Source organism: Nonomuraea sp. NPDC049646, from assembly GCF_044465525.1.
Taxonomy (GTDB): domain Bacteria; phylum Actinomycetota; class Actinomycetes; order Streptosporangiales; family Streptosporangiaceae; genus Nonomuraea.
In genome coordinates, this window is record NZ_JBITLU010000002.1 from 837,413 (window position 1) to 893,747 (window position 56,335).

Consider the following 56,335-nt stretch of genomic DNA (forward strand, 5'->3'; position numbering starts at 1 on the left):
GATCGGCGCGGGCACCTGGCTGCTGCTCACCCGGACGCCGCTCGGCCTGCGCCTGCGCGCCATGGCCGAGCGGCCGGTGACCACGGAGCTGCTGGGCATCGGCACCCGGGCGCTCACCGTGGCCGTGTGGGCCCTGGCCGGCGCGCTGTCGTCGCTGGTGCTGCTGGTGGTGGCGCCCGTGCGGTCGAGCGACATCCTGTCGCTGAGCATGCTCATCGTGCCCGCCTGCGCGGCGGCGCTGGTCGGCGGGCTGCGGCGGCTGGCGGGGGCGCTGGCCGGCGGCCTGGCGCTCGGGCTGCTGGAAGGGGTGCTCGCGGGGTCTGCGGTGGTGCAGCAGTACCGGGACGTGGTGCCGTTCGCGGCCATCCTGCTGATCCTCGTGTGGAGCCGGCGGCGGGAGGTGTGGGATGCGTCCCGCTGACGGGCCGGTGCCGCGGTGGGCGGTCGCGGGCGTCCTGATGGCGGCGGCGGCCTACGGGCTGGCCGCCGGGCTGCCGGCGTACTGGGTGTTCCTGGCGATGTCGGCGGTCATCTCCGGGGTGCTGCTGCAGAGCCTCGGCGTGGTGGCCGGGCAGGCCGGGATGGTGTCGCTGTGCCAGCTGGCCTTCGCCGCCATCGGCGCCTGGACCACCGCCCAGCTCAACGTCTGGGGCGTCCCCGGCGGCCTGTACGTCTGGCTGCCTCTCTCGGGCCTGGCCGCCGTGCCGTTCGGGCTGCTCATCGGCCTGCCGGCGCTGCGGCTGCGCGGCGTGCACCTGGCGATCGTCACGCTGGGCTTCGCCGCGACCGTGGACGTCGTGATGGCCGCCAACTCCTTCCCCGGCGTGAGCAGGGGCGTGGTGGTGGGCCGTCCGGCGGGGCTGGCCTCCGACCGCCAGTTCTTCCTGTTCTGCTGCGGCGTCTTCGCGCTGGTGGCGGTGGCGCTGGCGGTGCTGCGGCGGACCCGGCTCGGCGCGTCGTGGCGGGCGCTGAAGGAGTCCGAACGGGCCACGGCGGCGGCCGGGACCAGCGTGCCGGGGGCCAAGCTGAGCGCCTTCGCGGTCAGCGCCTTCATCGCGGGCCTGTCGGGGGCGCTGCTGGCCGGGCAGCTCGCCATGGTGGTCTCGCGCAACTTCGACCCGGGACAGTCGCTGGTCGCCTACGCGGTGGCCGTGATGGCGGGCGCCCACCACGCGGAGGGCGCGCTCATCGGCGGCGCGCTGGGCGTGCTGGTGAGCGAGCTGCTGCGGCGGTTCGGCGTGCCGCAGCAGTGGGCGAACGTCGTGTTCGCCGTGGGCGCGGTGCAGGCGATGACGCAGGGCTCGGGCATGAGCGACGGCCTGCGCGCCGCCCTGCGCTCCCGCCGTGCCCGCCGCTCCCGGAGGTCCGGCGACCGGCCGGGCATGCCCGCCGCGGCCGGGCCCGAGCTTCCCGCGCCCGGTCCGGACGGACGGCCGCCGGCGTTGCGGATCGAGGGCGTCAGCGTGCAATACGGCCAGGTCGTGGCCGTGGACGGCGTCGGCCTCACCGTGCTCGCCGGCGAGGTGCACGGGCTGGTCGGCCCGAACGGCGCGGGCAAGTCGTCCCTGGTCGACGCGATCAGCGGGTTCGTGCCCGCCGGAGGCGGCCTGGTCGAGGTCGGCGGCGTGGCCGTCGCCGGGGCCGGCGGCGGCACGGCCGTCCACCGGCGCGCCAGGGCCGGGCTGCGCCGCACGTTCCAGCAGGACCGGGTGCCGGTGGGCCTGTCGGTGCGCGAGTACCTGCGCTTCGCCGCGCGCCGCTCCCTCAGCGACGCCGAGCTGGCCGAGGGCCTGGCCGGGCTGGTGACGGCGGCGCCCGGCGACCCGATCGCCGCGCTCGACGTGGGCAGCAGGCGGCTGCTGGAGGTGGCCGGGACGCTGCTGGCCCGTCCCGCGGTCGCGGTGCTGGACGAGCCCGCCGCCGGCCTCGGGCACGCCGAGAGCGAACGGCTGGGCGCCTGGCTGCGGCGGGTCCCCGCCCGGTACGGCGCCGCCGTCCTGCTCATCGAGCACGACCTGGACCTGGTCAGGGCGGCGTGCACGGGCGTGACCGTGCTGGACTTCGGCCGCGTCATCGCCCAGGGCCCGCCCGCCGAGGTGTTCGCCGAGCCCGGCGTCCTGCGGGCCTACCTGGGCCAGGAGCCCGCCGCGTGAGCGGGCGGACGGGAGGCGACCCCATGGACCTCGTGCTGCGGGACGTGACCGTGGCCAGGGGCGGCCGGCCGGTGGTCAGGGACGTGACGCTGACCGCCGCGCACGGGCAGGTCACCGTCCTGCTCGGCCCGAACGGCGCGGGCAAGACCACGCTGCTCGAAGCGGTCTCGGGCGTGCTGCCGGCCGCCGGGGGCGACATCGTCCTCGGCGGGACCACGCTGACCGGCCGGCCGCGCACCCGCCGGGCCCGGCACGGCCTGGCGCACGTGGAGCAGGGCCGGGCCGTGTTCGCCACGCTCACCACGCGCGAGAACCTGGCCCTGGCCGGCGACCCTCGGCGCGCGCTGGAGCTGTTCCCCGAGCTGGAGCGGCGGCTCGACGTGCGGGCCGGGCTGCTGTCCGGCGGCGAGCAGCAGATGCTGGTCCTGGCCAGGGCCATCGGGACCGGTCCCGCGGCGCTGCTGCTGGACGAGATGTCGCTCGGCCTGGCCCCCGGCGTCGTGCGCCGGCTGCTGCCGGTGATCCGGCGGCTGGCCGACGAGGGCTGCGCGGTGCTGCTGGTCGAGCAGTTCGCGCACGCGGCCCTGGCCCTGGCCGACAGCGCGTACGTGCTGGCCCACGGCGCGATCACCTACGGCGGCGACCCCGCGCCGCTGCGCGAGTCGGATGCCGCGCTCAGGCGCGCCTATTTGGGAGATGATTCATGACGAACGCGGATCTCTTGCTGGTCAACGGGCGGGTGCTCACCATGGACCCGGCCCGGCCGTACGCGACCGGCGTGGCGGTGCGCGACAGCGTGATCGCGCACGTCGGCGACGCCGCAGGCTGGAGCGCCGACGAGGTGGTGGACCTGCGGGGACGCGTCCTGCTGCCCGGGATCAACGACTCCCACCTGCACGCCTGCGGCTACGGCCTGACCCGCCCGCCGTTCTGCGTGGACGTGGCGGTGGGGTCGATCGCCGAGGTGCGGGAGCGGGTCGCCGCCGCGGTACGCGCCGCCGGCCCCGGCGAGTGGGTGCGCGGGATCGGCTGGAACCCCGGCCGGCTGGCCGAGGGCCGGTCGCCGTCGAGGACGGACCTGGACGACGTCGCCCCCCACCACCCCGTCCTGCTCCAGGACTTCTCCGGCCACACGACGTGGGCGAACTCCGCGGCGCTGCGGCTGGCCGGGTTGCCCGCCGACGGCGACGGCCTGCTGCACCACGGGGACCAGGGCCTGGTCCAGCGCCTGGTGCCGCCGCCGCCCGGCGGGCTGAGGCGGGTGCTGCGCGAGGTGGTGGCCGAGCTGAACCGGGCCGGGATCACCAGCTTCACCGAGCCGGGCCTCGGGCCGGGCGGCGGGGAGGCGTTCGCGGGCGGCATGGGGCCGGGGGTGCTGGGCGCGTACGCGGAGCTGGCGCGGGCCGGCGAGCTGACCGCGCGGGTGAGCGTGCTGGGCCTGCCGAGCCCGATGTCGGGCGCCTCGGTCGCCGACACCGCCGCCTACCTCGACCGTCTGCCGGACGACCTGGACGGCGTGGACGAGCGGCTGGTCCGGCTGCTGGGCGTGAAGGTGTTCGCCGACGGGATCCCGCCGTCGGAGACGGCCTGGATGCGGGAGGCGTACCCGTCGGGCGGCCACGGCTCGCTGTGCACGCACGGCGGCACGGACGCCGAGCGGGTCGCCGAGCTGGACGAGATCCTGCGCCTGGTGCACGTGGCCGGCCTGCAGGCGGGCGTGCACGTGGTGGGCAGCCGGGGCGTGGACGCCGTCGTGGACGCGCTGGCCGCGATCTCCCGCGAGCACCCGCGGGCCGACCCACGCCACTACGTGATCCACGGCCAGTTCGCCTCGAAGCAGGCGCTGGCCACGCTCGGCGAGCTGGGCTACGGGATCAACCTCCAGCCGGTGCTGCAGCGCGTGGAGTCGGGCACCACGCGCGAGCTGTTCGGCGCGCGGGCGGCCGAGCAGGAGTGGCCGGCCCGCTCGGCGATCGACGCGGGCGTGCTGACCGCGTGCAGCTCCGACGCGCCGGTGACCGCGCCGGACTGGCGGGCGGGCGTGGCGGCGCTGGTCGCCCGCGACGGCGAGGGCGTCTCGCTCGCCGAGGCCCTGGCCACCTATACGATCGCCGGAGCGCGACAGGACTTCGCCGAGGGCTGGAAGGGCACGCTCACCCCGGGCAAGGTCGCCGACCTGTGCGTCAGCGCGGCGACGGCGGACGACGACGTCGTGGCCGCGCCGGTGGACCTGACGGTGTTCGGCGGCCGGGTCGTTTGGTCCCGTTCGTGAGCGGCGCTCGTGAAGATTGTTAGGGACCGAATATACTTTCCTGCCATGACGGGACACCACACGTTGCGCCAGACCGAGGAGGCCATCGGCCAGCGGCTGGGCGGCCTCAACATCGACTTCGAGGCCATGTGGGCGGTGTCGAACGTCTACCGCGCCTCCTCCGCCATCCGCAACCATCTGGAGCAGACCGTCCTGCGCGACACCGGCCTGACCTGGACGGGGTTCGTGGTGATGTGGGTGGTGTGGATCTGGGGCGAGAGCGAGACCCGCCACGTCGCCGCCGAGGCGGGCATCTCCAAGGGCACGCTCACGGGCGTGGTCAAGACCCTGGAGTCCTACCGGCACCTGCGGCGCTTCCCGCACCCCACGGACGGCCGCCGGGTCATGCTGGCGCTCACCGCGACCGGCGAGCGGCTGATGCGCGAGCTGTTCCCGGAGTTCAACCGGCAGGAGGCGTTCGTGGTCAAGGAGCTCGACAGCGATCAGCGGCGCGAGCTGGCCGGCTCGCTCAGGCGCGTCATGGAGCACCTGGAGAGCATCTGACCGGCAGCTCCTTGATGCCGTTGACGAAGTTCGAGCGGATCCGGCGCACCTGGCCGGCCAGCTCGATCGACGACAGGCGGGGCAGCAGCTCCTCGAACAGCACCCGTATCTCCAGCCTGGCCAGCGCGCCGCCGAGGCAGTAGTGCGGGCCGCCCCGGCCGAACGTCAGGTGCTCGTCGGCGTCCCGGCCCACGTCGAACCGGTACGGGTCGGGGAAGACGCGCTCGTCCCTGTTGCCCGAGGCGTACCACATGACGACCTTGTCGCCGGCGGCGACGCGGCGGCCGTGCAGGGTGACGTCGCGGGTGGCGGTGCGGCGGAAGTGGTAGACGGGCGAGGCCCAGCGCAGGAACTCGTCCACGGCCCGGGGCAGCAGCGCCGGGTCGGCGCGCAGCCGGTCGAGCTGGGCGGGGTGCTCCATGAGGGCGAGCATGGCGTGCGAGAGGGCGTGCCGGGTCGTCTCGTTCCCGGCCACGACCAGCAGCAGGAAGTAGTTGTCGAAGTCGCGGTCCGACAGCGGCAGGCCGTCCACGGGCTCCTGGTTGACGAGCCTGCTCACCAGGTCCGTGCCGGGGCCGCCGCGGCGGCGGGCGGCCAGCTCGCGGCCGTACTCGAAGACCTCCAGGGAGGCCGGGCTGCGGAAGGGCAGGTCCTTGAACTCCTCGCTCTCGCGCAGCCGCTCGGGATCGGTGTTCTCGATGATCTGGTTGCCCCAGTCGATGAGCCGCCGGGTGTCGGGCACGTCGAGCATGCGGGCCAGCACGTTGATCGGAAAGTCGGCGGCGACCTCCTTGACGAAGTCGAACTCGCCCTTGGGCAGGGCGGCGTCCAGGGTGGTGGCGGTCAGGCCGCGCAGGAACACCTCGTAGCCGGCCACCGTCCTGGCCGAGAAGTCGCGCAGCAGCAGCCGCCGCAGCGCGTGGTGGCGGGGGCCGTCGGTCTCCAGCAGGGAACGGCGGATCGCGGCCTGCCGCTCGTCCACCTCCTCCAGGTTGGTGAAGCCTTCTGAGGTGAACGTCTCGGGGTCGCGGCCGACGGCGACGATGTCGGCGTGCCTGGTGACCGCCCAGAAGCCCTTGCCGTGCCCGTGCTCGTCCTGCCAGTGGACGGGCGACTGCTCGCGCAGCACGTCGAACATGCGCCACGGGGTCACTCCGTCGGTGAACCGGCCGGGGTCGGCGAGGTCGACGTCTGCCAGGCGCATGGCTCTCCTTCACCCTTGTTCGGTCACAAACATTACGGCTGGCGACTTATTCCGACAAGGCTGGTTGCGGGGTCGTACGGGAGCGAATGAGATCTGCCCGGTCGGCGCGCTGGGCGCGCCGACGCCCTGAGCCGCCGCCGGTCGCGCGGTTACAGTGACCGGGTGACCACCGACCAGCACGGCCTGGCCATGACCGGCGCGAGCGCCGCCGCCGCGCGCCACTACGACCGGGCGATCGACGAGCTGCTGCACTTCCGGGCCGAGGTCGACGCCGAGACGGCCGCCGCGCTGGCCGACTCCCCCGGCTTCCCGATGGGCAACGTGCTGGCCGCCTACCTCGACCTGCTGACCACCGAGGCGGCCGGCGCCCGTGCCGCGCGGGCCCGGTTCGCCTCCTTCCGCCGCCGGACCGACGAGTCGTCGCTGCTGCCGCGCGAGCGCGCCCACGTGGCGGCCGTCCAGGCGCTGCTCGACGGCGACCTGACCGCCTGCGGCGCGCTGCTCGCCGAGATCGCCGTCGCCCACCCGCGCGACGCGCTGGCCCTGGCCGCCGGGCACCAGCTCGACTTCCTCACCGGCGACGCCCGCTCGCTGCGCGACCGGATCGGCGGCGCGCTCACCGCCTGGCACGAGGACGACCGGCACTTCGGCCACCTGCTCGGCATGTACGCCTTCGGCCTGGAGGAGGCCGGCCACTACGACCGCTCGGAGCAGGTCGGCCTGCGCGCCGTCGAGCTGAACCCGCGCGACGTGTGGGGCATCCACGCCGTCGTGCACACCTACGAGATGCAGGGCCGCTTCGGCGAGGGCGTGCGCTACCTCGACGCCCGCCTGGACGACTGGTCCACCGGCACCTTCTTCAACGTCCACACCTGGTGGCACTACGCCCTCTACGCCCTGGAGAGCGGCGACACACGGCGGGCGCTGGAGGTGCACGACGCCGCGCTCGCCGGCGGGCGCACGTCCATGGAGCTGCTGGACGCCGCCGCGCTGCTCTGGCGGTTCCTGCTGGAGGGCTCCGACCAGCACGAACGCTGGCAGGCCCTGGCCGACGCGTGGCCGCCGCTGGTGGCCGAGCCGTTCTACGCCTTCAACGACGTGCACGCGGTCATGTCGTACGTGGGGGCCGGGCGGATCGGGGAGGCGGAGAAGCTGATCGCCTCGCGGGAGGCGTACACGCTGGAGTGCCGTCCGGGGGTCACCAACGTCGCGATGACGCTGCGGGTGGGGTTGCCGGTGTGCCGGGCCCTGGTGGCGTACGGGCGGGGCGACTTCGCGGCGGTGGTCGACCTGCTGCACCCGATCAGGCACCGGGTCGGCGAGTTCGGCGGCAGCCACGCCCAGCGGGACGCCGTGCAGAAGACGCTGCTGGAGGCGGCGCTGCGGGGCGGGCGGCACGAGCTGGCGCGGGTTCTGGTGAGCGAGCGCATCGGCGTGCGGCCGTGCAGCCCGTTCAACTGGCTCAAGCAGGCGGCGGTGGCCGACGGGCTGGGCGACCGCGCGGCCGCCGCCGTCGCCCGCGCGAAGGCCGCGACGCTGATCGCCGGCGCCTGACGCCGCCGCTCGTCCCGCCCCTTCTGTCCGCTCTCCGCGGACGCGATGATCGCCGCGGACGCGCGGCCGGAAGTGTCGTGCGCGCCGAGTAGGGTTCCCTTCATGGATCGGGAACTCACCTTGATGGTCGTCCACGCCCACCCCGACGACGAGTGCCTGAGCACCGGCGGCGTCCTCGCCCGCTACACCGACGAGGGCATCCGCACCGTGCTGGTCACCTGCACCAACGGCGAGCAGGGTGACGACACCGGCGGCGTCAAACCGGGCGAGGAGGGTCACGACGCCGCCAGGGTGGCCGAGCGGCGGCTGGCCGAGCTGCGCGAGTCCGTCGCGCACCTGGGCATCGACCACCTGGAGCTGCTCGGCTACCGCGACTCCGGCATGGACGGCTGGGACACCAACCACCACCCCGACGCGTTCGCCAACGTGCCGGTCGAGGTGGCCGCCGCCAGGCTGGGCGAGCTGATGGAGCGCTACCGCCCGCAGGTGGTCGTCACCTACGACGAGACCGGCGGCGGCGGTTACGGCCACCCCGACCACGTGCAGGCCCACCGCATCACGGTGGCCGCCGTCGAGGCGACCGGCATCCCCGACAAGTTCTACTACACGGCGATCCCCCGGGCGGCGATCAAGCGCATGTTCGAGCTGATGCGCGACAGCGGCGTCGACCTGGGCGGCTTCGAGCCGTCCGACGACTTCGGCACCCCCGACGAGCGGGTCGACGCCGTCGTCGACGTCACCCCCTACGTCGAGCGCAAGCTCAAGGCCCTCAAGGCCCACGAGAGCCAGGGCGAGAACATCTTCCTCCTCCGCATGCCCGAGGAGGCCCAGCAGCAGGCGTTCTCCCACGAGGCCTTCGAACGCAAGCTGAACAAGGTCAACGCCCCCGACCACGAGGAAGACCTCTTCACTGGCCTCCGCCCCTGACCTCACCCCTCCCGCCGGGCCGGCCCCGCCCACGACTCCGACGACGTCCGGTCCGGCGGTGACGTTCAACGACTGCGAGATCGCGGCTTTCACTGACGGCGCCGGGCGGGGCGGGTTCCCTGTGTGGTGCGGCATGACGGGCGACCCGGGACGGTGGGAGCAGCCGGAGCTGCTCGTGGACCAGTGCGGCCAAGGCCGGACATCCCGACAGCCGTTCCGGTGCAGCACCCGGTTCCGGTCAGGCGACCGGATACGGGCCGACGGCGCGGGTGGCCGGCTCGCCCGGTGCTGCCGAGACATCACGCGATCTCACGAGCTCCGCCTCCCGGGAGCGGTCGCGAGGCGGAGCACGCGCGACAGAGTGAGCGTGTTGTCCCTACCTGGTTGCGACACGACTGCTGTCCGCGGACTGACTGTGGGCGACAGGGCCCGGACGACCATGCATCGGCCGGGGCCTTCCTGCCTCAACGCGATCGGCGCCTCTCATGCTGCAGCCCGTTGCAGCTCTCGTGCTGCCCGTGGAGTCAGCTGCTCTTCGGGGGCCTGCCCCCTTTGCGGGTGCGGCGCTCCGACAACTCCCTCTCGACGGCGTCGAGTTCGGCGACCTCCTCGGGGGTGCCGTGCTCGCGGATGTGGTCGAGCAGGCGTGCTGAGTGGTTGGTGCCGAGCCGCCTTGTCATGGTGTCGTACGCGTCCCACATGCGACAGGGGACGCGCGGGTATGCGACCTCCGTCGCCTGGCCGCGCTGGACTGGTTCGTCCAGCGCGGCCTCACCGCGATGCGCGACCGAGGCGCCCCGGCGACACCTGAAGCGGGGCGGCGACTACATCCTGTCGGGGACATCGCTCAGACGCGATGCCTCCATGTACCGGCGGATGACCGGCTCCAGGTAATCCGCGTGCGGGCCGTCCAGGTTCGCGAGCTCAGTCGGGGAGCGCACCAGCCCGATCCGGTCCAGCTCAGGGACACGCCTAAGGGCGCGTTCGGCGGCGGTCATGGCCTCGAACCGCTGACGCAGTACCGCCGCAGGCTGCGGCGGGGCAAGGAAGGTCAGGCCGATGCTCTTGTTCTCCCCGCGGGTGACAACCAACAGGCGCAGTTCGGCCGGCGACAGAACGACACCGGTCTCCTCAGCCAGCTCACGGGCGGCATGGCCACGTACGGCAGCCTCATCGAGCCCCTCGTGGTGCTCAGGCGGCTCCACGGCCCCGCCAGGTAGCTGCCACCGTCCTGGAGCAGCCGTGGATGACGACATTCGCGCCACCAGAACACGCCCGTCGTCGGCCGGCTGCACCACGTTCACGAACAACGACGGCAAGATCACGGCGCCGGGTACCTGGCGCAACGCATGGTGACGGTAGGTCACCCGTGCCCAGGAGAGAAAGAGACCACGCGGTCCCTCCCACGCCCAATCCGCACACGCCACCACAGGGCCGTCGAACAAGCTCGGATTGGCCTTCACCGACTCGTCCCATATGCAGTCCCTGGCCAATTCCTGCTCGGGCGAGGGCGCCGGCGCCTCGACCTCCACCAGACGCAGCCGGCGAACATCGAAGAGTTCAACACTCTCGGGACGCAGTGTTTCGGCCACCGCCCCATCGTAGGACCGAGCATGGCAGAGGCGCTGGAAGCGCGGTACGACGCAGCCTGAGCCGGTGGCGCGGTCATCGTGGTGCGGCCAAGAAGTGGCATGATCCCGCGAGAACGATCTGATTCACCTGCGGAATCCGCTGCGCTCAGCAGCCCCCTCGGCCTTGCTGTGGCCGCGATCATCGGCATCGGCTCCCTCATCAGGGTTCGGCGTCGCGAAGGCGACGCCGGCCCGAGCAGCGTGCCCGTACCGACCAACGCTCACCTCCATCAGCCGGCCGCCCGCGCCCGCGTGCTGACGGCTGTAATGCCAGCGGGGCAGGAGTTGATGAACCCAACGAAGAGATCTTGGGAAGGCGGGAGTCATGGCCGGCACCATCGTGAAGTGGATCGGCGGCGTCGTGGCGGGGCTCGCCACGGTGGTGATGCTCCTGGTATGGCCGTTCGCACTCAACGAGGTCGCCGGAATGACGGGCGTCAAATGGGCCTCACTCGCCGACATCGGCGAAGCCTACGGCTCCGCCGTCGCGCTGCTGACCGCGGCCTCTCTCCTGGTGCTGGCCGTGTCTGTGGCATTCCAAGTGCGGGCAGCCCGAATCTCCGCGGATGCGACCGCGCGCATGCTTCACCTGGAGCTGATGCACTTCGTGATGGAGGACCCATCCCTAGTACAGGTGGAAGGCATCCAATGGGACGGGACGGCCCAGAGATCCGAGCATCTACGGCAGTGGGTGTACGCCAACATGCAGCTCGCGCACTTTCGCACGATGTACGACCTCAAGGAGCAGACGGCAGCAGAGCTGCGAATGCAGATGGCTGCCAGATTCACGTCGAGGATCGGTCGGCAGCATTGGGAGTCCAACCGCACGTGGTACCGGGCAGGTGCGCGCCGTCGGCATGACCGCCAGTTCTGCGACATCGTCGACGAGGAGTACGAGAAGGCTGTCCGGGCGGGTGAGGCGACGGCTGAACGCTATCGTGCGAGTCGTGGCGGATTGCGCCGGGAACTCGTGGTGGGCGGGGCGATGCTGACGGCGCTGGCGGCCGGCGTCCTTCTTGGGAGGGGGCGGAGCGGCCGTGTCTGATCTGCGACGAGTCGGCGGCGCGGTCACTCACGAGCCGAGGCCGCGCTGCTCCACTCCGCCCCGCCGGGTAGAGGTCGGTGGCCACAGGTGTCGGGCGGCTGTGACCAGCGTCTGGCGTTCAGGGGTTGATGGGGTGTTCGGTGAAGTGGCCGCAGGGGCGGAAGCCCAGGCGGCGGTAGACGGGCTCGCCGTCGGCTGACGCCTGCAGGACCGCGATGCGATGGTCTCGGTCGCGGGCCGCATGGAGTGCCGCGAGGGTGATGGCGCCTCCGTAGCCTCGACGGCGGTGGGTGGCCAGGGTGGAGATGTTGTAGATGCCGGCGACGCCCGCGTGATGGAACACTTCGGCGGAACAGACCGGACGGCCGTCCACGTAGCCGACCAGATACCGGGCCGGACAGTGCGCGGCCAGTGCCTGTGGGGCTGCCTGGGCGAAGAAGCGGCGGACGGTGTCGGCGGGCGGGTCCCAGTTCGCGGCCAGAACCGTGGCGTAGTCGGCGAGCTGTTCGGGCGTGGCGACCGTTCGGATGTCCAGTCCTTCGACGGCGGGCGGCGGCAGGGTGCCGTCCAGCTCTGCCCACATCGCCGTCTCGCGTTCGGACGGCGGCAGACCGGCCGCCGTCAGGCGGGCACCGAGATCCGGCGGTGTCGAGGCGGGCCCCACCCACCAGGAGAAACGGCGGCCGGTGCGAGCGGACGTCCGAACGGTCTCGCCGATGCGGGCCGCGGCGTCGGCGACGGTGAAGCGGGCCGCGGCGACGATGTTGAAGGTGTCGTCGTCCAGGCCGCTGTCGGCGACCAGGAGGTCATCGGTCTCCGTGACGGCCGCACCGGTCATGCTCCGGTGCAGGTGACAGGCGTGTTCGGCCAGGTTCCGCTCCATCCTGTCCAGCAGGTCGGCGTCAACGAGTGAATGAGCGTTCATAGGGATCGATCCCAGCATGATTTCGGGTGCAGGTCGCATGGGTTTTTGAGCCGTCCGTCCGGCGGGGGTTCCGGCTGTCGGGCTGAGGCGTCCGGCAGCGGGACGTCACCGCGGGCCGGCGGGTTCCGGGCGGTTCTTGCGTGCGGCCTTGAGTGCCTCGGGGAAGCCGGGGCCGTGGACGACGTGGACCTGCCGGAGGTCGGTGACCTCACCGCAGGTGCCGCAGGTGGTCTGCTCGGTGACGGCCCCGCCGCAACCGGTGTGCCGGTACAGGATGGGCGGACCGTCGGGCGCCGCCCAGCGATCACCCCACTGCGTCAGCGCGATGATCACGGGCGCCAGGTCGAGCCCCTTCGGGGTCGCGGCATAGCCGCCGCGGTCGGGCTGCTCCTTGCTCGATCGCCGTTCCAGGACGCCCGCCTCGACCAGGCTGTCCAGGCGTTTGGCCAGGATGTTGGTCGCGATGCCGAGGCGCTGGAAGTCGGCGAACCGGGTCGCCCCGGCGAACAGCACGTCACGCACGATCAGCAGGCTCCATCGCTCGCCGATGACCTCCAGTGCCCTGGCGGCCGAGCACACCTGCGTGTCGTAGGTCTTGCCGAGCATGGCGACCTCACCTCCCAGAGGAGCACTTGCGTGATGCAAGACTACCCCTCTAGTGTCGCTTGCATCACGCAAGCGCGCTCTCGAACGGCGGACGGCTCCATGGCCGCGCCCACGGCGTGACCAGCGAGCCCGCTTGTCCGTCCGTCCGGGACAAAGATCATGTGGAGGTCACTGATGAGTGGATTGCTGCTCAAGGACAAGAACGCCGTGCTCTACGGAGGCGGCGGCGCCATCGGCGGCGCCATCGCGCGGGTTTTCGCCAGGGAGGGCGCGCGGGTCTTCATCGCCGGGCGGACGCAGGCGAAGCTCGACGCCGTGGCGCGTGACATCGCCGCCGCGGGCGGAACGGTCGAGACCGCGCTGGTGGACGTGCTCGACCAGGAGGCGGTCGACAAGCACGCCGACGCGGTCGCGGCGACGGCCGGCGGCATCGACATCGCCGTGAACGCCGTGAGTGTCCAGCACGACCAGGGGACTACGCTGGCTGACTTGTCGCTGGAGGAGTTCATGCGGCCGATCGACGGCTTCTTGCGGACGCTGTTCATCACCAGCAAGGCTGTGGCCCGGCACATGGGGGGCGAGCGTCCCGGCGTGATCCTGACGCTGTCGGAGCCGGGCGCCAAGCTGGCCGTCGGCGGCATCCTGGGGCACGCCGTGAGCGCGGCCGGCAAGGAGGCGTTCTCCCGGGTGCTGGCCGCGGAGCTGGCGCCGGCCAACGTCCGGGTCATCGGCATCCGTCCCCACGCCGTCGTGGACGCACCGGCAGCCGGTTCCTACACCAAGGAGCTCTTCGAGCAGGCCGCGGCGGCAGCCGGACAGTCCGTCCAGGAGATGCTCGACGGCGGGGCGATGGCGCAGGGGACGCTGCTCAAGAGGCTGCCGACGCTCTCCGAGATCGCGGAGACGGCCGCGTTCCTGGCGTCGGATCGAGCGGGGGCCATGACCGGGACGATCGCCAACCTGACCAGCGGCGCGATCGTCGACTGAGTTCAGGTCCGCCAGGACGTCCGCCGGGCGGCGCGCGCAGCGGGGTCACGCCGTCGCTTCTCGGCACCACCGCCGGCTGGGCGTTCCAGGCGATCACGAGCCCGCTTTCCGGTCCGAGACGGGAAGTGCCCGGCGCTCTTGGACGACGTCCTGGGCGGGGCCGGCGTCACGACGGTGCTCGCCGGTGTCCCTAGAGGCCCGCGATGTCGATCGCCCGGTCGAGGTACATCTCGGTGCCTCCGGGCCAGAAGCGCTCGTAGAGGAGATATTCCAGGGGGTCCCGCTGCTCGTCCGTCAGGAATTCGCGGGCGGCCCTGGGGTGGTTGGCCAGGGCGGCCATGACGGCCGCCATGGGGTCGCGTTCGTCCAGGGGGATGGCGCACATCGGCCGTGAGTCCGGACGGAGGTTCCGCCAGTACGGAGACGCGGGAGGCTGGCTTCGTTCGTAGTCGTAGACCTTGAAGGCGAGGTCGCGCAGAAATACGTCGGCGAAACAGCCGTATCGCAACAATTGCCCGAGCGCGAAACCGGTTTCCGGGTCGTCGAGGTTTTCGAGCAGACGGTGGACGTAAGGGGTCGAGATCCTGGCCGCGCCGGGTGCGCGCGAAGCGGTGCCGAGAAGCGTGCTCAGCGCCCTGGCCAGCCGGTCGAGGCTGGTGGACTGGATGGCATGCGCGCGGCGCAGACCAGCCAGAAGGCTCTTGAGCTGGCGCGGCGGCATCACGGCGGCGAACGCCACGGCGAAGTCGGGGTCGTTTCGGCGCTTTTCGAGTTCGGCCAAATCGTGGGAATCGATGGCGCCCTTCTTCCCCTCCGCTCCGCAGAACGACTGGACGAAGGCATCGTAACCACAAGAATGATCGGACAGCGCTGCCCCACTTTTCCCGATAAAAACGAAAAGTCGGGCAGACAATCTCCTCTATACACCCCCTCTCAGGACAAATCGTTCGCCAGCGCCGCACATCACGAAGAGATAACATTAGCGAGCCCACGGACGGACACGAAAAAACCACACGCCCGACCGGAATCCCGCCCCTCCCCCAACCACCGAGGCAGGACGCCCGCCACCAACCTCTCCCCTCATCGAACCGGACAGCGGCGCACGACCGTTCTCGCGCGAGCTTTCGAGCGAGGCAACACAGCCAGAGACCTCGCAAGCCGCCACGAATTACGCAGCGCTTGAAGGTCATGCCTGTCGAACCCGTGTTGCCGAGGAGAACACCCGGCGCACACCCTCAGCCATTCGGGACATCCCGCTCGACGGCTATGTCAGCGAGCGCCCCTTCTCGGGCGAGATGATTCACTGACGCGACACAGCCATGGATCCCACGAGCCGCGACGAGTTCCCCGGCGCACGGAGGCCATAGACAGCAGCCTCGGCCGGACAGCTTCCGGCAGGGAAGTCTTCCGCCTCTCCGTCGACGAGATCCGCCGGGTCGGTGTCCACCTGATGAAACGTCGGCTCCACGACTCGATGCCGGTCCAGGAGACCACCGACGGCGATCCGACGCTCGACGAGCCCAGGCGCAAGTGGACCCACGCCCCGGAGGGCCCCTCCCCTAGGTGGTGCCCTCCGCCACGCTGCCGGCGACCAGGCCAATGCGCACCCGGCCTCCGGCGGCCCGGCCGAGGAGATCGAACGCCTGCGAGCCGAGCCCGGCGACGGCGATATCGCGATCGGCAGCGCACCCCTCGCCACCCCAGGCGACCCACCCGGAGCTGAGGGACGAGCACCGCGCAAGGGCCCACTCGCGGCTGACCGACGAGCACTGGGCCAGGAGCCACCCGCGGCAAAAGGACGAACACCGCACCAGAGATTCACCCAGCGCCGATCGGCAGCGCACCCCTCGCCACCCCAGGCGACCCACCCGAGACTGAGAGACGAGCACCGCGCCAAGGGTCCATCCGGCGCTGATCAGCGCGGCATCCCGTTCTTTCCCCGGGACGAGCGTCAGGTGGGCTTCAAGCGCGTCAAGACCCGGCGCCTTCGATTCGCCAGTCGTCCACCTCCGCCAGCACTCGTCCAGGGCGGCATCGGCGCTACCACCGGGAGACGCGACTCGCCGAGGGGTCGTCGACAGCGTGTATTCCTTGACAGGCATATACGTGAAGGGGAATATGAAGGCATGCCCGTCGACGCGTTCTCCGTGCTCTCCGAGCCGACCCGGCGTCGGATCCTCGATCGGCTCCGGGTGGCCGAGAGCAGTGTGAACGAGCTGGTCGAGGCGCTCGATGTCAGCCAGCCCACGGTGTCCAAGCAGCTGAAGGTGCTGAGGGAGGCCGGGTTCGTCACCTGCCGTACCGAGGCGCAGCGGCGGATCTACCGCATCCATGCCGGCCCCTTCCGGGCGCTGGACGACTGGCTCCAGCCGTACCGGGCCCTGTGGGACACGCATCTCGACGCGCTTGAGCGCCATCTCGACAACAACCTGGAGCAGTCATGACCCCAGACGCGTACCGCCCGAGCCCGCCGGCCCAGGTCGGCAGCGAGGTGACGGAAGGTCGCTGGACCCTCGTCTTCGTCCGTGACCTGCGGCATCCGCCGGAGAAGGTGTGGCGGGCGCTGACCGAGCCCGGCCAGCTCGCGGCGTGGGCGCCGTACACCGCCGACCGCGACCTTTCCGAGGCCGGTGGCGCGACGCTCACGATGATCGACGACGAGAAGCCTCAGGACCTGGTGGCCGAGGTCGTCCGCGTCCAGCCGCCGACGCTGCTGGAGCACACGTTCGGCACCGACCTGCTGCGCTGGGAACTGGCGGCGACCGGCGGCGGCACGCGGCTGACGCTACGGCACACCGTCCTGGACCGCGACCTGCTGCCGAAGGTGGCGGCCGGGTGGCACCTGTGCCTCGACGTGGCCGACCGGCTGCTCGAAGGGCGACCGATCCCGCCGATCCGGGGTGCGGCGGCGGTCGGGTTCGGCTGGTCGGAGCTGAACGACCGGTACGCCCAGCAGCTCGACGTCCCGAACACCGGCCTGCCCGGCCACCTGAAGGACGGGAACCAGAGCTCCTGACGGGTCCCGGCACCACGCCGGGCGCGGCCCCGGAGCCGGCGGGGCGCGGAGCCGACGCGGGCACGGAACCGACGCGGGCACGGAACCGACGCGGGCACGGAACCGACGCGGGCACGGAAGGCCGCCGGGCTGCGATGATGAGCTCCCATCCGGAGACGTCGATGCCACCCGGGGCGTACGGCATCGGCGGCGCGCGCCAGGAAGGCAGGCTCGATGATCGCTGTTCTGGGCGAGTGCGTCGCCGACGGCTTCACCACCGCGGCAGGCAGCGCGGCAGGCGGGGCGGCAGGCGGGGCGGGGCAGGGTGAGCTCGGGTTGCGGGTGCTGCCGGGCGGCGGCCCGGCCAACACCGCGGTGGCGCTGGCCAGGCTCGGCACGCCCGCCCGCTTCCTCGGACGCATCTCCGGCGACGTGTTCGGCGCGCTGTTCCGTGAACATCTGGCGTCCTCGGGCGTGGATCTGTCGGCGGCCGTCGAGGCCGCGGAGCCGAGCACGCTCTCGGTCGCCGCGCTCGACGGCGGCGGCCAGGCCGCCTACACCTTCTACGCGGGCGGCACCGCCGACTGGCAGTGGAGCCCGGACGAGCTGGTCCCGGCCCGGCTCGGCCCGGCCGTCTGCCTGCACACCGGGTCGTTGGCGCTGGTCAGGGAGCCGGGCCGGGCGGCGGTCGAGGAGTTCGCGCGCGCGGCCGCCGCCCGGGCCACGGTCTCGGTCGATCCCAACGTGCGGCCCACTCTCGCCGCCCGCGAGGACTACCGGGTCGAGCGCTGGTGCCGGTGGGCCGACCTGCTCAAGCTCAGCGAGGACGACCTGCGCTTCCTGATGCCCGGCGTGCCGGTGCAACGCGCCTGCGACACCTGGCACGCCGCCGGGGCCCGGCTCGTCGTGGTGACCCGCGGGGCGGCGGGCGCGCTGGTGTCCCTCGACGGCGAACGGGCGGAGGTGCGGGCGCCGGAGGTCGACGTCGTGGACACGGTCGGCGCCGGCGACTCCTTCACCGCCGGGCTGCTGCACGACCTGGGCGCGCGCGGACTGCTCGGCGGCCGGCTCGACGGCCTCGACCTGGACACCGCCGTGGCCGCCGCGTCGTTCGCGGCCCGGGTGTCGGCGCTGACGTGCTCGGTGGCGGGCGCGAACCCGCCCTGGGCCGACGCGCTGGCAACCCCCTGACCACCGCCCCGCGCGAGCCCCGCCGCCCCGCGCGGGATCCCGCCCGGGGCACCGGGCCCCGCGGCCAAGGAGCCGGGGTCAAAGAACCGGGGTCAAAGAACCGGGGTCAAAGAGCCGGGGTCAAAGAGCCGGGGTCAAAGAGCCGGGGTCAAAGAGCCCGGGGGCCGAGAAGGCGGGGTCGAGGGGGTGGGGGTCCAGGAGGCGGAGGTCCAGGACGCGGGTCAGGTGAGGGGGATGGTTGTGGTGGGGACGTTGTAGCCGCGTACCCGGAGTGCCGGCTGATGGCCGCCGAGGTCGCTCGTTCGGTACGTGGCCGTGATGGTCGTGCTCTCCCCCGGCCACAGCGTGACGTAGTTGTCGGTGTAGGTCACCGGTACGACCTCGCGCCCGTCCGCGACCACCTCCGGCCGTACGAGGAAGGCCAGGCCGGACGGGTTGCGCAGGGTGATCGTGACGGTCTCGGTCCCGGCGGAGACGGCGCGGACGCCGGTGGCGGCGACGTCGGCGGCGGGCAGGGCGTTCAGGCCGGTGAGGTCGGCGTAGGTCTTCGGCGTGGTGCGGTACCAGTTGCTCTTGTTGCCGAGCGTGTCGGGCGCGGTGGAGTACCAATAGACGTTGTCGCTGACCTTCGCGCCGGCGGCGTCCTTGAGCTGGAGCCTGATGAGGTACGTCCGCGACAGCCCGGTCAGCGCCGGGATCGTCAGCACCTGGACGCCGGCGTTGGCCGTGGCGGTGACGGGGGCCGAGGCGGTGTACTGCTGGGCCAGGTCCGGCAGGTTGTGCACGGAGACCGTGGCGGTCAGCCCGGACCGCGTGGTGAGGGTCGAGTTGATCACGTGGACGGCCCGGGTCAGGTAGTCGTAGGCGATGTGCACGGGTTCGGTGGCCTTCTTGGTGCCGAAGTAGCCGCCGCCGGGCTTGAGGTAGTAGTCGTAGAGGTTCCAGTGGACCGACGGCCAGGCGTTGTTCAGCATCCAGAAGATCGAGCCGAACGAGCGCACGTGCTGCCTGGCGCTCCACGCCTCGAAGAAGGCGCGGGCGTTCTCGTAGTTCTGCGCCTCGGACTTGCGGGACTGGTCGGCGGCGGAGGCGGGCGTGCCGTAGCGCTTGGCCAGGCCGGTGCTGTAGGGGGCGATGGTGTCGAACACGCTGCCCGGCTTGCCGGCGTGGTAGTTGTACGCCGTGCCGATGGGCCACACGTCGGCGGGCGCGAGGAAGCGTTGCAGCGTCTCCAGGGGCGGCGGCGACTCGGTGCCCTCCTCTCCCGTGCTGCCGTACGCGCCGCCGCTCTTGCTCTCGTCCCACCACAGCACCGGCGGCTCCCACACGTAGGGGCCGTCCATCTTCATGCCGGCGTCGGCGTTGGACCAGGTGGCGACGTTGTCCAGGGTGGGGTTCTGCCAGTGCAGGGCGGCGGCCACGCTCTTGTACGCGGCCAGGTGCGCGGCCGTCGGCGGCTGGTCGCTGCCGTAGGTCCACAGGAACACCGAGGCGTGGTGGCGCAGCGAGCGGAGCTGGCTGTCCAGCGAGGCGCGGGCGACCTGTTCCTGCTCGGCGGTCCAGGCGCTGTCGTCCTCCCAGGCGCTGCAGCAGACGAACCCCGGCATGACCAGGATGCCCGCCTTGTCGGCCATGTCGTACAGTTCCTCGTTGCCGAGGGTGCCCTCCAGCCTGATGGTGTTCAGGCCCATGTCCTTGACGTAGGCGATGTGGGCGGCGTTCGTCCTGGTGTCCCAGCGCTGCATCAGGTCCCACACGTACCCGCCGCCGCGCAGCAGGATCGGCCGGCCGTTGATCTTGTATCCGGCGAACGAGGTGCCGTTGACGGTGGTGCGGTAATCGGTGACCTGGCGGATGCCGAAGTCGATGGTCTTGCTGTCGGAGGCGCCCGCGGCGACCGTCAGGCGGTACAGCTCGGGGCTGCCGAACTGGTACGGCCACCACAGCACCGGATCGCTCACGTGCAGGGGCGCGAAGGCGATCTCCCTGCGCTCGCGGGCGGCCAGCGTGACGGCCTGGGAGAAGGTGAGGTCGGGCCGGCCCGCCTTGGTGATCGTGCCGCTGACCGTGGTGGTGACGGGGGCGTTCGTGGCGTTGACGGCGTCCACGTAGACGGCCAGGTCGGCGGCGGCGCCGGACAGGGTGGTCCGCACGTACGGGACGCGCAGGGCCACCGGGCCCGTGGTGTCCAGCAGGGTCGTGTTCCAGATGCCCGCGTTCATGTCGGGGGCCTCGGGGTTCCAGTCGACCGTGCAGGTGGACAGGTCCTTGCAGTCGTGGCGCGGCGGGGTGACCTTGACGGCCAGCGCGTTGGCCGCGCCGGGCCGGATCGCGGCGGTGGCGTCGTACTCGTGGCCGACGAACGTGCCCACGGCCGCGGCGTCGAGCTGCACGCCGTTCAGCCAGATCTGGGCGCGGTAGCTGAGGCCCTTGAAACGCAGCCAGTACACCTGGCCGGGGGCCGTGGCCGGGGCGGTGAACTCGCCGCGGAACCACCAGTCCTGGGTGGTCAGGTCGGGCACGTTCTTGAGGTTCTGGCCGAAGTAGACGTCCTGGTAGACGCCGTCGGCGACCAGCCCGGCCAGGACGGTCGAGGGCAGGGTGACCGGGTGCCAGCCGGTGGTGGCGTACCCGGGCGTGGAGATCACCGCGCCGGTGTCGGCGAGGCCGGTGGCCGGGCGCAGCGCCCAGCCCGAGGCCAGCTCGGTCGAACCGGCCGCCGCGACGGCGCTGCCGGCGCTCACCACCCCCGAGGCGAGCAGCAGGACGAGCACGGCCAGGACGCATCTGATCGATCGTGACATGCGCAGCTCCTGAGGGGGCTCCTACGAACCGGAGGGCCAGGCGATCTGGGTGGAGCGGTAGTAGGCGATCCCCATGACGCGCCAGCGCGGGCCCTGCGCGCCCAGCCGCTGCCGGAACGCGGTCCAGTCGTGCGTGGCGGAAGGGGACCAGCCCAGTTCGGCGAGCGCGGGCAGGCGGGGGAAGGCCATGTAGTCGATGTCGGCCGACGTCCTGAGCGTCTCGGTCCACAGCGGCGCCTCGACGCCGAGCACCTGCTCGGGCGGGAGCCTTCTGAGGTAGGCGCCGGGGTCCCAGCCGTAGGCGTCCTTGACCTCGATCGTGCCCGCCCACGTCTGGCCGAGCGGGGTGCGCCGGTTGTACTTCATGTCCAGGTACGCGCGGCCGGCCGGGGACATGACGACCTTCCGGCCCGCCGTCGAGACCGCCGTCTCCGTGGGGTCGCTGCCCCAGTACTGGACGACCGTGGAGGGCAGCGGAGTGGCGTTGACGACGTCGTGCCAGCCGATCACGGTCTTGCCGTGGGCGGCCACGATGCCCTGCGCCCGGTCCACGAACGTCCGGTAGTCGGCCGGCGTGGTGGAGGACGCCTCGTCCCCGCCGATGTGCAGGTACGGGCCGGGGGTGAGCGCGGCCAGCTCGCCGATCACCTGGTCCACGAAGGTGTAGGTGATCTCCTTGGACGTGCACAGCGAGCTGAACCCGACGTCCGTGCCGGTGTAGCGCGGCGGGGCGACGCCGTCGCAGGTGAGCTCGCCGTAGGAGGCGAGGGCGGCGTTGGTGTGCCCCGGCATGTCGATCTCCGGGATCACGGTGATGTTCCGGGCGGCGGCGTAGGCGACGATCTCCTGATACTGGGCCTTGGTGTAGAAGCCGCCGGGGTCGCCGCCGACCGCCGTGCCGCCGCCGTAGGAGGCCAGCCGGGGCCAGGAGTCGATCGCGATGCGCCAGCCCTGGTCGTCGGACAGGTGCAGGTGCAGGCGGTTGATCTTGTAGAGCGCGATCTGGTCGAGGTACCGCTCGACCGCGTCCACCGGGAAGAAGTGCCTGGCCACGTCGAGCATCGCGCCCCGCCAGGGGTAGCGCGGCCGGTCCACGACCCGCCCGCCCGGCACCGGCCAGGGGCCGGGCTGCACCGTGCCGGCCTCGGCGGCGTACGGCAGCAGTTGCCGGAGCGTCTGCACGCCGTTGAACAGCCCGGCGGCCTGGTTGGCCAGCACGACGATCCCGGCGGCGGTCACGTCGAGCTGGTAGGCATCCTCCCCGCCGGCCACCGTGCCGAGCCGCAGCGCGATCCCGTCCGCCGGCGGGGCGGTGACGATCGGGATCGGGTAGCCGGTCGAGCGCCGCAACCGCCCGGCGAGCTGCTCGCCCACCTCGGGCGCTTCGGAGTACACGGCCGTCGCGGCGCTGATCTGGTACGTCACCCCCGCCGCCGGGACCGCGCTCACCGGAGCGGGCACGATCGCGCCGAAGGCGACGGCGGCCGCCGCCGCGGCACTGGGCGAGACGGTCACCGAGGCAGGGACCGACAGGGCGAGCAGGGTCGTCAGCACGACCGCAGCGGTGCGGATCTTCATGACCGCCTCCCGAGGGTTGCCCCCACCATACGGACGCGATCGCTGGTGGTAAAGAACCTTTCTAATCAAGGGTCTCAGTGGCGACGGTCCGGTAGCCGTTCCACACGAAGCGGGCCGTGGTCACTGCGTCGTCGCCGTCGCCGGTGATGAGCTGGTGGATGGCGATGCCGTCCAGCTCGCGGTATTCGCACCACTCGTGGTCGGAGGTGAGCACGAGGTCGAGCCCGAGGTTCACCAGCAGGTCGAAGACCTGGCCGCGGTTGGCCCGGTCGACGCCCACGAACACCTCGTCCAGCAGGATGAACCGGGGGCAGCCGGGGTCGGTGCGGTAGTGGGCGGCCACGGCGGCGAACAGCGGCAGGTGCAGGGCGATGGCCTTCTCGCCGCCGGACAGGGCGCCGTGCAGCTTCCTGGTCAGGTCCTGCCAGCCCTGGCCGTCGCCGCGGTCGAGGCGGACCACGAACCGGTGCCAGGACGTGTAGTCGAGCACCTTCATGAGCTGGTCCTCCCAGCCGGCCGAGGAGTTGTCGGCGCGCGCCTCCTCGACGCGGTCCCGGAAGAAGGCGTACAGGGCCTCGCGGTCGGCCTCGCTCAGCCCGGCCGGGTCGCGCAGCAGCAGCTCGCGGGCCGCGCGGGTGGCCGGTGACTGGCCGGGATCGACCTGCCACACCAGGCGCACCGCGACCCCCGAGGCCGTGCGGACGCGTTCGAGCCGCTGGTTCATGCCCTCGACCAGCGCGGCGGCCTGGCGGATGCGGTCGGCCAGGTGCCGCCGCGTGTCACCGGCGAGCGTGCGGTCGAACAGGTCGCGCTCGGCCTCGGTGATGTCGCCGCGCCGCTCGTCGCGCTCGCCGCACAGCGCCCTGCCCAGCGCCGTCGCGCCCGCCCGCACGCCGCCGGCGACGGCGGTCAGCACCTGGACGTCCTCGTCGGGGGCCAGCTCCAGCTCGGCGCGGCCGGCCAGGACCTCCCTGGCGTGGTGGAAGGCGTCCCGCAGGCGGGCCTCGGCCTCCCTGACGGTCCGCCGGTCGTGCGGCACCGCCGCGAGCCGCGCGGCCACGTCCCCGGCCGCCTCCAGCACCGCGCGCACCCCGGCGTCGGGGGCGAGCAGCGCCTGGGAGCCGGACGGCAGGCCGGCGTCGGCGGCCAGGTGGCCGGCCAGCAGACGGCGCAGGCGTTCGCAGACCGCCTCGCGGACGCGCCCGGCCTCGGCGTGCTTCTCCTCGGCCCGGCCCAGCTCGCCCCTGAGCCGGCCGAGGCGGGCGTTGAGCCGGGCCGTGTCGTCGTGGATCGTCCGGATCAGGCGGCGGCAGCCCTGGTGGGCGGTCTGGGCGTCCTGGAGCCGGTCGAGGAGGTCGAGGTCTTGGCCGCCGGCCGCGGGCTCGACGGCGGCCAGCTTCTCGGCCAGCACGACGGCCGCGTCGGCCGCCTCCTCGGCCCGTTCCATCGCGCGGACGGCCAGGTCCTGGTACTCGCGGGCGGTCTCGGCCGCCTGGCCGGCGCGTTCCCTGGCCGCGCGGGCGTCGCCGCGCCGGTCGTGCCAGACGGCGCCGGTGGTCTCGGCGGCGCGAAGGGCTGCCTCCAGCCGGTCGAGCGCGGGCCGGGCGGCGGGCAGGGCGTGCCGGGCGGCCAGCTCGGTGAGCCGGCGCAGCGACCTGCCCACCTCCTTCTCGCGCTCGTGCAGGCGCTGCTCGTGCGCCCGGAGCTGGTCCTCCAGCAGGGCGACCTTGCCGACGGCCGCGTCCAGCGCCCGCGCGGCGCCGTCGTACGGCCTCCTGTCGGGACGCCGCCGAAGCTCGGCCGCGAGCGTGTCGCGGTCGCCGGCCAGCACCCTGAACAGGTGGTCGCACTCGGCGATCGTGCCGGCCAGGTCGGAGAGCCGGTCGTCCAGCTCGGCGACGCGGCGGCGCAGGGCGCGCTCGCGGGCGGCGTCGCCGATGTAGGAGGGCTCCGGCTTGACCCAGCGCCCGGCGGCCGGGCCGAGCCGCCAGGTGCCGTCGGCGCCGACGGCCGCCGGGTGGTCGAGGCCGAGCGCCGTGGGGGCGAAGGCGACGCCCGCGAGCACCCGCTCGGCCGAGACGGGCGCGCCCGGCTGGGCGGACAGCACGGCGGCCAGGCTCTGGCCGGGCGCGGGCCGGGCCAGGGCGGAGGCGGCGAAGGCGTCGTGCTCGCCGGGGTCCATGCCGCCGTCGGGCAGCAGCCACAGGTCGAGCAGGCCCGAGGCTTCGAGCGCCGCCTCGATGCCCGCCTGGGTGACCGGGTCGACGCCGGAGCGGAAGGCCAGCGCCCGCCACAGCGGCATGCCGGGCCGTCCGGATCGGGAGGCGGGGCGGGCGGGCGAGGGGGGCGGCTCCAGGGCGGTCCGGTCGGCCAGGCGTTCGCGTTCGCGGGCCAGCTCGGCGCGTTCGGCGTGCAGCCGGTCGCGCAGGCCGGTCAGGTGGTGCTCGCGGGCGGCCAGCCGGACCGCGGCCGCCGTACGGGCCGCGCCGACCAGCTCGTCGGCCTGGTCGGACCGGTCGGCCAGGCCCGCCAGCTCCTCGGGGTCGAGCCGGAGGTGCACGCAGCCGCGGGCCCACTCCTCCAGGGCGGCGGCCAGGTCGCGGGCGCGCTCGTCGCGGGTCGCGCCGGCCTGGTCGTGGGCGGCGGTCGCGGCCGCCAGGTCGTCGCGGACGCGGTCGCGGTCGTGCTCGGCGGTGGTGCGGCGGCCGATCGCCTCCTCGTGCTCGGCGGCCGCCGCCGCGACCTCGCGGATCTGGCCGGCGCGGCTGGTGACGGCGGCGCGCAGCAGCTCGCGGGCGCGGCGCACGGACTCCTCGCCGTCGTCCCCCCGCTCCCCCTCGCCGGGGGCGCCGGGCTGCGCGCCGCCGGGGTCGGGAACCGGGCGTTCGCACTCCAGGTGGACCGAGAGCAGCCCGGCGCGTTCGGCGGCCCGGCGGGCCTCGCCGCGGGCGCGGTCGGCCAGGCCGGTGGCGGCGCGGGCGACGGCCGCCGCGCGCAGCGACAGCTCCTGCCTGGCCGACGCGCCGCGGGCCGCCGTCCCGGCCTGGTCGCGCAGCCGGGCCGCCGACTCGTGCGCCTCGCGCGCCTGCGTGCGCAGCCGGTGCAGGTCGTGCCCGGACCGGTACGCCTGGCTCTCCTTCAGCCCGTCGATCTGCGCGGCCAGGGCCAGCTCCTGCGCCTCCTCCTCCGACAGCCGGACGGCCGCGGCGGCCAGCTCGTCGCCGGCCTGCTTGAGCGCCTCCCGTCCGGCCTTGACCTCGGCGGCGAGGGCGTCGACGGCCTGCCCGGCGGACAGGGCCGCGGCGGCGGCCGCGCGCAGCACCCTCTGGGCGTAGCCGCGCTGGACGTCGGCCAGCCGGTCGGCCTCCTGCACGTCGCGGTCGAGCAGGCGCAGCTCCTCGCGCCGCCGGTCGAGCCGCTCGAACCCGCCCGCGATCTCGTGGATCTCGCCCTCGCCGAGCGGCGGCAGGGCGCTGGACAGCAGGTCGGACAGCAGGCCGGGATCGAGGCGTTCGGACAGCTTGGGGGTGCGGAGCTGGCGCAGCGCGGTGAGCAGGCAGTCGTAGCGCTGCTCGTTGAGCGCGCTGTAGAGGGTGCCGCGCACGACGGCGCGGTAGGCGTCGGCGGACTCGTGGACCGTCCCGGCCTGGCCCAGCTCGTCGGCGAGCTGGGCCCTGGTCAGCGGCTGGCCGCCGTCGCCGGTGAGCCGGACGCCGCCGGGCAGGCCGACGCGGGAGCCGGTGGTGAAGTAGGCGGCGGTGACGTTCTTGGTGTGGGCGGTGGCCTGGAGGCGGGCGCCGCAGGTGAACCAGCGGCCGTCGGCGTGCTGGAACTCCAGCCAGACGTAGCCGACGCGGGTGACGCCGCTCGCGCCCTCGCCCATGAGGTTCCAGTGCATGGTCCGCTCGGTGCCGCCGAACGTGGACAGCCTGCTGGGTTTGAGACTGGCGTCCAGCACGTACGGCAGCAGCAGTTCGAGCACCTTGGACTTGCCGCTGCCGTTGGGCCCGCGCAGCAGCAGCCGGCCCCGGTGGAACTCGAACACCTCGTCGTGGTAGCGCCACACGTTGAGGATTCCGGCGCGTACGGGGATCCAGCGCCGGTCCATGCCGGGGGCGGTGCGGGCGGGCGTGAGCTCGGTGACGGTCATGCGTCCTCCGTGTCGGCCGTGTCGGCCGTGTCGGCCGGGCCGCGATCGACCCGGTAGCGGGCTCCGGCGGGCAGGGCGGCCACCCGGTCCCCGGTACGGCGGCACAGCCCGAACATGGCGAGCACCGCCAGCGCGTCGGCGGCCAGGCGCGGCGCGCCGCCGTCCGACTGGTAGGCCCTGGCCCACTGGGGGAAGCGCCGCAGCAGCTCGGCGGCCTCCTCGTCGAGGCGTCCTGCGGGCAGCGGACCGGCGGTGACCAGCAGGTCGAGCAGGAGCAGGGCGGCGACCTTGGCGGGGGCGCCGTCGTCGGGGAACCTGGTGTCGGTGGCGGTGGCCTCGGTGTCGACGAGCAGCAGCCCCTCGGCGCGCTCCTCCAGCACGAACCCGGCCTCCTCGGCGGCCCTGCGGATCATCCGGCGGCCGGTGAGCGAGGCGGCGTAGGCGGCCTGGGCGGGGGTCAGCTCGTCGAGGTAGACGACGGGCTCGTCGAGCAGGCGGCGGATGACGGAGTGGCGGGCCCACAGGGCGCGCTGGGTCTGCGTGGGCTCGTCGCCGCCGTACCGGGCCTCGACGGTGAGCGCCGCGAGGGGAGCCGCGGGGGCGCCGGGCAGGCGGGAGGGCGGGACGGGGGCGGCCAGAAGCGTGATCACGCGGGTGGTGTCCACGCGGTAGAGCACCTTGGCGTCCTCGTCGCCGAGGTAGGCGTCGGTCGTGCCGTCGGTGGCGGTGATCGCGCCGTGCCGTTCGAGCAGCTTGAGCGCGTCGACGAAGGCGGCCCGCTCGTCGGCGCCGACCGGGTCGAACGGCGGCACGCCGGTCTCGACCGCCGCCGCCCGCGCCACCCGTCCGGCCAGCATGCCGATCGTGGTGACCGGCGCGGCGAGCAGTTCGGCCGCGCACAGGCACAGCAGCGTGTAGCGGCGGCGGTCGAACGGCGGGCCGCCGGCGCGGCGGCGGGCCGGGCGGGTGGCCGTCGGCCGCGACCCGACCTTGACCAGGCGGGCATAGCCCTCGCGAGGCTCCACGACCAGCCGCCAGCCGCAGAAGTAGTCGAACCACCGGGTCAGCGGCTCCCGCCGTTTCCTGATCACCGCGAAGGCGGCGGGCTCGTCGTCCGCCGTCAGGAAGGGCCGGGCGAGGAGGGTCCTGATCGCGCGGGCGATCTCCTCCTTCTCCGCCCTGACGAGCTGGTTGGCCAGGCTGCTCATGCCCCTTCGGCCCTCCCGTGGTCGCGGGCGCCCGGGGCGCGCACGTCGAGCAGGTAGTCGGGGCCGCGGAACCAGCCCTCGGAGGTGCGCAGCACCGCGACCGCGCCGTCGCCGGGGGCCCGCAGCACGACCTCGACCCGGCCGTCGGAGGTTACGGCCCGGCGCAGCCCGGTGGCGTCGGGACGGGCGGCCAGGGCCCGGCCCAGCAGGTCGAGCAGCCGGCCGAGGGTGTCGTGGTCGAGCGCGCCGAGCTGGGACAGCCGGACCGAGCCGGTGGCGGCCAGCGCCTGCCAGGCGGTCTCCAGCCCGGCGTGCTCCCTCTCGGCGCGGGCGCGGCGCTCGGCGCGCAGGGCGGCCACGTCGCGCACCCGCCCGGTACGGCCCATGCGCTCGGTCCTGCCCCGCGAGCGCAGCAGCGCCGAGACGGCCACCGGCCCGGCCTCCGCCCAGGGCGTGCCGGCCGGGACGAGCTCGGCGTCGGCGTGCCCGAGGTGGGCGTGCCGGGCGGGGCCGAGGCCGAAGGCGGCGTCCCAGAGGCGGTGGGCGTCGTCCTCGCCGGGCGCGGTGGCGAACCAGCGGGCCAGCGCGCGGAAGTCGGCGGCGGCGCCGGAGGCGGGGCGGCGGGCGGCGGTGACGCGGTCGAGCAGCCCGAGCAGCGTGACGATGGCCTCGCCCGCGATCTCCCGCAGCCGCCGCAGGCGGGGGCCGCCGCCGCCGTCGGCACCGCCGTCGAGGTCGGGGGCCGGGACGAGGCCGGGGTCGAACCACTGGCGCAGCTCGGCCCAGGCGGCGGCGCGGGCCGCCAGCCACGGCGTGGCCAGGTCGGCGCCGGCGATCCGGGGCAGGTCGGCGCCGGCCAGGGCCCTGGTGTGCAGGACGCCGACGCCCCGCCCGGCCACGCCGCGCAACGCCCGCGCCACCGTCTCGCCGCGCTGCTCCAGCCCGGTCACGAGCTCCTGGAGGTAGGCCACCGTGGCCGCCTCGGCCTCGTGGAACGTGCCAACGCCGGCGCCGTCGGCGCGCAGCAGCCGCCGCAGCTCGCCGTTGAGCCGCACGGTGTCGCGGCGCAGCCCGTCGAGGTGGCACTCCAGCTCTCGCAGGCAGGTGAACACCCTCCGGTCGCGGCCGGGGTCGGGGTCGGCCAGCAGCGCCTCCAGCTCCTCCAGCCGGTCGGCGAGGGCGTCGAGCACGGCGGTGTGCAGGGCGGTGTGGAGCGCGCCCCCCGAGGCCGGTGTCGCCGGGGCCAGCGTCGCCGACGCCTGCCGCAGCCCGGCGTGGGCGGCCTCGCCCTGGGCGGTCAGGGCGTAGCGCAGGTTCCTGCGCTCGTACTCCTCGGCGGTCGCGAAGCCGGCGGCGTGGTCGAAGACGACCTCGACCAGTCCCCAGCCGGCGAGCTGCCGGAGCGCGCCGGTGAGGTCGTGGTCGGCGACGGGGGCGTACCAGCCGCGGGCGCGCAGCCGGTCGCGGACCTCGCCGGCGGTCAGCGCGGGTTCCAGGCGCTCGGCGGCGGCGCCGAGGACGTCGAGGAGGGCCGTGTGCAGATCCGCCCGCTCAGTGGTGGCGAACCGGAACATCTCCGGCGGCACTCGTGGCAGTTCCGCCATCGCGCCGTTCTCCCCTCTCGCCGCGGTTTCACCGGAGCCACCGTAGTGGCAGAGACGGGCGGCGCGGGGGCCGGTTTGCGAGCAGATGCCACGGGTATGGTCGCCGCGTTCGGCTGCCGGTGGCAGGCGGCGCGGTCCGCGCCCGGTACGGCGGCATTCGGGGAGGACGGGGGCCTGTGATGGCGGAGATCGAGGCGACGCGCGGGATGCCGGCCGACAGCATGATCGTGTTCGGGGTGGCGTCCGACGTCGAGCTGATGGACCGGTGGCTGCCGCAGGGGTTGTGGGTCGGCGACGGCGGGGCGGGCACCGTCGAGGCGGGCGGCGAGCTGGTGCCCGGCGGCGGGCGGCACGAAGGGCTGTTCCGCGCCCGGGAGGACCAGCTCCGGGTGGAGTGGGGCGGCCGCGACCACCCCGACTACGCGGGCTGGCTGCAGGTGTCCGACTCGGCGGCCGGCACGAGCGAGGTGACCGTGCACCTGTCGCTGCTCGACGAGCCCGACTCCGGCGCCAGGGCCGGCGAGGTGCGCGAGCTGCTCGACCGCTCCCTCGACCGGCTGGCCGACGAGGTCACCCGCCGGGTCTCCGAAGGCGGCTGAACGGCACTCTGCCCGAGGGCGGCGCAGCCCCGGCGGGCGGGCGGGGGCGGGCCCGCCCCTCCGGGGTTCAGGCGTCCTCGCGGTCCGGGTTCTCCAGCCGGAAGAAGTTGCTCTGCTTGCCGTCCTTCTTGTGCTCCTGGTAGATGAAGTTCAGCTTCCGCTGGTCGAAGGTCTCGAACCACTCCTCCCAGGTGATCTCCGCCAGGTCGCCGCCGCCGTAGCCGGGGAAGTCGAAGCGGAGCACGCCCGCGCGGCCCTGGTGCTCGGTGCCGGGCACGGTCGCGGGCTTGGCGCCGCGCTCCTGCGCCCATTGCTGGATCACGTCGTGGTCGGTGGTGACGAGGCTGCGGCCGGGCCGCTCCTCGTGCTCGCCGGTCGAGGTGACGTGCTGCTCGTATTTGTGCTCGCCCTCGACGGGACGGTTCTGCTGCGACATGGCGGCCTGTTCCCCCTGGTAGTCGTGCGGATGACCTGCTCGATACCCAGCCCGGCGCGCTTCTTGCAGATGATCTGTGCCACCACGCTTAAAGGGGCTCGCAAGGTATCCCCTTCAACTTTTGATTATGCGACGTTTAATCACGATTCTTTCCCCCGTACTCGCAGGTCTGATCGCCGCGGCCGGCCTGTCCGGCGCCGCGGGCGCGACCACGGACGGCGGGCTCAGCGCCTATTACGGTCAGCGCCTGGCCTGGTCGGGGTGCGGCAGCGGGTTCCAGTGCGCGAAGTTGACGGTGCCCCTCGACTATGCGAAGCCCGGCGGCCGGCGGATCAGGATCGCCATGGCGCGGCTGCCCGCGACCGGCCGGCGGATCGGCTCGATCGTGCTGAACTTCGGCGGTCCCGGCGGCGCCGGCACGACCATCCTGAAGGCCGACAGGACCGTCATGTCGGCCGCCGTCCGGCAGCACTTCGACGTGGTCAGCTTCGACCCGCGCGGCGTGGGCGCCTCCGCCCCCGTGCGCTGCCTGTCGCCCCTCGGCCTGGACGCCTACTTCGCCGCCGACCCGACCCCCGACAACGCGGCCGAGGTCAAGCGGGCCAAGGCATGGATGAAGATCTTCGCCCAGGGCTGCGCCACCAACTCCGGCAAGCAGCTGCTCGCGCACGTCGGCACCGGCGAGGTCGCCCGCGACCTGGACGTGATGCGGGCCGCCCTGGGCGACGCCCGGCTGACCTACTTCGGCTTCTCCTACGGCACCTACCTGGGCGCCCGCTACGCCGACCTGTTCCCCACCCGGATCCGCGCCATGGTGCTCGACGGCGCCGAGGACCCCGGCCAGACGCTCGCCGAGTTCGGCGCGGCCCAGGAGCGGGGGTTCCGGCTGGCGCGCGAGTCGTTCCTGCGCGACTGCTTCAGGGCCCGGGACTGCCCGTTCCCCCGGCACACCGTCGCCGCCGCGACCAGGCGGCTGGAGGCGCTCTACAAGCGGGCCGACCGGGCGCCGCTGCGCAACGACGGCGACAGCAGGCAGGTCAACGAGGCCATCCTGCGCGCGGGCGTCAACCAGGCCATGTACGCCAAGGACAGCTGGCCCTACCTGCGCCAGGCGCTCACCCTCGCCTTCAAGGGCGACGGCACGGCCATGCTCGCCCTGGCCGACGTCAACCACGGACGCCGTCCCGACGGCAGCTACGACAACAGCAGCGAGGCGCTGGCGGCGGTCAACTGCCTGGACCATCCCGAGCAGCGCTGCGCGTACTGGCCGGTCAAGGGGAAGCGGTTCACCAGGAAGGTGCGCGCCCACGGGTCGCCGCCGATCGTGGTGGTGGGCACGACGCGTGACCCGGCCACGCCGTACGAGCTGGCCAGGCGGCTGGCCGGGCAACTGGAGCACGGCGTGCTGCTGACCCACGACGGCGACGGGCACACGGCGTACAAGGGCAGCTCGTCCTGCCTGGACCGGCAGATCGACCGGTACGTGATCACGGCCGGCGCGCCGCGTCCGGGAGCCTGCGCGCAGGTCTGAGGGCGCCGGCCCGGTCCCGCACCCGCTCATGGGCGGGTGTGGGACTGGTGACGTTCGGGTCAACCCTGGCCGCGCCTGCGCGGCGGCCACGACCGGGCGGGAGAGATTGGGCGGACGTAGCCGGAAATTCCCGCCCGAGGAGCCCATGGAGTCGCTGCTGGTCCTGCACGCGCTCGCGGCGGTCTGCGCTCCCTGGCTGGCCCGGCGCATGGGACGGGCCTCCTTCCCGCTGCTGGCCGTGGCGCCCGGCGCCGGCTTCGCGTACACGGTGTGGCTGGGGGTGCGGGGGCTGCCGGCGCGGGAGGACACCCGCTGGGCGCCCGCGCTGGGGCTGGAGCTGTCCTTCCGGGCCGACACGCTGGCGCTGCTGATGATGGCGCTGGTCACCGGCGTGGGCGTGCTGGTCCTGGTCTACAGCGCGCGCTACTTCCCGGCCGGCGACGACGGGCTGGGCCGCTACGGCGGCGCGATGGCCGCCTTCGCCGGGTCGATGCTGGGCCTGGTCACGGCCGACAACCTGCTCCTGCTGTACGTCTTCTGGGAGCTGACCACCGTCTTCTCCTACCTGCTGATCGGCTACCACCCGGAGAGCCGGGCGAGCCGGCGGGCCGCGATGAAGGCGCTGACGGTGACCACGCTGGGCGGGCTGGCGATGCTGGCCGGGTTCGTGGTGGTCGGGCAGGCGGCGGGCACGTACGCGGTGTCGGGGGTCCTCGCCCGGCCGCCGCAGGCGGGCCCGCTGGCCGCCGGGCTGGTGCTGGTGCTGGCCGGGGCGCTGTCGAAGTCGGCGATCTTCCCGTTCAGCACGTGGCTGCCGGCCGCGATGGCGGCGCCGACGCCGGTGTCGGCGTACCTGCACGCGGCGGCCATGGTCAAGGCCGGGGTGTACCTGGTGGCCAGGCTCGGGCCGGCGTTCGGGGACGTGCCGCTGTGGCGGGCGGTCGCGGTGCCGCTCGGCGTGCTGACGATGCTGCTGGGCGGCTGGCGGGCGCTGCGCGAGACGGACCTGAAACGGCTGCTGGCCTACGGCACGGTCAGCCAGCTCGGTTTCCTGATCACGCTGTTCGGCGCGGGCACCCGGGGCACGGCGCTGGCCGGGGTGGGCATGCTGGCCGCGCACGCGCTGTTCAAGGCCGCGCTGTTCCTGGTCGTGGGCGTCGTCGACCACGCGACCGGCACCCGTGAGCTGCGCGAGCTGAGCGGGGTCGGCCGGTCCATGCCGTGGGTGTGCGCGGCCGCGGTGCTGGCGGGGGCGTCGATGGCGGGGCTGCCGCCGTTCGCGGGGTTCGCCGGCAAGGAGGCGGCGCTGGAGGCGCTGCTGGATCGGCCGCTCGTGCTGGCGGGCGTGGTGGCGGGGTCGGCGCTGACGGCGGCGTACACGCTGCGGTTCCTGTGGGGGGCCTTCGCCGCCAAGCCGGGCGTGCCGGCCACGCCGGCGCACCGGACGGCGGCGGCCATGTTCGCGCCCGCCGCGCTGCTGGCGGTGCTCGGCCTGGCGCTGGCGCCCTTCGCCTCCTGGTACGGCGGCGCGATGTCGGGCTACACCGGCACCTTCCGCGACCCCGGCCACGCCACGCACCTGGCGATGTGGGCCGGCCCGTCCCCCGCGCTGCTGCTGTCGGGCGTGGCGCTGGCGGCCGGGGCGCTGCTGTTCCTGGCCAGGGAGCCGGTGGCCAGGGCGGGCGCGGCGCTGCACGTGCTGGACTCGACGCAGATCTTCTGGGCGCTCGTCCGGCGGCTGGACCGGTTCGCCGTCCAGGCCACGGGCTTCGTCCAGCGGGGTTCGCTGCCCGACTACCTGCTGCTCACGCTGGCCGCCACGACCGGCGTGGGCGTGTTCGCCGTGGCCTACGGCGGCGTGCCGCACCTGGACGTGCCGGTCGTCGCCTGGGAGCGCGTGGAGCAGCCGGTGCTGGCGGTCCTGATCACCGCGGCGGCGGCGCTGGCGCTGTTCGCCCGCGCCTACATCCTGCTGGCCGTGGTCGTCGGCGTCATCGGGTACGGCACCGCGCTGCTGTTCCTCGCGCACGGCTCGCCCGACCTGGCGCTGACCCAGTTCCTGGCCGAGACGCTGGCCCTGGTGGTGTTCGCGCTGGTGCTGCGGCGGCTGCCGGTGACCCCGGTCAGGGCCCGGCTGCCGCGCCTGTTCCGGTTCGGGCTCGGGCTGGCCGTGGGGGTGGTGGTGACCGGGGCGGGCATGCTGGCCACCAGCGCGCGCAGCACCTGGGCCGTCGGGTCGCTGATGCCGGCCGCGGCGCGCGAGGCGGGGGCGCGCAACATCGTCAGCGCGATCATCCTGGACATCCGGGCCTGGGACACGATGGGCGAGAGCACGGTCCTGGTCGTGCTGACGCTGGGCGTGACGAGCCTGGTGTTCCTGCGGCGCAGGACGTACGAGATCGAGCGGGACGACCGCGGCCGGGTGCCCGCCGAGCGCACGCACTGGCTGTCCTCGACGCTGCCGCGCGGCCAGCGGGCCGTGGCCTTCGAGGTGGCGGCCCGGCTGACCTTCCACACGGTGCTCGTGCTCTCGGTGTTCCTGCTGTTCGTCGGGCACAGCGGGGTCGGCGGCGGGTTCGCCGGCGGCATCGTGGCCGGGCTGGCGATCACCGTGCGCTACCTGGCCGGCGGCCGGTACGAGCTGGCCGCGGCGGTCCCGGTGCACGCGGGCGTGCTGATGGGCGCCGGGCTGACCCTGTCGACCGGCACGGCGCTGGCCGGGCTGCTGTTCGGGCGGGCGGCGCTGGACATGCTGGCGGGCGACGTGCACCTGCCGCTGGTCGGCGGCCTGCACGTGTCCACGGGCCTGCTGTTCGACCTCGGCGTGTACGTCTCGGTCACCGGCATGGTCCAGGACGTGCTGCGCGGCCTCGGCGCCGAGCTGGACCGGCAGATCGAGGCGGAGGAGAGCGCGTGACGATCTCCCTGGCGCCGTTCCTGTGCTGCTGCGTGATGATCACGGCCGGCGTGACGCTGCTGCTGGAGCGGAGCCTGGTGCGGGTGCTGGCCGGGGTGGTGGTGCTGGGCAACGGCGTGAACCTGCTGATCGTCACCGCGGGCGGGAACGCCGGCGGGCCGCCCCTCCTCGGCAGCGCGCCGGTGGCGGACATGGCCGATCCGCTGCCGCAGGCGATGGTGCTCACCGCCATCGTGATCACCCTGGGCGTGACGGCGTTCGTGCTGGCCATGGTGCACCGGTCGTGGCAGCTCACCGGCAGCGACGAGGTCCAGGACGACACCGAGGACCGGCGCGTGCGGCTGCGGGCCAGGCGCGGCGAGCTCAGCCACGCCCTGCGCACCCGGCAGGACGCCTACCGGCGGCTGGTCGTGGAGCAGCGGGCGGAGCTGGCCCGGCTGGAGGCCGAGCAGGCCGAGCGGGAGCGGCTGCAGGAGGCCGACCTGGAACGGCGGATCGCCCGCGTGCACACCGAGCTGGAGGAGTGGATGCGCACCCGGATGGCCGAGGGGCTGTCGGAGGAGGAGCTGCAACGCGGCTTCGAGGAGGCCGGGCAGCGGGACCTGCCGGACGAGGAGGCCACGGCCGGCGACAACGCCGAGCGCATCGACGAGCTGCGCCGCGAGCACACCCGGCGGCGGGCCGAGCAGGCGGCCGGCGAGCGGGAGCTGCGCCAGCGGATCAAGGCCAGGCAGCGCGACGCCCGCAGGCAGATGCGCTCGGCCATCCGCGAGGAGCGGGCCCGCCAGGCGCTCGCCAACGACCCCGAGCTGGAGGGCGACGACTAGTGGCAGGCAGGGGCGGCGCCCGTGGGTGACCTGGTCGAGCTGCGCGAGCTGGTGTGCGTGCCGGTGCTGCTGCCGCTGCTGGCGGCCGGGATCAAGCTGGCGATCGGCGGGCGGCTGCGGCACCTGCAGTCGGCCATCAGCCTCACCACGCTGGGCATCTCGCTGGCGGTGTCGGTGCTGCTGCTCGTGCAGGCCGACACGCACGGCCCCCTGGTGACCGAGCTGGGCGGCTGGGCCTCGCCGGTCGGCATCTGCCTGGTGGCCGACCGGCTCTCGACGCTGGTGCTGGTGGTGTCGTCGGCGGTGACGCTCTGCGTGATGGTGTACTCGATCGCCAGCGCCTACGACGAGGCCGAGCACGACGCGCCGATGGCGATCTTCCATCCGGCGTTCCTGGTCATGGTGGCGGGCGTGGCGGACGCGTTCCTGTCCGGCGACCTGTTCAACCTGTTCGTCGCGTTCGAGATGCTGCTGAGCGGCTCGTACGTGCTGCTGACCTTCGGCGGGACCGAGTCCAGGATGCGGGCGGGGGCCACGTACACGCTGATGGCGCTGGCGTCGTCGATGCTGTTCCTGATCGCGCTGGCGGTGACCTACGGCGCGACGGGCACGTTGTCGATGGCGCAGCTCGCCGAGCGTTTCGGCACGCTGCCCGAGCAGGTCAAGCTGCTGGTCGAGCTGACGCTGCTGCTGGCGTTCGCGATCAAGGCGGCGATCTTCCCGGTGTCGGCATGGCTGCCCGACTCCTACCCGACCGCGCCCGCGCCGGCCACGGCCGTGTTCGCCGGGCTGCTCACGAAGGTCGGCGTGTACGCGATCATCCGGCTGGAGGCGCTGCTGTTCCCCGGCGGGCCGGTCTCGACGCTGCTGATGGCGGTGGCGCTGGCCACGATGCTGGCCGGCGTGCTGGGCGCGGTGGCGCAGACCGACATCAAGCGGATGTTGTCCTTCACGCTGGTCAGCCACATCGGCTACATGGTGTTCGGGGTGGCGCTGTCGACGGTGGCGGGCCTGGCGGGCGCGGTGTTCTACATCGTCCACCACATCACCGTGCAGACGAGCCTGTTCCTGGTGACGGGGCTGATCGAGCGGCGCACCGGCACCACGTCGGTCAACCGGCTGGGCGGGCTGATGAGGACCGCGCCGGTGCTGGGCGTGCTGTTCTTCGTGCCCGCCATGAACCTGTCGGGCATCCCGCCGATGTCGGGGTTCCTGGGCAAGCTGCTGCTGGTGCAGGCGGGCCTGGACAAGGGCGGCCCGGCGGCGCTCGTGCTGGTGGCCGGCGGGCTGCTGACGAGCCTGCTGACGCTGTACGCGATCGCCAAGACGTGGGGCAAGGCGTTCTGGCGCGCGCCGCGCGAGGAGCGGCTGGGCCAGGTGATGGAGAGCGAGGAGGCGACGGGTGAGGAGCCGGTGGTGACGACGACGGCGCTGCCGCCCGTGCTGCTGGGCGCGACGGCGGCGCTGGTGGCGATGGGGCTGTCGTTCACGGTGCTGGCCGGGCCGCTGGCGGCGCTGACGCAGCGGGTGGCCATGGAGCTGAGCGAGCGGCAGACGTACGTCACCGCGGTGCTGGGGACGCGGCGGTGAGCGGCGGCCTGCTCGCGCCGCGGCTGTTCGGCCGGCGGGTGCCGCTGCCGCTGGCGGCGTGGCTGACGCTGGTGTGGGTGACGCTGTGGGGCGAGCTGTCGGCGGGGAACGTGCTGGGCGGCCTGGCGACCGCGCTGGTGGTGACGTGGCTGCTGCCGCTGCCCGTCCTGGACCCGGGGATCAGGGTGCGGCCGCTGCCGCTGGCGCGGTTCCTGCTGTGGTTCGGGTGGGACATGCTGCTCTCGACCGTGCGGGTGGTGGCGTGGGTGGTGCGGCCCGGCGATCCGCCCACGCAGCTCGTCCCGGTGCGGCTGCGCACGTCGTCGGAGTCGATGACCGTGATGATCATGGTGGCGTTGTCCACGATGCCGGGGAGCCTGGTGGTGGAGGCGTACCTGGACAGGAGAGAGCTGATGCTGCACGTGCTGGGGCTGGCCGGCGAGGGCGTCCCGGACGCGGTCCGCAGGGACCTGGCCGGGCTGGAGTCGCGCATCGTGGCCGCGTTCGGCACCCGCGCGGACCGGGAGGAGCTGCGGTGAGCGTGGTGTACCTGGTGACGATCGCGCTGCTGGGCGGCGGGGCGGCGGCCGCGTTGTGGCGGGTGGGGCGCGGGCCGTCGATGCTGGACCGCGCGGTCGCCCTCGACGTGCTGACGTCGCTGGCGATGTGCGCGGTCGGGCTGTTCGCGGTGGTCAGGGACGACTACTCCGACCTGCCGGTGCTCCAGGTGCTGTCGCTGCTGGGGTTCGTCGGGTCGGTGTCGCTGGCCCGGTTCTTCCCTGGACGGTCGGGGTGAGCCCGATGGATGTGGCGGCGGCGGTCTGCCTGGTGCTCGGGGCCGTGCTGGCGTTGTCGGCGGGCGCCGGGCTGGTGCGCTTCCGCACGACGCTCGACCGGATGCACGCCGGCACCAAGCCGCAGGTGCTCGGCGTGCTGCTGGTGCTGGCCGCGATGTGGCTGCACCGGCCCACCTGGTGGAACGCCGGGCCGCTGCTGATCGTGGGGGCCTCGCAGGTGATCACGGTGTCGGTGGCGGCGTACATGGTGGGGCGGGCGGCCCACTCGCGTCAGTCGTCGCGGGACGAGACCGAGATGCCGCCCTCGGAGGAGGACTGATCGCCCTTGCGGTCGAGGGCGGGCTGGCCGAACCAGGTCCAGGCGGCCAGCCCGGCCAGGATGCCGGCGGTGATCCAGGCCAGGGTGGAGTGGAACAGGTAGTCGATCACCAGCATGGTGGCCGTGGTCATCGACACCACCAGGGCGAGCGCTCCTAACAGGCCGTAGGTGTTGGACCGGCGTACCAGGGTCTCCTTGTGGCCCTGCCGGAACAGCACGCGGTGCTGGGCGGTCGGCGCGATGTAGCAGATCGACGCGACGGCGGCGCTGACCAGCGCGGCGAAGTAGAGCCAGCGGTCGGTCTGGTCCAGCTTGACGAAGCCGGGCGAGAAGGGGACGGTCAGCAGGAACGCGAACAGCACCTGCACGCCGGTCACCGCGACGCGGGCGCCCTGCAGCAGCTCGACGAAGTTCCGGTCGGCGCGTTCCTCGTGCGACTCGTTCTTCACTCGGCCTCCTTGTTGGATGTTCCTCTCTTCCTTGGCGGAGGCCGGTCGAAACATGGATTTCCTAGGTCAGGCGAGGATCTTGGCCGGCGTGATGGGCAGGTCGCGCACCCGCCGGCCGGTGGCGTGGTGAACGGCGTTGCCGATCGCGGCGGCGGTGCCGACGATGCCGATCTCGCCGATGCCCTTGGAGCCCATCGGGTTGAGCAGGCCGTCCTGCTCGTCGATCCAGACGGCCTCGATCGCCGGCACGTCGGCGCAGGCCGGCACGTGGTACTGGGCCAGGTCGCGGTGCAGGAAGCCGCCGAACTCGTCGTCGGTCAGCGTCTCCTCCATCAGCGCCATCCCCATGCCCATGGTCATTCCGCCGACGAACTGCGACCTGGCCAGCCTGGCGTCCAGGATGCGGCCGGCGGCGAACACGCCGAGCAGGCGCGACAGGCGGATCTCGCCCGTCACGGAGCTGACCCTGACCTCGGCGAACTGGGCGCCGAAGGCGTGCCTGGCCAGCTCCTCGTCGGCCTTGACCTCCTCGGTGGTGTCGGCCGACCCCTCGCCGCCGTCGGCCCGCAGCGCCTCGCAGGCCCGTACGACGGCCGAGCCCCACGACGCCGTGCCCATCGAGCCGCCCGCGACGGGGGCGGTGGGCAGGTCGCTGTCGCCGAGCTCGACGTGCACCCGGCCGGGGGCGACGCCGAGGCAGTCGGCCGCGATCCTGGTGAGCACGGTCCGGGCGCCGGTGCCGATGTCGGCGGCGGCCACCCGGATGACGAAGTCGCCGTCGCGCACGGTCGCGGTGGCCTGCGACGGGCCGCGCCTGGCCGGGTAGGTGGAGGCGGCCACGCCGGTGCCGACCAGCCACTCCCCCTCGCGCCGGACGCCGGGCTGCGGGTCGCGGCGGTCCCAGCCGAAGCGGCGGGCGCCCTCGCGCAGGCAGGTCACCAGGCTGCGGGAGCTGAAGGGCAGGCCGCCGTCCGGCTCGGTCGTGGGCTCGTTGCGGATGCGCAGTTCGACGGGGTCGATCCCGGCCGCCTCGGCCAGCTCGTCCATCGCCGACTCCAGGGCGTACATGCCGGGGCACTCGCCGGGGGCGCGCATCCAGGACGGGGTGGCGACGTCGAGGCGGACGAGCCGGTGCGCGGTGCGCAGCGCGGGCGTGGCGTACATGACGCGGCCCGGGGTGGCGGCCTGCTCGGCGAACTCGACGATCCTGCTGGACTGCACGTACGCCGTGTGCTCGACCGCGGTGAGCCGGCCGTCGGCGTCGGCGCCGAGCCGCAGCCGCTGGACGGTGGGGGTGCGGTAGCCGGTCAGGTCGAACATCTGCTGCCGGGTGAAGACGACCTTGACCGGACGGCCGGCGGCCCGCGCGGCCAGGGCGGCGAGCACGGCGTTCGGCCTGGTGGTGCCCTTGGACCCGAAGCCGCCGCCGACGTGCCTGGACACCACGCGCACCTGCCCGGCGGGCAGGCCGAGGGTCTTGGCGATGCTGTCCCGGTCGCCGCTGGCGCCCTGGGTCGAGTCGTAGACCAGCAGCCGGCCGTCGTCGGCCCACACGGCCACCGCGGCGTGCGGCTCCATCGCGTTGTTGTGCAGGGGCGGCGTCGTGTACGTCACGTCCACGGCCGACGCGGCGGCGGCCAGCCCGGCCTCCACGTCGCCCTTCTCGGTGTCGGGCGGCAGGTTCGGGTTGACCTTCTCGGGCCGGTAGAGGTCCGGGTGGTCGGCGCGCAGCCGCACGTCGTGAGCCTGCGCCTGGTAGGCGACGCGGACGGCGTCGGCGGCGGCGCGGGCCTGGTCGTAGGTGCCGGCGACGACGGCGGCCACGAGCTGGCCCCGGTAGACGACATCCCGGGAGCGGAACAGCGCCAGTTCGGGGTCGGCGTCCTCGGCCAGGTCGGGCGGGTCCTCGACGGACAGCACGGCGAGCACGCCCGGCATGGCCAGCGCCGGCCCGGTCTCCACTCCGGTCACCCGGCCCCTGGCGATCGTGGACTGCACCGGGTAGCAGTGGGCGACGCCCTCGACCGGGTACTCGGCGGCGTACGTGGCCAGCCCGGTGACCTTGACGCGCCCCTCGATGCGGTTCACGGCGTCAGCTCCTCCAGCGTGCGGACGATCAGGTTGCGCGCCAGCGGCAGCTTGTACGCGTTGCGCGGCAGCGGGCGGGCCTGGTCGAGCTCGGCCTCGGCGGCCCGCAGGTACGCCTCCCCCGTGGCGGGGCCGCCGATGAGCGCCCGTTCGGCGCGTTCGGCCCGCCAGGGCGCGTGGGCCACGCCGCCGAGCGCGATGCGGCAGCCGGTCACCACGCCGTCCCAGCGCACGTCGAGCACGGCGGCGACGGACACCAGCGCGAACGCGAACGAGGCCCGCTCGCGCACCTTGCGGTAGAGGGAGGCGCCCGGCGGCGGCGCGGGCAGCTCGACGGCGGTGATCAGCATGCCGGGTTCGAGCACGGTGTCGCGCTCGGGCGCGTCGCCGGGCAGGCGGTGCAGGCCGGGCATGGGGATGATCCGGTCGCCGGCCGGGCCGGTGACGTGCACCTCGGCGTCGAGCGCGGCCAGCGCCACGGCCATGTCCGAGGGGTGGGTGGCCACGCAGGCGTCGGAGGCGCCGAGCACGGCCAGGTTGCCGTGGTCGCCCTCGATCGCGGGGCAGCCGGTGCCGGGCTCGCGCTTGTTGCACGGCCTGGTGACGTCCTGGAAGTAGGGGCAGCGGGTGCGTTGCAGCAGGTTGCCGGCCACCGTGGCCATGTTCCTGACCTGGCCGGAGGCGCCGGTCAGCACGGCCCTGGCGAGCATCGGGTAGCGGGCGCGGACGAGCGGGTCGGCCGCCAGGTCGCTGTTGCGGACGGCCGCGCCGATCCGCAGCCGGTCGCGTACGGGTTCGACGGCGTCCAGCGGCAGGCGGCTGACGTCCACGAGGTGGTCGGGGGCGGCCACGCCGAGGCGCATGAGGTCGACCAGGTTGGTGCCGCCGCCCAGGTACATCGTGCCGGGGCCGTACCGGCCGACCGCGTCCGACGGGCTCTGGGCGCGGACGTAGTCGAACGGCTTCACCGGGCCACCTCGCCGATCGCGGCCACGATGCCGGGATAGGCGCCGCACCGGCACAGGTTGCCGCTCATGCGTTCCTTGATCTCCTCGGGCGTCAGGGCCGGGTCGAGGAGGAGGTCGGCGGTGACGGCGCTCGGCCCTGGCTCGCCCAGCATGCCGACCGCCGAGCAGAGCTGGCCGGGCGTGCAGTAGCCGCACTGGAAGGCGTCGTGCTCGATGAACGCGGCCTGCAGCGGATGCAGTTGCTCGCCCGAGGCCAGCCCCTCGACGGTGACGATCTCGCTGCCGTCCACGGCCACGGCCAGCGCCAGGCAGGAGTTGGCCCGGCGGCCGTCGATGAGCACCGTGCACGCGCCGCACTGGCCGTGGTCGCAGCCCTTCTTGGAGCCGGTCAGGCCGAGCCGTTCGCGCAGCAGGTCGAGCAAGGAGATCCTGGGGTCGACGGCCACGGTGTGCGGCACGCCGTTCACCTGCAGGGTGATGTCCATAGGCGCTCGCCTACCCGGCCACCGCCGGAGGCAACCACGGGCTCGGACATCTCGGGGTAAAGGTGACGGAGTCCAGGTGTCGGGCCGCGGGCGGCGGGTAGCCGGGGAGAGGATCGGGCCGCGGAGGGGTGCATGGGGCGATCGTTCGACGAGCAGGTGGCGGAGTCCGAGGCGGTGCTCACCGTCAACGCGGGCTCGTCGAGCCTGCGCCTCGACCTCGTGCAGGGCGGCTGCGTGCTGGACAGCGCGCACGCCGAGCGGGCCGCCGACCCCGGCTCGGCGCGCGAGGAGCTGGCGGCGTTCCTGGGCGGTCACTTCGACCGCGACATCCGCGCGGTGGCGCACCGGCTGGTGCACGGCGGCGACGTCGTCCGCGCGCCCACGGTCGCCGACGACGAGACCGTCGAGGCGCTGCGCGGCGTCGTGAGCCTGGCGCCGCTGCACCTGCCGCCCGCGCTGGCGCTGCTGGAGGCGGCCCGCGAGCAGCTTCCCGCCGTGCCGCACGTGCTCTGCCCCGACACGGCCTTCCACGCCGGCCTGCCCGACGCCGCCGCCGTCTACGCCCTGCCGCGCGAGTGGCGCGACCGGTACGGCCTGCGCCGCTACGGCTTCCACGGCCTGTCCTACGCCTGGACCGCCGACCGGGTGGCCGAGCTGCTCGGCCGGCCGCTCGCCGACCTGGAGCTGGTGCTGACCCACCTGGGCGGCGGCTCGTCGGTGTGCGCGGTGTCGGGCGGGCGCAGCCTGGACACCTCGATGGGGTTCACCCCGCTGGACGGCGTCCCGATGAGCAGGCGTTCGGGCAGCGTCGATCCCGGGATGCTGATGTGGCTGCTGTCGCAGGGCCACCTGTCGGCCGGCGAGCTGGACGAGGGCCTGCAACGCCGCTCCGGGCTGCTCGGGCTGTCCGGCGGCCGCTCGGGCGACACCCGCGAGCTGGTCGAGGCCGAACGCGCCGGCGACGCCGAGGCCGCCCTGGCCCTGGAGGTGTTCTGCCACCGCGTGAGCCGGGAGATCGCCGCCGCCGCCACGTCGCTGTCCAGGATCGACGCGCTGGTGTTCACCGGCGAGATCGGCTGGGACCAGCCCGAGGTGCGCGAGGCGGTCTGCCGCCGTCTCGGGCTGCTCGGCGTCGAGCCGCCCGAGTCCGGCAACCGGCACGACGACGGCCCGGTCAGCGGGCCGGGCGCCGCCGTGCCCGTCCTGGTCGTCCAGGTGCGCGAGGAGCTCCAGCTCGCCCGCGAATGCCTGGGCGTCTTCCGGCCGGCAGAGGAGAACGGCTATGGATGACGTCACCCGCTCGGCGCTGCGGCTGTCGGGCGAACAGGACCTCGACCCGCTGCTCGACCGCGTCGGCGAGGCCGGTCTCGTGCTGATCGGCGAGGCCAGTCACGGCACCCACGACTTCTACACCTGGCGGGCCGCGCTCACCCGCCGCCTGATCGCCGAGAAGGGCTTCGGGTTCGTCGCCGTCGAGGGCGACTGGCCCGACTGCGAGCGCGTCCACCGCGCGGTCACCCGCGACGGCGAGGACCCCTTCGACGCCCTGTACGCCTACCAGCGCTGGCCCGCGTTCATGTGGGCCAACGAGGAGGTCGCCGAGTTCTGCCGCTGGCTCCGGCGCTGGAACTCGGCCCTGCCGCCGCCGGAGCGCGTCGGCTTCCACGGCCTGGACGTCTACAGCCTCTGGGAGTCCCTGCGCGCGGTCCGCCGCTACGCCGCCGACCACCTGCCCGACCAGCTCGGCACGGTGATGGAGGCCCTGTACTGCTTCGAGTCCTACGGCCACGACCCGCAGCGGTACGGCCTGGAGACCCGCCTGGTCCCCGACTCCTGCGAGACCGAGGTCGTGGAGCTGCTCAGGGCGGTCGTGGCGGCCGCGCCCGCCGACGAGGACGGCTTCGAGGCCCGGCAGAACGCCGAGGTCGTGGCCGGGGCCGAGAACTACTACCGGACCATGGTCGGCGGCGGCCCCGATTCGTGGAACGTCAGGGACGTCCACATGGCCGACACCCTGGACCGCCTGACCGCCTTCTACGGCGCCAAGGGCGTGGTGTGGGCGCACAACACGCACGTCGGCGACGCCCGCGCCACCGACATGGCCGCCGCCGGCATGACCAACCTCGGGCAGCTGGCCCGCGAGCGGCACGGCGAGGACGTCGTCCTGGTCGGCTTCGGCGGCTACCGGGGGACGGTCGTGGCCGGGGCGAGCTGGGGCACGCGGGCGCACGTCATGCCGGTCCCGCCGGCCCGGCCCGGCTCGCTGGAGGCGCTGCTGCACGACGCCCTCGGAGGCGAGCGCGCCCTGTTCGTGACGCCGCGGCGGCCCCGTCCGCGCTGGTTCGACGAGCCGCTGGACCACCGCGCGATCGGCGTCGTCTACCGGCCCGAGCGCGAGAAGTGGGGCAACTACGTGCCCACCGCGCTCGGCGACCGCTACGACGCCTTCATCTGGCTGGACGTCACCGAGGCCCTGCACCCGCTGCACGCCGAGCCGTGGGACGACGTCGAGCCGGAGACCTATCCCAGCGCCATGTGACGGACTGTCGGTGGCGGATGGTTTGATCGCTGCTGTGGAGGCCTCGGTCGAGCAGCTCGTCTACGTCAGGGACGACGAATACACCGTCGCGCGCATGAGCGCCGAGGGCGTGCCCGACTTCGTGGCCACCGGCCGGGCGCTGTCGGGCGCGCAGCCGGGCGAGACGCTCCGGCTGACCGGCGACTGGAGCCACCACGCGCGCCACGGCAGGCGGTTCGCCGTGGCCGGGTGCGAGCGGGTGGTGCCCGCCACGGTCCGGGCGATCCGCGTCTACCTCGGGTCGGGGCTGATCCGGGGCATCGGGCCGCGGCTGGCGTACGCGATCGTCGACCACTTCGGCGAGGAGACGCTCAAGGTCATCGACGCCGAGCCGGGGCGGCTGACCGAGGTCGTCAACATCGGGCCGCTGCGGCAGGCGCAGATCGTCCAGGCGTGGCAGGAGCAGAAGGCCGTCGCCGCGCTGATGGTGACGTTGCAGGGGCTGGGCGTCAGCCCGCTGCTGGCGGCCAAGATTCACCAGGTGTTCGGCGGCGAGGCCGAGGAGGTCCTGGCCACCGACCCCTACCGGCTGATCGGCCGGGTCAGGGGCATCGCCTTCCGCGTCGCCGACCGCATCGCGCTGCAGCGGGGGGTGCCCGAGCGCAGCCCGCAGCGGATCAAGGCGGCGCTGCTCGACCGGCTGGAGTCGGCGGCGGTGCGCGACGGCCACTGCTTCGTGCCGGTGCCCCATCTGGTGGCGCGGGCGGCCGAGCTGATCGAGCTCGACCCCGAGGCGGTCGCGCCGATGATCGACGCGCTGGTGGCCGAGCGGCGGGTGGTGGTCGAGGCCGACGACGAGCAGCCGGGGCGGGCGGTGGCCTACGCCAAACACGTGCACGCCCGCGAGCGGCAGCTCACCGAGCAGCTCACCCGGCTCCTGCGGGCCCGCTCCACGCTGCCGCTGCGCTCCTTCCGCGAGGACGAGACCCTCCACGACGACCAGCGCGCGGCCGTCAACATGGCGCTGACCTGCACGGTCTCGATCATCACCGGCGGGCCCGGCTGCGGCAAGAGCCACACGGTCAGGGCCGTGGCCGCCACGGTGAAGGCGTCGGGCGGCACGGTCACGCTCACGGCCCCCACCGGCAAGGCGGCCAAACGCCTGTCGGAGCTGACCGGCATGCCCGCCATGACCATCCACCGCATGCTCGCCCACCAGCCCGACCCCGATCCCTCCACGCTGTTCGAGGAGGCGCCCGCGCAGGCCGACCTGATCGTGGTCGACGAGGCGTCGATGCTCGACCTCCACCTCGCCACCCGGCTCACGGCGGCCGTCCAGCCGGGCAGCCACCTGCTGCTCATCGGCGACAGCGACCAGCTTCCCAGCATCGGCGCCGGCGACGTGCTGGCCGACCTGCTGCGGGTGGAGGCGATCCCGCGGGTGCGGCTCACCCACGTCTTCCGGCAGGCGGGCGGCAGCGGCATCGTCGAGGCCGCCCACCTCATCCGGGCCGGCCGCGTGCCGGCCACTCCGGGGCGCGGCGGGTTCTGGTTCGAGGAGCTCGACGATCCGGCGCGGGTGGCCGAGCGGGTGGCCCATCTGGCCATGGAGGCGATCCCCCGCAAGCAGGGCGTCCCGCCCGAGCAGGTGCAGGTGCTGTGCCCGATGCGCAAGGGCGAGACGGGCTCGGTCACGCTGGGCCGGCTGCTGCAGGACCGCCTCAACCCCGCGGCCGACGACAAGCCCGAGCACTGGTCGGGGGCGTCGGTGTTCCGGGTGGGCGACCGGGTCATGCCCATCCGCAACAACTACGACAAGGGCGTCTTCAACGGGGAGACCGCCAAGGTCACCGCCGTGCTGCCGCAGGACCGCGTGATCGAGCTCCGCACCGACGACGGCGAGACCGTCCAGTACGGGTTCGGCGAGCTCGACGACCTCACCCACGCCTACGCCATCAGCGTGCACCGCTCGCAGGGCAGCGAGTACCCGTTCGTGGTGGCGCCGATCGTGGCCGAGGCGGGCGGGATCATGTTGCGGCGCAAGCTGCTGTACACGCTGGTGACCCGGGCCAAGGCGTGGGTCGTGCTGGTGGGGCAGCGCGAGGCGCTGGAGCTGGCCGTCCACCGGGTGGGCCGGCCCCGCAACACCGGCCTGCCCCGCCGCCTGTCCCGGAGCCTCGACGGCTGAGGCCCGGTCAGTCCTGGCGGAGGAGGGCCGTGGCGAGCAGTTCGGCCAGGTGGCGGCCCTGGCGTCCGGTGCCGGCGGCGGCGATCTGGGTGCGGCAGGAGAAGCCGTCGGCGAGCAGTTCGTCCTGCGGCCCGGCCGACCGTACGGCGGGCCAGAGCCCCTGCTCGGCGCACGCCTGCGACACCTCGTGGTGCCCCCGCTCGAACCCGAAGTTGCCGGCCTGCCCGCAGCAGCCGGTGTCGAGCACGCTGGTCCGGATGCCGAAGCGGTCCAGCACGGCCCGGTCGGCGTCGTAGCCCATGATCGCGCTCTGGTGGCAGTGCACCTGCGCGATCGCCTGCCCGCCGGTCGTGGCCGGCCGCCAGTCGGCGGCGCGCGTCTCCAGCAGCTCGGCCAGCGTCAGGAACCGCTCGGCCAGCAGCCGAGTCTCGGGCGTGTTGAGCAGTTCGGGGCCGTCGGAGCGGAACACGGCGGCGCAGCTCGGCTCCAGGCCGACCACCGGCACCCCGGCCTCGGCCCAGGGGGCGAGCGCCCCGACCGTCCGCGCCAGCACCCGCCGCGCCACCCCGAGCTGCCCCGTGCTGATCCAGGTCAGCCCGCAGCACAGCGTCACCGGCGGCACCACCACCTCGAACCCGGCCGCCTCCAGCACGTCCACGGCGGCCCGCCCGATGTGCGGGTCGAAGTGGTCGGTGAACGTGTCGGCCCACAGCACCACCCGCCCCCGCGTGCCCGGCCCGCTCCGGGGACGCCGCCTGAACCAGTCGGTGAACCGCTGCCGGGCGAACCTCGGCAGCTCGCGCTCCGGCGTGACCCCCGCGACGGCCTTGACCAGCCGCGACAGTCCCGGCGCCGAGCCGACCGCGTTGACCAGGCCGGGCGCGGCCGAGGCGAGCGCCGCCCACACCGGCAGCCAGCCCATCGAGTAGTGGGCCCGCGGCCGGAGGCGTCCCCGGTAGTGGTGGGCGAGGAACTCGGCCTTGTAGGTGGCCATGTCCACGTTCACGGGGCACTCGGAGCGGCAGCCCTTGCACGACAGGCACAGGTCGAGCGCGTCGCGCACGGCGGCCGAACGCCAGCCGTCGGTGATGACGTCGCCGCGCACCATCTCCTCCAGCAGCCGGGCCCGCCCGCGCGTGGAGTGCTCCTCCTCGCGGGTCACCCGGTAGCTGGGGCACATGACGCCGCCCTCGAAGGTGTGCTTGCGGCAGGTCCCGGTGCCGACGCAGCGGGTGGCGGCGTGCCCGAAACGTCCGTGGTCGTTGGGGTACTGGAAGAACGTCTGGCGCGGCTCGTGCGGGTAGAAGCGGTGCTGGGCCAGGTTCTGGTCGAGGTGGCGGGGGTGGACGACCTTGCCCGGGTTCATCCGGTCGCGCGGGTCGAAGACGGCCTTGAAGCGGCCGAACACCTCCACGATCTCCTGGCCGAACATGATCGGCAGCAGCTCGGCCAGCGCCTGGCCGTCGCCGTGCTCGCCGGACAGCGAGCCGCCGTAGGAGGCGACCAGCTCGGCGGCCTCTTCAGCGAAGGCGCGGTAGCGGGCGATGCCGTCGTCGGTGTGCAGGTCGAGCGGCAGGCGGCCGTGCACGCAGCCCTGGCCGAAGTGGCCGTACAGGGCGGAGTCCTGGTAGTCGTGGGCGCGCAGCAGCCGCTCGTAGTCGCGCAGGTAGGCGCCCAGCCGCTCGGGCGGCACGGCCGCGTCCGACCAGCCCTCGTACGTCTGGCGGCCGGTCGGCGGGTACGCCTCCACGCCGAGCCCCGACTCCCGCCACCGCCACAGCCGGTCCTCCCTGGCCGGGTCGCCGAGGAAGGCGTGCGTGGGCGTGGGCGCCCCGGCCCGCTCCCCCACGTCGCGCATCATCGTCTCGGCCCGCTCGCGCGCCTGCTCGGGCGTGTCCCCGCCGAACTGCACCAGCAGCCAGCCGCCGCCCTCGGGCAGGTCCTGGAGCGCCGGGTCGCCGGGGTGCTCCCGCTTGGCCAGCCGGTACATGGTCTCGTCCATGGCCTCCAGCGCGATCGGCGCGTGCCGTGCCACGGCCGGGACGGCGTCGGCGGCGGTGAAGACGTCCTCGAAGCCGAGCACGGCCAGCGCCCTGGCGGGCGGCGACGGCACCACGCGCAGCTCGGCGCGGAGCACGGTCACCAGCGTGCCCTCGCTGCCGGTCAGGGCGCGGGCCAGGTCGAAGCCGTTCTCGGGCAGGAGCTGGTCGAGGTTGTAGCCGGAGATGCGGCGTTCCAGCCTGGGGTAGCGGGTGCGGACCAGTTCCATGGTCTCGTCGCGCAGGTCGCGCACCTGGCGGTAGATCTCGGCCAGCCGGCCGCCCTGGGCCTGGATGCGGTCGTACTCGGCGTCGCTGGTCGGCCCCACCCAGGCGCGCACGCCGTCGTAGGTGAGGATCTCCAGCCGCAGCACCGACTGCGACATCTTCCCGTACGCCTGCGCCGACGCCCCGCACGAGTTGTTGCCGATCATGCCGCCGATCGTGCAGGCCCGGTGGCTGGACGGCCGCGGCCCCACCATCAGCCCGTACGGCGCCAGCTCGTGGTCCACCTGGTCGAGCACGGCCCCCGCCTGGACGACGACCCGGCGGCCCGCCGCGTCCACGGACTCGACCGCACCGCAGTGCTTGGACCAGTCGATCACCACCGCCGCGTTGCAGCACTGCCCGGCCAGGCTGGTGCCGCCGCCGCGGGAGAGCACCGGCACGTCGCTGGACCGGCACACGGCCACCGCCGCCACCCCGGCGTCCAGGTCGCGCGGCACGACGACGCCGATCGGGACCTGCCGGTAGTTGGAGGCGTCACGCGCGTAGGCGGCGCGGCTGCCCAGGTCGAAGCGCACCTCGCCGTCCACGGCCGCGGCGAGGCGGCGGCTCAGCGTCTCGACGTCGATCTCGCGGGACGGCGGCGTGTGCGTGACGGGCGTGTTGACCAGGCTCTTCATGCCGGGCACTTACCCGGGCCGGCTCACGGGCCGCCCAACGGCGGGCCAAGCCCGGTTCTAGACCCCGAGCAGGTCGGTGAGGTCGTCGGCGTGCTCCTCCTCCTCTTCCAGGATCGACTCCATGAGCCGGCGGGTGGTCGGGTCGCCCTCGCCGAGCCAGCGGATGATCTCCTGGTAGGTGGAGATGACGATGCGCTCGGCCCACAGGTTGGCCTCCAGCAGCGCCTTCAGGTCGGTGTCGGCGGGCACCTGGTAGTCGGTGTGCGAGCGCTGGACGAGCTTGGCCGGGTCGAAGTCCGGCTCGCCGCCGAGCTGGCTGACGCGTTCGGCGGCGCGCAGCGCGTGGTCGAGCTCCTCCTTGGCGTGCTCGGTGAACTCCGCCGCGACCTGCGCGCGGTCGATGCCCTTGGCCGAGATGGCGTGCCTGGTGTACCTGAGCCAGCACACCACCTCGGTGGCGATCACGTCGTTGAGGACCTCGATGACCTTCTCCGGGTCGCGGCCGAAGGTCTGCGTGATCGGGCCCTCGTCCATCTTCTGCCGGACCTGCTCGCGGATCCTGGTGACGTCGAGCACGAAGTCGTCCGTCTGCGTCATGGTGTGTCCTTCCCCCGGCGATTTCCCCTGGTCAACGGTAACTTCGCCGGGGCCTGCGCCGGGGTTGCGACACGGGGGGACCGCAGGCGGGGCGCCAGCGCGAGCGTGACCGCCGCCGACGCCGCGGCCAGCACGGCCATCGCCGCGCCGGGCGAGGTGTGCTCGGCCAGGGCCCCGGCCAGCGCGGCGGCCAGCCCCTGCATGGCGACCATGCCGGAGGAGTGCAGCCCGAGCGCGTGCCCGCTCAGCTCGGGGGGCGTCAGCGCCATGAGCCGCTCCTGCAGCAGCAGGGTGGCGGCGAACCCGGCCGAGGCGAGCGCGACCAGCACCGGCGACGGGTACGCCACGAACGCCAGGTACGGCAGCGCGAGCAGCAGGTACAGCGGCGTGACCAGCCGCGCCCGCCGGTGCGGCGGCACGTACCGGCCGACCAGCACGTCACCGGCGAGCATCCCGGCGGCGGCGCAGGCGAACAGCAGCCCGGCCCGGTCCGGGGCGAGCGGCACGAACAACGACTCGCAGCCCACGATCAGGCCGTTGGGCAGCCAGAGGGCGAGGTAGACGTGCCGGCGCGGCCGATCGGACCACAGGCGCGCGTTGTCGCGCCAGGTCTCGGCGGGTGAGGGCCGTCCGGAGGCGCGCGGCCGCCGCCGTCCGAGCCCCAGCCCGGCCAGGGCGGCGGCCAGGTGGAGGGCCGCGGCGACGAGCAGCGTCCCGCGCGGCGACAGGACGGTCACCAGCACGCCGCCCGCGCCGAACCCGGCGATCTGCACGATCCCGGAGGACATGTTGAGCACCGACCGGCCGAGCAGGTAACCGTCCCGGTCGAGCAGCTCGTTGAGCAGCCCGTACCGGACGCCGCCGCCGAGCGCGGACAGCGCGCCGAGTGCCAGCACGGCGGCGAGCATGCCCCACACGGGCAGGCCGGGCACGGCCAGGAAGGCGGCGCCGAGCGCGGCCGCCAGCGCCAGCCCGGACAGGGCGGCCCGCGGCGGCAGCCGGTCGGCCGCCGACAGCAGCGTGGCCGCGCCCACCACCTGGGCGAGCGCCGGGCCGAACATGGCCAGCCCGGACAGCAGCGGCGATCCGGTGTCGGCGTAGACGAGGGTGCCGAGGGCGAGTCCGCTCACCGTCTGCCCGGCCACCTGCCCGGACGAGACCAGGAAGAGCGGGGTGAATCCGGACCTGCCGAACAGGTCCCGGTACGTGCGCATGGGACGGCAGTCTTCGCGACCGGCGCCGGCAGGCGTTACTGTTTCGCCCACCCGCGAAACAAAGCGCGGACGAGGAGGGCGAGGGTGGGTTTCTGGCAGATCGACGCGGACACGCTCGCGGACGGCCGGTTCGTCCTGTCGCCGCTGGCCGAGACGATCGCCGCGCTGAAGACGCTGGACCGCGCCGTCGCCGCCCATCCCGGCGAGGCCGCCTGGCTGGCCGCCCACCTGCCCGCCTACCGCGCCGAGCAGGCCGCCGACCCGGTCACGGCGCTGCTCGTCCGCGCCGCGCTGGGCCGTACGTGGAACGCGACGTTCCTCACGCCCACGCCCGAGGGAGAGGGCGAGGCCGCCTTCGAGGAGGAGGTGGCGAGCGTCCGCGACACCCCGCCCGGACAGGCGCGCGAGGACCTGGTCGAGTCGCTGGGCGGCCCGGTGCCCGCCGTGCTGCGCCGCGGCGACCTGCCCGCGCGCATGGCCGCCCGGCTGGAGTGGGTGTGGCGCGAGACCGTGCTGCCGGCCTGGCCGCGGCGCCGCCGGATCATCGAGGCCGACGTCACGGCCCGCGCCGCGCGGCTGGGCCGGGGCGGCTGGGCGGCGGCTCTGGACGGCATGCGTCCCGGCCTGCGCTGGCTGGGCGACGGACGGCTGCAGATCAACGCCTACGACCACCCGCCGCGGGACCTGGCGGGCGCGCGGCTGATGTTCGTGCCGGTCACGCCGCGCCAGGGCTGGGTGAGCTGGCACGGCTCCCGCCGCTGCGCGATCGTCTACCCGTGCTCGGGGCCGCTGGCCGACGTCGGCCCGCCGCCCGCGCCGCAGGCGCTGGGCCGGCTGCTGGGCGGGGCGCGGGCGGGCGTGCTGGTGCTGCTGGACACCCCGAAGAGCACCACGCAGCTCGTCGCGCTCACCGGCCAGGGCCTGGGCTCGGTGGGCCGCCATCTCAAGGTGCTGCTCGACGCGGGGCTGGTCGGCCGCGTGCGGGCGGGCCGTTCGGTCCTCTACGGCCGGACGTCCCTCGGCGACGACCTCGTACGGGCACAAACCAGCTGACCGCGCCCGCCCGTCGCTGCCACCATGGGAACCCCATGGACGAACGACGCATGATCCGCATCTCCAAGTACCTGGCCCGCCACCTGCGCCACGACCCGCGGCGCATCGGGCTCTCCCTCGACGCGGCCGGCTGGGTGGCCGTCGACGACCTGCTCGCCGCCGCCGCCGCGCACGACTTCCCGATCACCCCCGACGAGCTGCGCCAGGTCGTGGAGACCAACGACAAGCGGCGCTACGCGATCGAGGACGGCAGGATCCGCGCCAGCCAGGGCCACTCCGTGCCGGTGGAGCTCGGCCTGCCCGCCGTGCGGCCGCCCGCGTACCTCTACCACGGGACGGTGGCCCGCAACCTGGACGCGATCCGCCGTGAGGGCCTGCGGCCGATGAGCCGCCACCACGTGCACCTGTCCGCCGACCGGGAGACCGCCGTCCGGGTGGGCGCGCGCAGGGGCAGGCCGGTGGTGCTGACGGTCGCCGCCGGGGACATGCACGCCACCGGTCACCTGTTCCTGCGCAGCGACAACGGCGTCTGGCTCACCGCCCACGTCCCGCCGGGCCACCTGCGTCCGCCCTCCTGACCCCGCCACGGAAGCCTGGGCCTTCCGCCGGGCGGGCAGGGGTTGGCTAGGCTGTGGGCCGGAGGATGATCACCCATGCGCGCACGCGATCTCGTCACGGAGTTCCCGGCGGTCACGCTCGACACGTCGGCGCTCGACGCCGCCCGGCTGCTGGCCGAGCGCGACCTGCCCGGCCTCATCGTGATCGGCGACGACGGCCGCCCCCACAGCATCCTCCCCGGCACGCAGGTGCTCCGGCTGGCCGTGCCGCCCTACTGCCAGGACGACCCGGCCCTGGCCCGGGTGGTGGACGAGGCCCACGCCGACCTGTTCCTGCGCCGGCTCGGCACGCGTACCGTCCGCGCGTGCCTGCCCGAGCAGCCGCGCGAGCTGCCGGTGGCGGACATGAAGGCCACCGTGCTCGAACTGGCGGCGCTCATGGCCCGCACGCGCAGCCCGCTGGTGGCGATCGTCGAGGACGGCCGGGTCGCCGGGGCCGTCACCCTCCAGTCCCTCCTGGACCACGCGCTCGCCCTCTGACCGCCTCCCCCGGCGCCGGTGACGCGCCGAGGGCGGCGGCGATCTCCGGCCTGGGCCGTCGTAGGCTGGTGCCCATGGGGAAGACCGCCGCCCGACAGCCCGTCCCCGCCCGGCGGGCCGACGCCGAGCGCAACATCGCCGCCATCCTGGAAGCCGGGACGCGGCTGCTCAGCGACGATCCGGGCGCGAGCGTGGCCGAGATCGCCAAGGCGGCGGGCGTCGGCCGGGTCACCCTGTACGGGCACTTCCCCTCCCGCGAGGCCCTGGTGGACGCCGTCCTCGACCACACCGTCGGGCTGGCCGACGCCGTCCTGGAGGACGAGGCCCTCGACACGGCTCCCGCGCCGGAGGCGATGGCCGGGCTGCTGCACACGTCGTGGGAGATCCTCGACCGCCACCGGCGGCTCTTCGTGGCCGCCGACCGGGTGCTGCCCACCGAGCGCATCCGCGAGCACCACGACCGCCCGCTGCGCCGGGTGGAGCGTCTGATCGCCCGCGGCCAGGACGACGGCGACTTCCGCACCGACCTGCCGCTGGAGTGGCTGGTGACGACGTTCTTCGCGATCATCCACAGCGCGGCCCAGGAACGGGAGGCCGGCCGCCTGGCCGCCGAGGAGGTCGAGCCGGTCCTGACCCGCACGATGCTCGCCCTCCTCACCCCGCCCTCCCCCGCCTGACACCTCCCCTGCAGGGCTCCTCCCAGCCGACCGGCCGCCGCGTCACCCTACCGGCGTACCGTTTTGCTGTGCTTAACTTGAACACCAGTGTACGAGTTAAGGAGAGCTGGGATGAGTCACCACGTCGGAACGCGGGCTTCCGCGCCCCCGCAGAGCAAGGGCTGGGCGGTGCTGGCGTTGCTGTGCCTGGCGCAGTTCATGCTGATCATCGACATCACCGTCGTCCAGGTGGCCCTGCCCACCATCGGCGCCGACCTCGCGCTCGGCCGGGAGGCGCTGACCTGGGTGGTGACCACGTACACGCTGTGCTTCGGCGGCCTGATGGTCCTCGGCGGGCGGCTCGCCGACGCGCTCGGCCCGCGCCGCACGCTGCTGGCCGGGCTGGCGCTGTTCACCGTGGCCTCGCTCGTCTGCGGCCTGGCCGGCGACGGCGGCACGCTCATCGCCGGGCGGGCCGTCCAGGGGGTCGGCGCGGCGCTGCTGTCGCCTGCGGCCCTGGCCGTGGTCACCACCGTCTTCCAGGGCGAGCGCCGGGCCCGCGCGCTCGCCGTGTGGGCGGCCATCGGCGGCTCGGGCGCGGCGATCGGCGTGCTGCTCGGCGGCGTCCTGACCGGCGGCCCCGGCTGGATGTGGGTGTTCTTCGTGAACGTCCCCGTCGGCCTGCTGGTGCTGGCCGCCGTCCCGCGCGTCGTCCCCGCCCGGGTCGGGGACGACGCCCAGCGCGGCGGCCGGGTGGACGTCGGGGGCGCGCTGCTCGTCACGCTGGCGACCGCCCTGCTGATCTACGGGCTCGTCTCCGCCGGCGACGGCGGCTGGGGGGCCGCGGGAACCGTGCTGCCGCTGGCCGGGGCCGCCCTGTCCTATGTCGCCTTCGTGCTGGTCGAGCGGTCGGTACGGGCGCCGCTCATGCGGGTCGAGACCCTGGCCAGGCGTCCCGTCGTCTCGGGCGCGTTCGTCATGCTGGTCGCCACCGGGCTGATGCTGGGCCTGTTCTTCCTCAGCTCCCTCTACCTCCAGCACGTCCTGGGCTACAGCCCCCTGCGGACCGGGCTCACGTTCCTGCCCGTCGCCGTCGCCATCACGCTCGGCGCGCACCTCGGCGGCCGGCTCATCGGCAGGGTCGGGGGCCGGCCGGTGGCCGTGGCGTCGTTCCTGCTGACCGCCGCGGGGGCGGCGCTGATGACGCGCGTCTCCCCGGAGGCCGGCGCGTTCACCACCTTGGTGCCGGGGTTCGTAGTGGCCGCCGTGGGGATCGGGCCGGCGTTCGTGACCGCCACCACCACGACGATGGCCAACGTCCCGCCCGGCGAGAGCGGCGTCGCCTCCGGGGTGATCAACACCTTCCACGAGCTGGGCGGCTCGATCGGGGTGGCGGTGGTCTCCACGGTCGCCGCGGCCGGCCTGACGCCGGGCGCGGGGGCCGGCGGCTTCACCTCGGGGTTCGTGCTGTGCGCGGTCGTCGCGGGCGCGGCGGCGGTGATCTCGCTCGGTCTCGTCCCGCCCGGCAGGCCGGCGGGCGCGTTCGTCGGTCACGGTCACGGTCACGGGCACGGTCACTGACGGGATGTCCCCGGCGACGCCGGGAGGCTATTCTGCTTGCGTGACTGCTCCGCCCCCCGCGGGACGCGGCTTCTCGACACACCCGGCCTGCGCCGGGGCCGGTC

At 73.9% G+C, this 56,335-nt stretch carries 47 protein-coding genes (1 of these 47 only partly in view); 28 read left to right on the forward strand and 19 right to left on the reverse strand.

Annotated features, from left to right (window positions below):
* The 5 genes in view from ACIBQ8_RS08710 to ACIBQ8_RS08730 are tightly spaced (at most 45 nt apart) and all read left to right on the forward strand, a layout consistent with a single transcriptional unit that may run on beyond the window.
* Positions 1–421, forward strand: the 3' portion of a protein-coding gene (locus ACIBQ8_RS08710) for a branched-chain amino acid ABC transporter permease (RefSeq protein WP_397191595.1). Its footprint begins 437 nt before the window's first position; only the last 421 of its 858 coding nucleotides appear in the window; its start codon lies beyond the left edge, outside the window; its stop codon occupies positions 419–421.
* Positions 408–2,153, forward strand: coding sequence for an ATP-binding cassette domain-containing protein (locus ACIBQ8_RS08715; protein WP_397191596.1), 1,746 nt, complete (start codon positions 408–410; stop codon positions 2,151–2,153). Before ACIBQ8_RS08710 ends, ACIBQ8_RS08715 begins: the two co-directional genes overlap by 14 nt.
* Entirely contained in the window at positions 2,150–2,860 is a 711-nt protein-coding gene (locus ACIBQ8_RS08720) for an ABC transporter ATP-binding protein (protein ID WP_397173630.1), read from the forward strand. Before ACIBQ8_RS08715 ends, ACIBQ8_RS08720 begins: the two co-directional genes overlap by 4 nt.
* Entirely contained in the window at positions 2,857–4,425 is a 1,569-nt protein-coding gene (locus ACIBQ8_RS08725; RefSeq protein WP_397191597.1) for an amidohydrolase, read from the forward strand. The genes ACIBQ8_RS08720 and ACIBQ8_RS08725 overlap by 4 nt, the downstream gene beginning before the upstream one ends.
* Before the next feature lie 45 nt (positions 4,426–4,470).
* On the forward strand, positions 4,471–4,968 hold the full coding sequence (locus ACIBQ8_RS08730) for a MarR family winged helix-turn-helix transcriptional regulator (protein WP_397173626.1): 498 nt from the start codon (positions 4,471–4,473) through the stop codon (positions 4,966–4,968).
* Here ACIBQ8_RS08730 and ACIBQ8_RS08735 read toward each other — a convergent pair.
* Positions 4,943–6,172 (reverse strand): cytochrome P450, encoded by a 1,230-nt coding sequence (locus tag ACIBQ8_RS08735; RefSeq protein ID WP_397191598.1) that lies wholly within the window; start codon positions 6,170–6,172, stop codon positions 4,943–4,945. The genes ACIBQ8_RS08730 and ACIBQ8_RS08735 overlap by 26 nt on opposite strands.
* Before the next feature lie 162 nt (positions 6,173–6,334).
* Here ACIBQ8_RS08735 and ACIBQ8_RS08740 point away from each other — a divergent pair, with 162 nt between their 5' ends.
* Positions 6,335–7,726 (forward strand): tetratricopeptide repeat protein, encoded by a 1,392-nt coding sequence (locus ACIBQ8_RS08740; protein WP_397191599.1) that lies wholly within the window; start codon positions 6,335–6,337, stop codon positions 7,724–7,726.
* Between the two features lie 102 nt (positions 7,727–7,828).
* Positions 7,829–8,653: a PIG-L family deacetylase gene (locus ACIBQ8_RS08745; protein ID WP_397191600.1), complete on the forward strand. Its 825-nt coding sequence runs from the start codon at positions 7,829–7,831 to the stop codon at positions 8,651–8,653.
* A 524-nt stretch (positions 8,654–9,177) separates the two neighbouring features.
* On the opposite strand, the gene ACIBQ8_RS08750 is transcribed toward ACIBQ8_RS08745, so the two are convergent.
* The gene (locus tag ACIBQ8_RS08750; protein WP_397191601.1) at positions 9,178–9,333 is read right to left on the reverse strand and encodes a hypothetical protein; all 156 of its coding nucleotides are present in this window, start codon (positions 9,331–9,333) and stop codon (positions 9,178–9,180) included.
* 144 nt (positions 9,334–9,477) lie between these two features.
* Complete coding sequence (locus tag ACIBQ8_RS08755) at positions 9,478–10,245, reverse strand: NUDIX hydrolase (RefSeq protein WP_397191602.1); 768 nt, start codon at positions 10,243–10,245, stop codon at positions 9,478–9,480.
* 364 nt (positions 10,246–10,609) lie between these two features.
* Between ACIBQ8_RS08755 and ACIBQ8_RS08760 the strand changes: the two genes are divergently transcribed.
* Positions 10,610–11,329, forward strand: coding sequence for a DUF6082 family protein (locus ACIBQ8_RS08760; RefSeq protein ID WP_397191603.1), 720 nt, complete (start codon positions 10,610–10,612; stop codon positions 11,327–11,329).
* Between the two features lie 118 nt (positions 11,330–11,447).
* Here the strand turns inward: ACIBQ8_RS08760 and ACIBQ8_RS08765 are convergent, their stop codons facing one another.
* Positions 11,448–12,293 carry a GNAT family N-acetyltransferase gene (locus ACIBQ8_RS08765; protein ID WP_397191604.1) on the reverse strand — a complete coding sequence of 282 codons (846 nt, stop codon included), beginning with the start codon at positions 12,291–12,293 and terminating at the stop codon, positions 11,448–11,450.
* Positions 12,294–12,359: 66 nt separating this feature from the next.
* On the reverse strand, positions 12,360–12,860 hold the full coding sequence (locus tag ACIBQ8_RS08770) for a winged helix-turn-helix transcriptional regulator (protein ID WP_397173618.1): 501 nt from the start codon (positions 12,858–12,860) through the stop codon (positions 12,360–12,362).
* Positions 12,861–13,034: 174 nt separating this feature from the next.
* Between ACIBQ8_RS08770 and ACIBQ8_RS08775 the strand changes: the two genes are divergently transcribed.
* Complete coding sequence (locus tag ACIBQ8_RS08775; RefSeq protein WP_397191605.1) at positions 13,035–13,847, forward strand: SDR family NAD(P)-dependent oxidoreductase; 813 nt, start codon at positions 13,035–13,037, stop codon at positions 13,845–13,847.
* Between the two features lie 190 nt (positions 13,848–14,037).
* On the opposite strand, the gene ACIBQ8_RS08780 is transcribed toward ACIBQ8_RS08775, so the two are convergent.
* A complete protein-coding gene (locus ACIBQ8_RS08780) occupies positions 14,038–14,628 on the reverse strand; it encodes a hypothetical protein (protein WP_397173614.1) in 591 nt (196 codons plus the stop codon).
* 1,345 nt (positions 14,629–15,973) lie between these two features.
* Here ACIBQ8_RS08780 and ACIBQ8_RS08785 point away from each other — a divergent pair.
* The 3 genes from ACIBQ8_RS08785 (at position 15,974) to ACIBQ8_RS08795 (ending at position 18,033) form a co-directional block, all read left to right on the forward strand.
* Positions 15,974–16,291 (forward strand): ArsR/SmtB family transcription factor, encoded by a 318-nt coding sequence (locus ACIBQ8_RS08785; protein WP_397191606.1) that lies wholly within the window; start codon positions 15,974–15,976, stop codon positions 16,289–16,291.
* Positions 16,288–16,863, forward strand: a complete 576-nt coding sequence (locus tag ACIBQ8_RS08790) for an SRPBCC family protein (RefSeq protein ID WP_397173610.1) — start codon at positions 16,288–16,290, stop codon at positions 16,861–16,863. The genes ACIBQ8_RS08785 and ACIBQ8_RS08790 overlap by 4 nt, the downstream gene beginning before the upstream one ends.
* Positions 16,864–17,076: 213 nt before the next feature.
* Positions 17,077–18,033, forward strand: a complete 957-nt coding sequence (locus ACIBQ8_RS08795) for a carbohydrate kinase (RefSeq protein ID WP_397191607.1) — start codon at positions 17,077–17,079, stop codon at positions 18,031–18,033.
* A gap of 221 nt (positions 18,034–18,254) precedes the next feature.
* Here the strand turns inward: ACIBQ8_RS08795 and ACIBQ8_RS08800 are convergent, their stop codons facing one another.
* The 5 genes from ACIBQ8_RS08800 to ACIBQ8_RS08820 all read right to left on the reverse strand — a co-directional run bounded on the left by ACIBQ8_RS08800 (position 18,255) and on the right by ACIBQ8_RS08820 (position 29,377).
* Positions 18,255–20,837 (reverse strand): glycosyl hydrolase 2 galactose-binding domain-containing protein, encoded by a 2,583-nt coding sequence (locus ACIBQ8_RS08800; RefSeq protein ID WP_397191608.1) that lies wholly within the window; start codon positions 20,835–20,837, stop codon positions 18,255–18,257.
* Positions 20,838–20,858: 21 nt separating this feature from the next.
* The gene (locus ACIBQ8_RS08805; RefSeq protein ID WP_397191609.1) at positions 20,859–22,415 is read right to left on the reverse strand and encodes a beta-N-acetylhexosaminidase; all 1,557 of its coding nucleotides are present in this window, start codon (positions 22,413–22,415) and stop codon (positions 20,859–20,861) included.
* Between the two features lie 61 nt (positions 22,416–22,476).
* Positions 22,477–26,565: a TIGR02680 family protein gene (locus ACIBQ8_RS08810; protein ID WP_397191610.1), complete on the reverse strand. Its 4,089-nt coding sequence runs from the start codon at positions 26,563–26,565 to the stop codon at positions 22,477–22,479.
* Complete coding sequence (locus tag ACIBQ8_RS08815) at positions 26,562–27,773, reverse strand: TIGR02678 family protein (RefSeq protein WP_397191611.1); 1,212 nt, start codon at positions 27,771–27,773, stop codon at positions 26,562–26,564. Before ACIBQ8_RS08815 ends, ACIBQ8_RS08810 begins: the two co-directional genes overlap by 4 nt.
* On the reverse strand, positions 27,770–29,377 hold the full coding sequence (locus ACIBQ8_RS08820; protein ID WP_397191612.1) for a TIGR02677 family protein: 1,608 nt from the start codon (positions 29,375–29,377) through the stop codon (positions 27,770–27,772). Before ACIBQ8_RS08820 ends, ACIBQ8_RS08815 begins: the two co-directional genes overlap by 4 nt.
* A 179-nt stretch (positions 29,378–29,556) precedes the next feature.
* Between ACIBQ8_RS08820 and ACIBQ8_RS08825 the strand changes: the two genes are divergently transcribed.
* Entirely contained in the window at positions 29,557–29,976 is a 420-nt protein-coding gene (locus ACIBQ8_RS08825; RefSeq protein WP_397173602.1) for an SRPBCC family protein, read from the forward strand.
* A 67-nt stretch (positions 29,977–30,043) separates the two neighbouring features.
* Here the strand turns inward: ACIBQ8_RS08825 and ACIBQ8_RS08830 are convergent, their stop codons facing one another.
* Complete coding sequence (locus ACIBQ8_RS08830) at positions 30,044–30,412, reverse strand: hypothetical protein (RefSeq protein ID WP_397173600.1); 369 nt, start codon at positions 30,410–30,412, stop codon at positions 30,044–30,046.
* Between the two features lie 127 nt (positions 30,413–30,539).
* Between ACIBQ8_RS08830 and ACIBQ8_RS08835 the strand changes: the two genes are divergently transcribed.
* The 7 genes from ACIBQ8_RS08835 (at position 30,540) to ACIBQ8_RS08865 (ending at position 38,393) form a co-directional block, all read left to right on the forward strand.
* Positions 30,540–31,943, forward strand: a complete 1,404-nt coding sequence (locus tag ACIBQ8_RS08835) for an alpha/beta hydrolase (protein ID WP_397191613.1) — start codon at positions 30,540–30,542, stop codon at positions 31,941–31,943.
* A 145-nt stretch (positions 31,944–32,088) separates the two neighbouring features.
* The gene (locus ACIBQ8_RS08840) at positions 32,089–34,860 is read left to right on the forward strand and encodes a Na+/H+ antiporter subunit A (protein WP_397191614.1); all 2,772 of its coding nucleotides are present in this window, start codon (positions 32,089–32,091) and stop codon (positions 34,858–34,860) included.
* Positions 34,857–35,687, forward strand: a complete 831-nt coding sequence (locus ACIBQ8_RS08845; RefSeq protein WP_397173596.1) for a Na(+)/H(+) antiporter subunit C — start codon at positions 34,857–34,859, stop codon at positions 35,685–35,687. Before ACIBQ8_RS08840 ends, ACIBQ8_RS08845 begins: the two co-directional genes overlap by 4 nt.
* 21 nt (positions 35,688–35,708) lie before the next feature.
* Positions 35,709–37,277 (forward strand): Na+/H+ antiporter subunit D, encoded by a 1,569-nt coding sequence (locus ACIBQ8_RS08850; RefSeq protein WP_397191615.1) that lies wholly within the window; start codon positions 35,709–35,711, stop codon positions 37,275–37,277.
* On the forward strand, positions 37,274–37,816 hold the full coding sequence (locus ACIBQ8_RS08855) for a Na+/H+ antiporter subunit E (RefSeq protein WP_397173593.1): 543 nt from the start codon (positions 37,274–37,276) through the stop codon (positions 37,814–37,816). Before ACIBQ8_RS08850 ends, ACIBQ8_RS08855 begins: the two co-directional genes overlap by 4 nt.
* A complete protein-coding gene (locus tag ACIBQ8_RS08860; protein WP_397173591.1) occupies positions 37,813–38,073 on the forward strand; it encodes a monovalent cation/H+ antiporter complex subunit F in 261 nt (86 codons plus the stop codon). The genes ACIBQ8_RS08855 and ACIBQ8_RS08860 overlap by 4 nt, the downstream gene beginning before the upstream one ends.
* Positions 38,074–38,078: 5 nt before the next feature.
* On the forward strand, positions 38,079–38,393 hold the full coding sequence (locus ACIBQ8_RS08865) for a monovalent cation/H(+) antiporter subunit G (RefSeq protein ID WP_358287542.1): 315 nt from the start codon (positions 38,079–38,081) through the stop codon (positions 38,391–38,393).
* Here ACIBQ8_RS08865 and ACIBQ8_RS08870 read toward each other — a convergent pair.
* From ACIBQ8_RS08870 to ACIBQ8_RS08885, 4 genes are all read right to left on the reverse strand, one after another.
* Complete coding sequence (locus tag ACIBQ8_RS08870; RefSeq protein WP_397173589.1) at positions 38,345–38,842, reverse strand: DUF6328 family protein; 498 nt, start codon at positions 38,840–38,842, stop codon at positions 38,345–38,347. The two genes, ACIBQ8_RS08865 and ACIBQ8_RS08870, sit on opposite strands and share 49 nt — an antisense overlap.
* A gap of 66 nt (positions 38,843–38,908) precedes the next feature.
* Complete coding sequence (locus ACIBQ8_RS08875; protein WP_397191616.1) at positions 38,909–40,930, reverse strand: xanthine dehydrogenase family protein molybdopterin-binding subunit; 2,022 nt, start codon at positions 40,928–40,930, stop codon at positions 38,909–38,911.
* On the reverse strand, positions 40,927–41,898 hold the full coding sequence (locus tag ACIBQ8_RS08880; RefSeq protein WP_397173586.1) for an FAD binding domain-containing protein: 972 nt from the start codon (positions 41,896–41,898) through the stop codon (positions 40,927–40,929). Before ACIBQ8_RS08880 ends, ACIBQ8_RS08875 begins: the two co-directional genes overlap by 4 nt.
* Entirely contained in the window at positions 41,895–42,383 is a 489-nt protein-coding gene (locus tag ACIBQ8_RS08885) for a (2Fe-2S)-binding protein (RefSeq protein WP_397173584.1), read from the reverse strand. The genes ACIBQ8_RS08880 and ACIBQ8_RS08885 overlap by 4 nt, the downstream gene beginning before the upstream one ends.
* 132 nt (positions 42,384–42,515) lie before the next feature.
* Here ACIBQ8_RS08885 and ACIBQ8_RS08890 point away from each other — a divergent pair, with 132 nt between their 5' ends.
* Genes ACIBQ8_RS08890 through ACIBQ8_RS08900 form a run of 3 tightly spaced genes read left to right on the forward strand, consistent with a single transcriptional unit; the run spans position 42,516 to position 47,089 of the window.
* The gene (locus ACIBQ8_RS08890) at positions 42,516–43,673 is read left to right on the forward strand and encodes an acetate/propionate family kinase (protein ID WP_397191617.1); all 1,158 of its coding nucleotides are present in this window, start codon (positions 42,516–42,518) and stop codon (positions 43,671–43,673) included.
* Positions 43,666–44,922, forward strand: coding sequence for an erythromycin esterase family protein (locus ACIBQ8_RS08895; protein WP_397173581.1), 1,257 nt, complete (start codon positions 43,666–43,668; stop codon positions 44,920–44,922). The genes ACIBQ8_RS08890 and ACIBQ8_RS08895 overlap by 8 nt, the downstream gene beginning before the upstream one ends.
* Before the next feature lie 34 nt (positions 44,923–44,956).
* Positions 44,957–47,089 carry an ATP-dependent RecD-like DNA helicase gene (locus ACIBQ8_RS08900; protein WP_397191618.1) on the forward strand — a complete coding sequence of 711 codons (2,133 nt, stop codon included), beginning with the start codon at positions 44,957–44,959 and terminating at the stop codon, positions 47,087–47,089.
* A gap of 7 nt (positions 47,090–47,096) precedes the next feature.
* Here the strand turns inward: ACIBQ8_RS08900 and ACIBQ8_RS08905 are convergent, their stop codons facing one another.
* The 3 genes from ACIBQ8_RS08905 to ACIBQ8_RS08915 are packed head-to-tail and all read right to left on the reverse strand — an operon-like array spanning position 47,097 to position 51,844.
* Positions 47,097–50,033, reverse strand: a complete 2,937-nt coding sequence (locus ACIBQ8_RS08905; protein WP_397191619.1) for an FAD-binding and (Fe-S)-binding domain-containing protein — start codon at positions 50,031–50,033, stop codon at positions 47,097–47,099.
* 57 nt (positions 50,034–50,090) lie between these two features.
* Positions 50,091–50,630 carry a DUF892 family protein gene (locus tag ACIBQ8_RS08910; RefSeq protein WP_364344784.1) on the reverse strand — a complete coding sequence of 180 codons (540 nt, stop codon included), beginning with the start codon at positions 50,628–50,630 and terminating at the stop codon, positions 50,091–50,093.
* On the reverse strand, positions 50,627–51,844 hold the full coding sequence (locus ACIBQ8_RS08915) for an MFS transporter (protein WP_397191620.1): 1,218 nt from the start codon (positions 51,842–51,844) through the stop codon (positions 50,627–50,629). Before ACIBQ8_RS08915 ends, ACIBQ8_RS08910 begins: the two co-directional genes overlap by 4 nt.
* Positions 51,845–51,928: 84 nt before the next feature.
* Between ACIBQ8_RS08915 and ACIBQ8_RS08920 the strand changes: the two genes are divergently transcribed.
* From ACIBQ8_RS08920 to ACIBQ8_RS08940, 5 genes are all read left to right on the forward strand, one after another.
* Entirely contained in the window at positions 51,929–52,897 is a 969-nt protein-coding gene (locus ACIBQ8_RS08920) for an ArsR/SmtB family transcription factor (protein WP_397173575.1), read from the forward strand.
* 35 nt (positions 52,898–52,932) lie between these two features.
* Complete coding sequence (locus tag ACIBQ8_RS08925) at positions 52,933–53,475, forward strand: RNA 2'-phosphotransferase (RefSeq protein ID WP_397191621.1); 543 nt, start codon at positions 52,933–52,935, stop codon at positions 53,473–53,475.
* 75 nt (positions 53,476–53,550) lie between these two features.
* On the forward strand, positions 53,551–53,994 hold the full coding sequence (locus ACIBQ8_RS08930; RefSeq protein WP_397173571.1) for a CBS domain-containing protein: 444 nt from the start codon (positions 53,551–53,553) through the stop codon (positions 53,992–53,994).
* A 74-nt stretch (positions 53,995–54,068) separates the two neighbouring features.
* Positions 54,069–54,671, forward strand: a complete 603-nt coding sequence (locus ACIBQ8_RS08935) for a TetR/AcrR family transcriptional regulator (RefSeq protein WP_397173570.1) — start codon at positions 54,069–54,071, stop codon at positions 54,669–54,671.
* Positions 54,672–54,782: 111 nt separating this feature from the next.
* A complete protein-coding gene (locus tag ACIBQ8_RS08940) occupies positions 54,783–56,231 on the forward strand; it encodes an MFS transporter (RefSeq protein WP_397191622.1) in 1,449 nt (482 codons plus the stop codon).
* Positions 56,232–56,335 lie beyond the last annotated feature (104 nt).

Excerpts from the sequence above, each read along its gene's own strand:
- ACIBQ8_RS08715 (WP_397191596.1), top strand. The coding sequence starts at position 408 with ATGCGTCCCGCTGACGGGCCGGTGCCGCGGTGGGCGGTCGCGGGCGTC.
- ACIBQ8_RS08725 (WP_397191597.1), top strand. The coding sequence starts at position 2,857 with ATGACGAACGCGGATCTCTTGCTGGTCAACGGGCGGGTGCTCACCATG.
- ACIBQ8_RS08730 (WP_397173626.1), top strand. The coding sequence starts at position 4,471 with ATGACGGGACACCACACGTTGCGCCAGACCGAGGAGGCCATCGGCCAG.
- ACIBQ8_RS08735 (WP_397191598.1), bottom strand. The coding sequence starts at position 6,172 with ATGCGCCTGGCAGACGTCGACCTCGCCGACCCCGGCCGGTTCACCGAC.
- ACIBQ8_RS08745 (WP_397191600.1), top strand. The coding sequence starts at position 7,829 with ATGGATCGGGAACTCACCTTGATGGTCGTCCACGCCCACCCCGACGAC.
- ACIBQ8_RS08750 (WP_397191601.1), bottom strand. The coding sequence starts at position 9,333 with ATGACAAGGCGGCTCGGCACCAACCACTCAGCACGCCTGCTCGACCAC.
- ACIBQ8_RS08760 (WP_397191603.1), top strand. The coding sequence starts at position 10,610 with ATGGCCGGCACCATCGTGAAGTGGATCGGCGGCGTCGTGGCGGGGCTC.
- ACIBQ8_RS08765 (WP_397191604.1), bottom strand. The coding sequence starts at position 12,293 with ATGCGACCTGCACCCGAAATCATGCTGGGATCGATCCCTATGAACGCT.
- ACIBQ8_RS08770 (WP_397173618.1), bottom strand. The coding sequence starts at position 12,860 with ATGCTCGGCAAGACCTACGACACGCAGGTGTGCTCGGCCGCCAGGGCA.
- ACIBQ8_RS08775 (WP_397191605.1), top strand. The coding sequence starts at position 13,035 with ATGAGTGGATTGCTGCTCAAGGACAAGAACGCCGTGCTCTACGGAGGC.
- ACIBQ8_RS08785 (WP_397191606.1), top strand. The coding sequence starts at position 15,974 with ATGCCCGTCGACGCGTTCTCCGTGCTCTCCGAGCCGACCCGGCGTCGG.
- ACIBQ8_RS08790 (WP_397173610.1), top strand. The coding sequence starts at position 16,288 with ATGACCCCAGACGCGTACCGCCCGAGCCCGCCGGCCCAGGTCGGCAGC.
- ACIBQ8_RS08795 (WP_397191607.1), top strand. The coding sequence starts at position 17,077 with ATGATCGCTGTTCTGGGCGAGTGCGTCGCCGACGGCTTCACCACCGCG.
- ACIBQ8_RS08800 (WP_397191608.1), bottom strand. The coding sequence starts at position 20,837 with ATGTCACGATCGATCAGATGCGTCCTGGCCGTGCTCGTCCTGCTGCTC.
- ACIBQ8_RS08805 (WP_397191609.1), bottom strand. The coding sequence starts at position 22,415 with ATGAAGATCCGCACCGCTGCGGTCGTGCTGACGACCCTGCTCGCCCTG.
- ACIBQ8_RS08810 (WP_397191610.1), bottom strand. The coding sequence starts at position 26,565 with ATGACCGTCACCGAGCTCACGCCCGCCCGCACCGCCCCCGGCATGGAC.
- ACIBQ8_RS08815 (WP_397191611.1), bottom strand. The coding sequence starts at position 27,773 with ATGAGCAGCCTGGCCAACCAGCTCGTCAGGGCGGAGAAGGAGGAGATC.
- ACIBQ8_RS08820 (WP_397191612.1), bottom strand. The coding sequence starts at position 29,377 with ATGGCGGAACTGCCACGAGTGCCGCCGGAGATGTTCCGGTTCGCCACC.
- ACIBQ8_RS08825 (WP_397173602.1), top strand. The coding sequence starts at position 29,557 with ATGGCGGAGATCGAGGCGACGCGCGGGATGCCGGCCGACAGCATGATC.
- ACIBQ8_RS08830 (WP_397173600.1), bottom strand. The coding sequence starts at position 30,412 with ATGTCGCAGCAGAACCGTCCCGTCGAGGGCGAGCACAAATACGAGCAG.
- ACIBQ8_RS08835 (WP_397191613.1), top strand. The coding sequence starts at position 30,540 with ATGCGACGTTTAATCACGATTCTTTCCCCCGTACTCGCAGGTCTGATC.
- ACIBQ8_RS08840 (WP_397191614.1), top strand. The coding sequence starts at position 32,089 with ATGGAGTCGCTGCTGGTCCTGCACGCGCTCGCGGCGGTCTGCGCTCCC.
- ACIBQ8_RS08865 (WP_358287542.1), top strand. The coding sequence starts at position 38,079 with ATGGATGTGGCGGCGGCGGTCTGCCTGGTGCTCGGGGCCGTGCTGGCG.
- ACIBQ8_RS08885 (WP_397173584.1), bottom strand. The coding sequence starts at position 42,383 with ATGGACATCACCCTGCAGGTGAACGGCGTGCCGCACACCGTGGCCGTC.
- ACIBQ8_RS08890 (WP_397191617.1), top strand. The coding sequence starts at position 42,516 with ATGGGGCGATCGTTCGACGAGCAGGTGGCGGAGTCCGAGGCGGTGCTC.
- ACIBQ8_RS08895 (WP_397173581.1), top strand. The coding sequence starts at position 43,666 with ATGGATGACGTCACCCGCTCGGCGCTGCGGCTGTCGGGCGAACAGGAC.
- ACIBQ8_RS08905 (WP_397191619.1), bottom strand. The coding sequence starts at position 50,033 with ATGAAGAGCCTGGTCAACACGCCCGTCACGCACACGCCGCCGTCCCGC.
- ACIBQ8_RS08910 (WP_364344784.1), bottom strand. The coding sequence starts at position 50,630 with ATGACGCAGACGGACGACTTCGTGCTCGACGTCACCAGGATCCGCGAG.
- ACIBQ8_RS08915 (WP_397191620.1), bottom strand. The coding sequence starts at position 51,844 with ATGCGCACGTACCGGGACCTGTTCGGCAGGTCCGGATTCACCCCGCTC.
- ACIBQ8_RS08925 (WP_397191621.1), top strand. The coding sequence starts at position 52,933 with ATGGACGAACGACGCATGATCCGCATCTCCAAGTACCTGGCCCGCCAC.
- ACIBQ8_RS08930 (WP_397173571.1), top strand. The coding sequence starts at position 53,551 with ATGCGCGCACGCGATCTCGTCACGGAGTTCCCGGCGGTCACGCTCGAC.
- ACIBQ8_RS08935 (WP_397173570.1), top strand. The coding sequence starts at position 54,069 with ATGGGGAAGACCGCCGCCCGACAGCCCGTCCCCGCCCGGCGGGCCGAC.
- ACIBQ8_RS08940 (WP_397191622.1), top strand. The coding sequence starts at position 54,783 with ATGAGTCACCACGTCGGAACGCGGGCTTCCGCGCCCCCGCAGAGCAAG.